Below are 56,109 nucleotides of genomic sequence, written 5' to 3'. Positions count from 1 at the left end.
CGGGGAAGACGTGCGCCGCGTCGCCGGCGAGGAACACCCTGCCGCGTCGGAGGTCGTCGGCCAGACGGGCCGACAGCGCATGCCGTACGGCCCAGTCGACGTCGATGCCGGTGAGGCGGACGCCGGTGACCCGTTCGACGCTCGCGAGGAGTTCGTCCGTCCCGACGGGGGCGGCGGGGTCGGCCGCGGCGCGGTCGAATTCGACGGTCATCACGCGCAGCAGGCCCGGCCCGGCGGGCGCGCCGATGTAGACGCCGCCCGAGGGGTGGCGTTTGGGGCCGACGACCTGCGGCGGCAGTGAGCGGAGGTCGGCGCGGACGTCCCCGACGAGCCCGTAGGAAGGGGTCTCGGTGCCGGGAAACGCGATGCCGGCCAGCTCGCGAACGGTGCTGCGGGGGCCGTCCGCGCCCACCAGGTAGTCGGCGGCGAGCGTGTAGGCCCGGTCCTCCCCGGCGTCGTGGACGTGAGCGCGGACTCCCGTGCCGTCCTGGGTCAGGCCGGTCAGGGCGTGACCGTAGTGGATGGGCACGCCGAGGGCGGACGCGCGGGCGGCGAGGGACCGTTCGATCCTGGCCTGTGCGATCAGGTAGCCGTTTTCGTGGTCGCCGCCGAGGTGCGCGAGCTCCAGCGGGATCATCGAGAAGTGGGCGGCGGGGACCACGGGACTGTGCTCTCTCAGCGGATCAAGCAGGCCGCGCAGCGCGAGCAGTTCCGCGGTGGAGATGTTGATGGCGATGCCCGGCGATGCCCTGCGGGGTTCGGGCGCGCGTTCCAGCACCGCAGTACGGACGCCGCTCAGGGCGAGTTCGCATGCCAGCAGCAGCCCTGTCGGGCCCGCCCCCACCACGATCACCTGGGGGTCGTCCGGCGTGTTCGTCGTGTCGACCGTGCCGCTCACTGTGTCTCACCGTGCCAATCCGACGGAGACGCCGAACGCCCCGTCACGGGTCAGTTCCGCGCTCAGGTAGCGCGCAAGGTCTTTCGGAGTCGGGTGGTCGAAGACCACGATCGGGTCCAGCAGCAGGCCGGTGGCCAGGCAGAGCCGGTTCCGCATTTCGAGCGCGGTGAAGGAGGAGAAGCCGGCGTCGACGAAGTTGGCGTCGGCGACAAGGGCGTCGACCGAGGCGTGTCCGAGGATGTCGGCGGCGTGCTGTGCCACGAGGTCCAGCAGGGCGCGTTCCCGCGCGTGCTCGGAGAGCGGCGCGAGGCGGTCGCGCAGCGGCGGCTCGGCTCCGCCTTCACCGGCGCTGTCCGGGACGCTCTCGTCGGGGAGGTCCGGAGGCTCGGCGGTGTGCGGGGTGTTCCCGGTGTTCCCGGTGTTCCCGGTGTTCCCGGTGTTCGAGGGGGTGAGCGTCAGCCAGTAGTCCGCGCGCTGGAACGGATAGGTGGGCAGGTCCACGTGCGCGCCCGGCCTGTCGTCGAACCACGGCGTCCAGTCGATCCGCCGCCCGCGTACGTGCGCCGCGGCCAGGGCCGCAGCGACGGAGGCGCGGGCCGGTCTGTTGCGGCGCAGCAGCGGCACGATCGCCACGTCGGCCGGGCGGACCCCGCCGGGGCCGGCCAGGGTGCTCTCCGCCAGCGCGCTCAAGGTGCTGTCCGGCCCGACCTCCACGAACAGCGAGGCGCCCGCGGCGCGCGCCGCGGCGACCGCGTCGGCGAACCGCACCGGCCGCCGCACCTGCTCCGTCCAGTACGCCGGATCGGACAGTGCACCGCTCTCCGCCCGCCTTCCGGTCACCGTGGAGAACACCGGGACCCGGGGCTCGGCGAAGCGCAACGTGCGCACCACCTCGCCGAAACGCTCCAGCATCGGCTCCATCAGCGGCGAATGGAAGGCGTGGCTCACCGTCAACCTTGTGCACTTGACGCCCCGCGCCCGCAGCGGGTCTTCGGCCGCGGCGATTCCGGCTTCGGTCCCCGAGAGCACGACGGCGCGGGGCCCGTTGAGCGCCGCGACCGCCACCGTGCCCCGGTGTCCGTCGGGGAGCTGCGCCAGCACCTCGGCGACGGTGGACTCGTCCGCGGCGACGGCCACCATGGCTCCGCCGTACGGCAAAGCGCCCATGAGCGTCGCGCGGGCGGCGACCAGGCGGGCGGCGTCCTCCAGCGGCAGTACGCCGGCGGCGCACGCGGCGGCGACCTCGCCGACGGAGTGGCCCGCGACGAGGTTGGGCCGCAGCCCGCGCGACCGGCAGACCTCCACCAGGGACATCTGCAGGGCGAACAGCGCGGTCTGCGTGTAGGCGGTGTGCGACAGGAGCGCCGCGAGGTCGGCGTCCGCACCGAACACGACGTCGGCGAGGCGGTGTTCCAGCGACGGGTCGATCACCTCCGCCGCCGCGTCGAACACGTCGCGGAAGACGCGGCCGAGGACGCCGGGGTCCTCGTAGAGGTCGCGGCCCATGCCGTGGCGCTGTCCGCCCTGGCCGGAGAACAGGAAGGCGACCTTGTGGCCGGGCTGTGCCGTACCGCGGGCGACGCCCCGGGCGGGCCTGCCGTGGGCCAGCGCCTCGAACCCCTGCCGGAACTCGTCGGGGGTGGAGCCGGTGACGACGGCGCGGTGCCGGTGGTGGGTGCGCGTGGTGGCGAGCGCGTGCCCGATGTCCCGCGGGTCCGCCCCGGCGAACCACTCCGCGAGGCGGGCGGCCTGCTCGCGCAGCGCCGTACCGCTGCGCGCCGACACCGGCCAGGGCACCACGCCGCGGGGCGGCGGCACGTCGCCGACCTCCGGCTCGTCGGGCACGGACTCCAGCACGACGTGGGCGTTGGTGCCGCTGATCCCGAACGACGACACCCCCGCACGCCGCACCCCGTCCCGCTCCGGCCACTCGCGCTCGGCCGTCAGCAGCTCGACCCCGCCGCCCTCCCACTCCACCCGCGACGAGGGCGTCTCCGCGTGCAGCGTCCGCGGCAGCACACCCCGCCGCATCGCCTCCACCAGCTTGATCACACCACCCACACCCGCGGCGGCCTGCGCATGCCCGATGTTCGACTTCAACGACCCCAGCCACAGAGGCCGGTCCCGGCCCTGGCCGTACACCGCCTGCAGCGCCCCCACCTCGATCGGATCGCCCAGCACCGTCCCCGTGCCGTGCCCCTCCACCGCGTCCACGTCGCCCGGCGACAGGCCCGCGTCCGCGAGCGCCGCCCGGATCACGCGCTGCTGCGCGACGCCGTTGGGGGCGGTGAGTTGGTTGGTCGCTCCGTCCTGGTTGACGGCGGTGCCGCGGATCACGGCGAGGACGCGGCGGCCGTGCCGCAGCGCGTCTGACAGGCGTTCCAGGACGAGGAGGCCGACGCCTTCGGCGCAGCCGGTGCCGTCGGCGGCGTCGGCGTAGGCCTTGCAGCGGCCGTCGGGGGCGAGGCCGCGCTGGCTGCTGAACTCGATGAAGGTTCCCGGGGTGGCCATGACGGTGGCGCCGCCCGCCAGCGCGAGCGAGCACTCGCCCGCGCGCAGCGACCGCACCGCCAGATGCAGCGACACCAGCGACGACGAACACGCCGTGTCGACGGTCACCGCGGGCCCCTCGAAGCCGAAGGGGTAGGCCAGACGGCCGGACGCGATGCTGGCGGGGCTTCCGTTTCCGAGGTAGGGCTCCAGGTCGTGGGGCGTGGTGGCGGCCCGCGGTCGGTAGTCGTTGTACATGAGGCCGATGAACACGCCGACATCGCTCCCCCGCAACGACACCGGATCCACCCCCGCCCGCTCCACCCCCTCCCACGCCACCTCAAGCAGCAACCGCTGCTGCGGATCCATCGCCAGCGCCTCACGCGGCGACACCCCGAAAAACTCCGCATCGAAACCCGCCGCACCATGCAGAAACCCACCCTCACGCGCCACCGACCGCCCCGCACGCGAAGGATCCGGGTCGTACAACCCCTCCACATCCCAACCCCGCCCCACCGGAAAACCCGACACCGCGTCCACACCCGAGGACACCAAACCCCACAACCCCTCCGGCGACTCCACACCCCCCGGATAACGACACCCCGCCCCCACCACCGCCACCGGCTCCCGCGCCGCCGACTCCACCTCCGAAAGCCGACGCCGCGCCACCTGAAGATCGGCCGTGGCTCGTCGTAGATATTCGCGAAGCTTTTCCTCGTTCGCCATTCGGCTCTCCCGTTTCTCCGGCATAAGGAGTGGGCTTTCCGGCCTTGTGACGGCCGCGATGAAAACCCGGCCTTTCCGTCTTTCCGCTCGGCGTATGCGCGAAAATGAAGGCAGCACACCGCTGTGTCCTGCCGTCAAGCATCCGGAATTCGACTAACGAAACCCTTAATCACAGCTAAAGAGCGGCCCGGACGCCTCAGTCCGGAGGCTCAGTGCGAAAAGCCGGACCCGCGGACAGGGCTAGACCCTTGTCGCGTCGAGCGCCGATTCGAGGCGCGTCAGCACCTCGTCCGGCCCGCCGAGCATCCGCACCACGGAGAGCACGCTCCACAGCCGGGATTCGGCGACATGCCCCGGTGAACCGTGCACGTCGTCGTGGACAAGGGTGTCGAGGTCGCGCACGCGCAGGCGCAGCAGTTCCACATCCCGCGCCGGGACAATCTCGTCGCGCAGGCTGACGATGCAGCGCACCGGCACCGCCAACGCGCCGAGTTCCTCGTCGCTCAGGCCGAAGCGGGCGACCACGTCACCGACCTCGCCGACCTCGGCGGCGGAGCAGCGCAGCAGATGCGCCAGCGTGTGCACGGTGACCGAGGGCAGCCTCCGCTGCCATTCCCGGTCGGTGAAGAACCACCGCACCGGGGCGCCCGCGGTGACGACACCCCGGATACGAGGGTCGTGCACCGCGGCCCGCAACGCCAGGTGGCCGCTGAAGCTCATCGCCACGGCGTAGGTGCGTGATACGTCGGCCCGGTCGCCGACCGCGTCGATCAGCGCCGGGATGAACCGCCAGCTCTCCCGCCCGTACAGCGCCGTGTTCTCCCCGACGCCGGGAATCTCCGCCACCACACCGGCCAGGCCCAGCCGGTCGAGCTGCAGGAGCACGGGAGCGTACTGCTCCTTGGGGGCCACGATCCCCCCGATGACGAGCACCAGCGGTCGAGGCCGCTCGGCCTCGGCGGAGAGGCCGACGGTCCAGGCGCGAGCCGTACGCCCCGCCGTGAAGAAGGTCAGCGGCTCGATCGGCGTCGGCGCACTCCAGCGGGTGAAGGCCTCCACCGCGCGGCGCTGCGCCGACCGCCGCGCTGGGCCGTCGGGGTAGGGGAACCGCGCCAGGGTGTACAGAGCCACCGCTGCCGCGTCGTCGCCGGCCGCGGCGGCATCGTCTCCGGCGGCCGTCCACTCGACGGCCCAGGAGCCCGCCTCCCCCTCACGGTCGTGCCCGATCCGGCTCAGCACCCGTTCCAGCGCGGTGTCGGAGACGCCCTGGTTGCGCGCGTGTACGACGGCGAACCTCGCCAGTTCCTCGACATCGTTCATCGACCGGTCACGCCACCCTTTCCACGGCGAATCCGCCTTTGATCCACTTGCTGGACTCGATGGCCACACCCACGGCCCTGTCCCCGTCGGCCATGCGCGTCAGGAGGCGGTCTAGCTGGAGGAACGGCAGCGCGTTGCCGCTGTTGCCCACCTCCGCCACGCAGGTGACCTCCTCCGCCTCCGCCATGCCGAGCCCGGCTACGATCCGCTCGGTCATACGCCCGGACAACTGCGGAGGAAGCAGGAAGTCCACCTCGCCGGCGCTCCACTCAAGCCGCTCAAGCAGCTCGCCGAGCACCTCGCCCGCCAGGCCCGGCACGAGATGCTCCACGGCCTTGTAGTCCTCGGTCACCCCCGGCCGCTCCTCATGCTTGTCGGCCGGGCCGAACCAGTCGAGCTCGTGGCCCGGCGGCAGCCCCCCGCCCACAAGGCGGGTGAACACCTCCCGCAGCACCGGCGCCCCCGGCCGCGGCTCACTGCTGAGTACGGCCGCGCCCGCGCCGTCCCCGAACAGCACCAGGTTGATCAGCTCGGCGGGCGGCAGCTCGCTGTAGTCGGCGTCCATATCGAAGTACTTGGTGCACGTGTCCCCGGCGAGCACGAGCACGGTGCGGATCCCGTCGTCGCGCAGCAGGTGCCGTGCGAGCGCCAGCGCCTGCACGGCCCCGGTGCATCCGGACTGGAGCTGGTAGGTGGGGACCGCGTCGATCTCCAGCCGGTCGGCGATCACGTTCACGGTCGCGGGCATCAGCATGTCCGGCGTCGCCGTACCCAGAACGACGGCGTCGATGTCGCCGGGCTCCACCCCGGCGGCCGACAGCGCCGCTCTGCCCGCCGTCTCCCCCAGGTCGGCGAGCCTGCCGAAGGGCTCCCCGCTGTCCAGATCGAAGGAGAGGTATCTGCTTTTCGTCCCGACGAACGTGTCCACCCACTGCTCCCAGAGCGCGTCCATCCCGAACCGCTTCCCGAGAGCGGCGTTGTCGATGGCGGAACCCGGGAGAGCCGTACCGGTCGACAGGATGTGGATGTCCGAGGTGCTCACGTGTGCCTCCGTCGTAGCCCGGGAAGAACGATCTCCCGCACCTATGATTCGCAGCGGGTCTGAAGGGCCGCTAAAGACGGAACGGCGGAGCCGTACTCAGTGGATCTCAGTGGATCTCAGTGGATCTCGGCGGGTCTCGGTGGATCTCAGTGGACGGGACCGCTCGGCACCGGGAGCAGACGGCGCGTGATCGCCGCGGCGATCTCCCGCAGATACTCGTCGAGGAAGAAATGACCCGCCGCGAACACCTGCACCTCTGTCTCCGCGCTGGTGTGCGCGGCCCACGCCCGCGCCTCCTCGACCGAGGTCAGCGGGTCGCTGTCGCCCACGAAGACCGAGATCGGACAGCTCGGGTCGGCGCCCGGCGGGCGGCGGTACGCCTCGATCGCGGCGTTGTCGGCACGCACCGCCGGCAGGATCATCGCCCGGGCGTCCTCGTCGGCGAGCAGCCGCGCATCGGTGCCGCTCAACGTGAGCAGCGCCGCGACCGCCTCGTCGTCGTCCCGCCAGCGCACCGACGTGGGCCGGTGGCGCGAGGGCGCCCGCCGCCCCGAGACGAAAAGCGCCCGCACGGGGACACCGGACCGCCCCTCCAAGATCCGGGCGACCTCGTAGGCGACGGTCGCGCCCATGCTGTGCCCGAACAACGACAGCGCCGGCCCTCCGCCCACCGCGAGCACCTCGGCGATCCGCTCCGCCAACGTCACGATGTCGTCGACCGGCGGCTCACGCCGCCTGTCCTGCCTGCCGGGATACTGCACCGCCACCACCTCGACGGCGGGCGCGAGCAGCTGCGACAAGGCGTAGTAGGCGCCCGCGGCACCACCGGCGTGCGGAAAACACACCAGCCGGGCGGCGGCCCCCGGAGCGGAGTGAAAACGGCGCAGCCACAGGTCCTGAAGCCCGCTCACACCCGCGCTCATACGGCGGTCTCCAGGTCCAGCATGGCGTCGGCGGCCAGGATCGACTGCTGCATCTCGCCGAGCTGCCATCCCGGTTCCAGGCCGAGTTCCCGATTGAGCGTCGCCCGCGCCGACTGGTAGACCGCGAGCGCGTCCGCACGCCGTTCCGAACGATAAAGCGCGAGCATGAGCTGCCGGTAGAACTGCTCGTGCAGCGGATACTCCCGGACCAGGCCGTGCAGCACACTGACCAGCTCGCGATGGCGCCCCAGCCGCAGATTCACCTCGACCAGCATTTCGTTGCACTCCAACCTGACCTCCTCCAACCAGTGGACAAAGCCGGTGATGATGGGCCCCTCCCTGAGGTTGCTCAGCGTCCTCCCCCGCCACAGCGCCAGCGCCTTCTCGAACGCGACGCGGGCCTCGTCATACCGCCAGTGGCGCTTGTGCTCGCGGCCCTCCGCGATCAGCCGCTGGAAAACATGCAGGTCAAGCTCGTCAACACTCGTACGCAGCACATAACCGGGGGCGCGGGTGAGAATCGGCCCCTTCTCTCCGCCGGAGCCGGTCAGCAGCTTGCGCAGCTGCGACACATAGACGTACAGCGCGGCGGTCGCACGGCGGGGCGGACTGCTCCCCCATATCTCTGTGATGAGTTGCTCGATCGAGACGACGTGATCCGCCCGGATGAGCATCGTGGCCAGCACGATCTCCATCTTCGGCGCGGTCACCGTCAAGGCCCGACCGTCTTTGACCACACGAAGAGAGCCCAGGACCTCGTACTTCAAGGATGCCTCCGCAAGCAGAACACGACATTTATCTACGACCGTGGCCTATCGGAGATTTCAGGCTCGCAGCCGCGCGGAGGATCCACATCAGAAGAACTACGTATCTTGCGCATAAGCATGCCCCCGATCCGCTCGGGGCCATGTTCAGGGCCGGCTCATGCAGAGCGGCGACGAAGAAGGCGGCGGTCCTGTTCCACCCCGCCAGAGCCCGTCAGAGCGGAGCCGACGCGGCGCGGACCAGGATGCCGTAGGCGTCGGTCGGCCGGTGCGTGTCCAGTCGCAGCGGGCGGACATCGCGCATCCCCACTGTCCCGGACGACGTCGCTCTGACCGCCTCAGCCGAGATATCGATCTTTACGGCGTTCATACGGCTTCGCCGTAGCAATTTACGCCGCTCCGGCAGATAACAATGCACGCCACCCTTGTCGTGGGGACGGCCTTTGGGCCATCAAAGTCGTCAAAGTCGAGAGTGCAGCGTTAATAATCCGTATATATCCGGCCTCTTGACATTTCAGCGATCTAGCCTTGTAACGGCCATACGAAAGGAACACAGTGAGCCACAGGGCGGAACAGCCGCATGCGGACGTCCTTCAGGTCGACCGGGAACGCGTGAAGACACTCGCCCGCGACATCGGCGAGCAGGCAAGGCCGCCGATCGAGCGAGCCTACACGCAGCTCCTCGGACTCCAGGTGGCGGAAGCCACCCCGACCGCCTTCACCCGATCACTGGCCGTGGTCTACATGGAGGCCGAAGGCTACATGCTGCAGCGAGTACGACGGCGGGTCCAACGGATCGAGCAGGCCGGCGTTCGCCTCCACGACAACAGGGACAACTGGCAGTGGGCCGAGGTGTCCAGCACCCTCGACCCCGCCACCTGGAACCAGGACCCCCGTGTTTGAGAGCGGCAAGTACATCGCCTACGCCAACCTCGCGACCGGCACCGCGGCCACCGCAGTGGTGTGGAGCGCACTGCCCATCGTGGGAAGGCTGTACTTCCACCAGTACGACACGGGCGGCCTGGAGGCCGGGGCCAAGACGTGGGGCACGTCCTCCGACGACATCGACGAGGGCAGCGGCGCCCTGGTCGACCTGGTGCGGAGCATGGCGGAGCCCGACTGGAGCGGGGACAGCCGCATGGCCTTCCAGCAGTGGGTCGACAACTTCGCCGACGACTTCAGGGCCGACAGACTGCTGGCCAAGACCACCGGCGCCGTGCTCTACGCCTCGGCCGCCCTGCTGTACGCGTTCATCGTCTACAACTCCACCCTGGTGATGAGGATCGCCCTCATCGCCAAGCGGGTGATCGCGGCCTCGCTGGCCGGCCCCCCCACGTTCTTCCTCGCGCAGGCCGCGGCCTCGATGGAGGTCGCCAAGCTCTACGCCGAGCTCATCAAGCAAGAAGCACGGTCGGACACCGTCATGCACGGGCTGACCGGCGCACTGGGAGCCGTCCTCGCCGCCACCGTCGCCCACGACACGGCCACCGGGTCCGGTGAAGGACTGCGCGACCTGAGCCAGGCCACGGTCACCCAGCTCCCCCTCATCGCGTGGGGTGCGGCCAACCGGTTCGAACGGGATGTGACGGCCGACGCGATCAGCGGCACCGGGCGGGCAGGCCGGTTCAGCCTGCTGCAGGGCCTCGCCGTACCGAAAGGACTCACCGACGTCTTCGGCCAGAGCTACCTCCTGACGGGCCAGGTCGTGCCGGAGCAGCGCGAGGACGGGACCTACGGGCTTTGACACGGAAAGACGACTCATGACAGCAGCACACGACATCTTCGGGTTCGACCCCGACAAAATGGCCGGCGACACGGAACGGTTCTTCGCCTCGATGGCGAAGCTCCGCAAGGAGGCGGAGGAACTGTACGGCTACGCCGAGTCGGCCGACGGGCTGATCAGCGTGCGCTACTCGGAACACGCCGGTGTGCACGATCTGCGGATCGCCCCGCGCGCGATGCGGATGGCCTCCGCCGACCTGACCCGGGTGATCACCGACCTGGTCAACAGCGCGAGACAGCAGTACGCCGCCCGGCTCGACGAGCACATCACCGGCGCGATGCGCGGATCGATCCTGGACGACGCCGCCGCGGTCGAAAAGATGGCCAAGCAGGCTGAACGCGTCTTCGAGACGACCGCGCACGACGCCACGGCCCTCGCCGACATGCTGCGCGGCCTCACCCACCCGCCCCGGTGACCCCGGCGGCGTTGATCCGCTCCGGGGCCGAGGGGATCGCGGTTTCCCCTCCAGCCCAGGTCGGATTCCTCCGCGAACGCCCTTCGAACCCGATAGATCCGCGATGCGGAGCGGGGCTCACTCCTGGATGAGCGAACGCCGCGGCTCCTTCGTCTTCCTGGACAGCAGCGGCGCCGACACCGTCGGCTTGTTCCCCAGCGGAGAGCCGGTCGACCCGCAGATCGGCGCCGATGAGATCGCCCGTATCGTCGCCCTGCCGCCGGGCGCCGCGGCTTCGCCTGGCCGCGGCGCCCAGCAGACCGCTGCGAACCCGATATGTCGGGAACTGTTAACTTAAGTTAGCCTTACCTCACTTGGCCGAGAGGACGGGCATGCTTGTGAGGGATAAAGCAGCTGCGGGGGCGGTCGCGCTCATTACCGGAAACGCAGGCGGAATCGGTGCCGCAGTGGCCACCGCACCGGTCGGCGAGCGCACCGCCGAAGGCTTGCGGGCGGCGCGGACGACCCCAGGGGCCAGCCGATGAGCGAGGCACTGCCGACCAACCGCCGGCACCTGGAGCGGATCGAAGAGGTACGGGCGGGCCGCCGCCCGGAAAAGGTGCAATACCCGATCCGCATCCGTGAGACGCGGGTCGTACGCACCGCCATGGAGGGCGCCGGCCTGCTGCGGGTGACCCTGGGCGGGCCGGGCACCGAGGGGTTCGAGTCACACTCGCCGACCGAGCACGTGAAGCTGCTCTTCCCCGATCCGGACGGCTCGTTGCGCCTTCCGGAACCGAACGGCAACCTGTTGCGCTGGCCGCGCCCGTACCCCACCTCGCGGGAGTACACCGTGCGCCGCTACGACCCGGTGACGGGTGAGATCGACATCGACATCGCGCCGCACAAAGGTGGCCTGGCGTCGGACTGGGCACTGGACGTGCAGCCGGGCTCCGTCGTCCATGTCGCGGGACCGCCCGGCGGGCTGATCGTCCCCTACTCCTACGACCGCTACCTGTTCGTGGGCGACATCACGGCGCTGCCCGCGATCGCGCGCTCGCTGGAGGAGTTGCCGCGCGACGCGAAGGGCTGGGCGTTCATCGAAGTCGCCGGCGTCGCCGAGGAGACCGCACTGTCCGCGCCCGAAGGCGTCGAAGTGCACTGGCTGCACCGCGGTGACCGCCCCGCGGGAACCGGCTACGCGCTGGCGGAGGCCGTGACCGCGGTGACCGTACCCGAGGGCGAGCGGCTGTACGCGTGGATCGCGGGCGAGGCGGGCCAGATCAAGCCGCTGCGGCGATGGGTCCGTGACGAGTTGCGGCTGGAGAAGGCCGACCACGACATCACCGGCTACTGGAAGCGCGGCATCGCCGACTTCGACGACGAGCACGACCACGACCACGACCACTGACGGGTCGTCGGCGCAGCCGGCCCACCCCGGCCGGACACGAACACCGACGCGGCAGCGTCTCGCGCCGGTACCCCTCACGACATCTCATCACGCGGGTCGCCCCGCACGGTTTAAAACGCATGGTTCAAAAGGAGTTGCGCATGTTCGCACGCAGATCAATGGGTCTGTTCGCCGCCCTGCCCCTGGTACTGGCCCTCGGCGCGTGCGGGTCGTCGTCCGGCAGCGGTGCGACGGAAACGTCCGACAAGAAGAGCGAGACCCGTGTATTCGCCGCGGACAACGGCAACGTCACCATCCCCGCCCGACCGCAGCGCGTGGTGGCCACCGGCTACGCCGTTCCCGCCCTGCTCCAGGCCCGGGCGCCGCTCGTCGGGATCTCCTCGTGGCAGCGCGGCGAGCCCATGATGAGCGACGAGAACCTGGCCACCTACAAGAAGCTGACCAAGGTCGCGGGTGAGGCCGCGACCGAGACCAACTACGAGGCCATCGCCGAAGCCGAGCCGGACCTCATCATCCTCGGTGTACCGACCCCTGTACTCGGCGACATCGACGTGAAACGGCTGGAGTCCATCGCCCCGGTCGTGGCGGTCGGCCCGACCGTGCCGGGGCAGTGGCGCGACGTGTCCCGCAAACACGCCGACGCCGCCGGCGTGCTCGCGAACTACGACACCGTCAAAGCCGAGTACGAGGCCAAGGCCGCGGAGCTGAAGAAGAAGTACCAGGGCGTGCTGCCGCAGCTGAAACTGGGGCACGTCGGCTCGTACGGCGACACCTCCAAAGGCACCTTCCAGCGCGAGTTCGGCGGCTCGTGGGGCACCAGCATCGCCCAGGACGTCGGCGCCACGTATTACGGCAAAGTCAAAAAGCCTGGCCCCGGTTCCCAGTCGGTCAGCGAATACCCGTCCATCGAGGAACTCCCGGACTCTCTCGGTGAAGCCGATGCCATCACCTACTCGGTCAACGCCGACGGCAGCGTCCCGCCGTCGGTGCGGTACGTGATGGAGTCCAAACTCTGGAAGAACCTGCCCGCGGTCAAGAAGGGAATGACCTTCCCGATCACCTACACCGAGGCCGCGACCTACGGTGACGCCCCGAAGACCCTCGACGCGATCGACAAATCGTTCGCGCGCCTGCTGAGCTAGTGTCCGCCGCAGACCGCTCCTTACCGGTGGCGAAAACCAGGCGGCAGGTGCCGAGGGCCGGACTGCTCCTCGGCGGACTGGTGCTGCTGGGCGCCGTCGCCGTACTCAGCATCGGCATCGGCGCCCACTCGGTCCCACCTGCCGAGGTCGTGCGTGCCCTGTTCGACTATCAAGGGACAGACGATCACGTGATCGTATGGGACGTCCGTGCGCCGCGCGCGCTGCTGGCCGTGGCGGTGGGCGCCGCGCTGGCGGTGGCGGGCGCGCTGATCCAGATACTGGGGCGCAACCCGCTGGCCGAGCCCGGCGTCCTCGGGGTCACCGCGGGCGCGGGGTTCGCCATCACCATCGGCTCGGCGCTCGGCCTGGCCGGCGGGCAGGCGGGCCAACTGGTCTTCGCCATCATCGGCTCGGTCGCCGCCGCGCTGCTGGTGATGGCCGTCGGGCGGCAGTCGCCCCTGCGCCTGGTGCTCACCGGCATGGTTCTGACCGCGGTGCTGGGCGGTATCGCGCTGGGCCTGCGGATGATGCTCCCCGACGCCTTCGACACCTACCGGTTCTGGTCGGTCGGGACGCTGGCCGGTCGGGAGCAGGAGCCACTGGCGCTGCCGCTGGCCGCGATCGGGGTGTCCCTGCTCGGCGCTCTGCTGCTGAGCAGGCCGCTCAACGCCCTGGAACTGGGCGAGAGCGTGGCGCAGACGCTGGGAGCGGGCGTGGCCCGCACCCGGACCGCCACGGTGATACTGATCACGGTGCTCAGCGGGGCGGCCACGGCGGTGGCCGGGCCGATCCTGTTCGTCGGGCTGATCGTGCCGCACCTCGTCCGCAGGCCCGCGGCGGGATCCGTGCCGTGGCTGACGCTCTACTCGATGGTGCTGGGCCCGGTCCTGCTGCTGGTCGCCGACATCGGGTCACGCGTCCTGCTGCCCACCGGTGAGGTGCCCGTGGCCATCGTGACCGCGTTCCTTGGGGGGCCCATGCTGATCTGGGCCGTCCGCCAGTACGGGGCGGGAACGCGGTGACCGCGCTCAAACCGCGAGCGGCACACCGCGCCACCGTGATCTCGGCGGCGTTCGTCGCCCTGATACTGGGTCTAGGCCTGCTCGGACTGTGCTACGGCGCGTCCTGGTCCTCCCCCGGCAAGGTCCTGGCCGTGCTGACGGGGGCGGAGCACTCCGTGGTGATCCTCGAATGGCGGCTGCCGCGGGTGGTGGCCGGGCTGGTCTTCGGAGCCGCGCTCGGCGTGGCCGGCGCGATCTTCCAGAACCTGACGCGCAACCCGCTCGGAAGCCCGGACGTGATCGGCCTCGACGCGGGCGCCTACACCGGAGTCCTGTTCGCCCTCACCGTGCTGTCGGGCACGTCCGCGCAGCTGGCCACCGCCTCAGTGCTCGGCGGGCTGCTCGTCTCGGCAGTGGTCTATCTGCTCTCGTCCGGCGGGGCGTTCTCCGGTCTGCGGCTCGTGGTGATCGGCATCGCGGTCAACGCGATGGTGACCGCGATCAACTCGTGGATCGTGCTCCGTGCCGAACTTGAGGTCGCCATCGCCGCGGTGGGCTGGAGCGCCGGCTCGCTCAACGGCGTGGACTGGGCCGACCTGTGGATTCCGTTCGCGGTGATCTTCGTACTGCTGGCGCTGATGACCTCGCAGGCCCGCGCCATGCATCAGGCCTCGCTCGGCGACTCGCTCGCCGTGACCACAGGCGTCACGCTGGGCCGACTGCGTCTGCTGATGGTGCTGATCGGCGTCGGGTGCACGGCCGCGGTGACCTCGGTGACCGGGCCCATCGCGTTCATCGCGCTGGCCGCCCCGCAGATCGGGCGCAGACTCGTGGGCGCGGCCGGGACTCCCCTGCTCCCGGCCGCGTTGACCGGGGCGGTCCTGCTGCAAGGTGCCGACCTACTCGCCCAGGCGCTGCTCGCGCCGGTCGCGCTGCCGGTCGGCGTGGTGAGCACCGCGATCGGCGGTTGCTATCTGATCTGGCAGTTGACCAAGGAGGTGAGGCGGGCATGACCACAAGCCTGACCGCGCAGGGGGTCACCTTGCGCTACGGGGACCGCGTAGTGTCCACCCGGCTGAACCTGGGCATCCCCGACGGCGCGTTCACCGCCATCGTGGGCCCCAACGCGTGCGGGAAGTCCACCCTGCTCCGCGCGTTCGTCCGGTTGCTGCGCCCCGACGCGGGGCAGGTCGAACTCGACGGGCGCGAGGTCGGCGGCTACCCGTCCAAAGCGCTGGCCCGGCGGCTCGGCTTCCTGCCTCAAGACCCGCTGCCCCCAGAGGACATCAAGGTCCGGCAACTGGTGGCCAGGGGACGCTTCCCCCACCAGTCGCTCCTGGCGGTACGGTCACCCCAGGACAAGGAAGCCGTCGACAAGGCGATGACCGCCGCCGGCGTCACCGACCTGGCCGACCGACTGGTCCGGGAGCTTTCCGGCGGCCAGCGGCAGCGGGTGTGGATCGCCATGGTGCTCGCCCAGGAGACGCCGTACCTCCTGCTCGACGAGCCGACGTCCTTCCTGGACATCACCCACCAATATCAACTGCTCGGTCTGCTGGCCAGGTTGCGGGGCGAGGGCCGTACGGTCATCACCGTCCTGCACGACATCAACCAGGCATGCCGCTTCGCCGACCACCTGGTCGCCATGCGGGACGGCCGGGTCGTCGCGGAGGGCAACCCCTCGGACATCGTGGACGCCACCCTGATCAAGGACGTGTTCGACCTGCCGAGCGTCATCGTTCCCGACCCGGTGACCGGCACCCCGATGGTCGTCCCCACGCTCGAAGAAGAGTGAGCCGGGCATTCCCCGCGCCCCTCGGAAGAACCGCTCTCTCTGACCGACGCCCGACCGGGCATAAGAAGCTGCTCGACCCGCTCCACGTCCCTGGGCGACCAGCTCGACAACCCCCCATGGAGCACCGATGAGCAAGAACACCGCGACGGCGGGCGACCAGGTCGACAGAGGGCTGCCGCGCATCGCGTTCATCCTGGTGCTCGGCACATTCATGGCCACGGTGGACGCCACGATCGTCAGCGTCGCCATTCACACCTTGGCGGACGAGTTCGGCGCCTCCGTCAGCGAGATCCAGTGGGTCAGCACCGCCTATCTGCTGGCCGTCGTCACGGCCGTGCCCGCGTCGGGCTGGCTGGCCGACCGTTTCGGCGGGCGGCGGGTCTGGCTGGCCGCCGTAGCGGTGTTCCTACTCGGCTCGGCGCTGTGCGCGCTGGCCTGGTCGGCGGCCAGCCTGATCGTCTTCCGCGTCGTCCAGGGCCTCGGCGGCGGCCTGCTGCCGCCGACCGGGCAGGCGCTGCTGGCCCGCATCGCGGGCCCCGCCCGCACCGGACGAGTGATCAGCATCGTCGCCGTCGTCCCCATGCTGTCGCCCGTGCTCGGGCCCCTGGTCGGCGGCGCGCTCCTCGGTGCGGTGTCCTGGCAGTGGCTGTTCCTGGTCAACCTACCGATCGGGGTGGTCGCGGTGCTGCTCGCCCGCCGGTATGTACCGGCGGTGCCGCCGTCGTCGAAGCAGACCGCGTTCGACGTGCGGGGAGCCGCGCTGCTCTCCCCCGGCCTGGCCGTCCTGGTGCTCGGCCTGACCGAAGTCGCCGCCGGTCGCGCCCTCCCCGCTGCGCTGGGAGTGTCCGCGGGCCTGGCGATGCTGGCCGGCTTCATCGTCCACGGGCTGCGGACCCGCCGCACACCCCTGCTCGATCCCCGGCTCTTCACCCGGCCGCCCTTGGGCGCAGCCGCCCTCGCGCTTGTCGTCCTAGGCGCCTCCGTATTCGGCACGACATTCCTGCTGCCACTGTATTTCCAGACCGGCCAAGGACTGTCGGCATTCCAGGCAGGGCTGCTGCTGGCTCCCCAAGGAATCGGCGCCGTAGCGGGATCAGTGCTGGTCAACCGCACCATCGACGCCGTCGCCCCGAGAACCCTCGTGGTCACCGGCATCGCGCTGATACTCGTCGGCACAGTCCCCTTCACCCAGCTCGACCACGGCCTGCCCGACATCGCCATGGCCTCGGCGCTCGCGGTACGCGGCTTCGGAATGGCCATGATCGGCGCTCCCGTCATGAACATCGTCTACAGCCGCGTCGAGCCCCAACATCTCCCCCGCGCCTCCGGAGCGCTCAACCTGCTCAACACCGTCGGCGGCTCCGTCGGCACCGCCACCCTCGCCGTGGTCCTGCAAGACCAGCTGGCCTCCCAACACCGGGACGTCGCCGAGGCGTACGCCAACACCTTCTGGTGGGTGGTCGCTCTCGGCCTGCTGGCCGCCGCCGGAGCCACCAGACTGCCCCGGGCCCGCGCCCCCAAGAGCCCATGACGCACGGTCCGATGTCCCGACCGATGCCAAGGTCCGATGTCCCGACCGATGCCAAGGGAGGACATGGTTCGTCTACCTGAACGCGCCGCTTTCGCGGCTGACCGCCGTCATCGACCTGCGGCCTGCTGCAATCGACCGTCCCGAGCAGATCGCGCTGATCCGGGCGTGTGCTGCTTCGGCCAGGAAGTCGACGATTGCCGTGTTTGCGCACCGCGTATATGGCGGGGACGGAACCACTATGGTTCCCGCATGACGCCGGAAATGTTGGACAAGCTTGCCCAATACCGTGCGGAGATGCTGAGGCAGAATGTCCCCTCCGCGGTTGTGGAACAGTGGACAGACGCCGCCCTCCCATGCGCGACCCTGACGACGGACGGGGACGGACCCGTCGTGGGCCGCTACGGTGGCCCCCTGCTCCTTCCCCCCGACGCCCCGGACCCCGAATATCCCCTCGTCGCCTCGCTCAATTGCGCAGACCTGCCCGAAGAGGTGACGGGACTCCCGCTGCCGACCGACGGTCGTCTGCTGCTGTTCGCGTTCCCCGACCCGGACGCTTACGGAGAAGTGATGTACGTTCCCGAGGGGGCGGCCGTCGAGGAACGGGCGAAAATCCCCAGCTTCTACGGTGAGGCCCCGGATTACCGGGAGATAGTCGAGGCATTCCCGCAGGGTGTACTACGCCTGACCACCGATGTGTCCCTGCCGTTGCACGGCTTCAGGACCAAGGCCACAGCCCATGGTTGGCAGGGCGAGGACCTTCCCTGGGAACCCTACGGGAGCGAAATCAACGCGACGGTGTGGAATGTGGACGGCGGTGGCTCTCCCCATGACGGCTGGGTGCAGGTAGGTGGGCACGCCAACGAGGAAAGCATGGACGTGAACCCCGTGGAGTCGGCTGCGATACAAGCGGGCGAGACCGGCAACCTCGGGGACTGGGTGCTACTGGCCGACTGGATACCCGATATCAAGGGCAGGGAAGGCCTTTTCCTTCACTGGGTGATCCGAAGGCAGGATCTGGTCGCCCGGCGTTTCGACCGGGTATGTGTCACATGCTTCTGGAATCCATAAAAGAACCCGCCGCCGACGCCAGCGCCGCATCGCTCCGCAGGCGCTCCAGCCGGGCGGGAGCCGCCTTGCGCCACCGGTAGGCCGTGCCCGCCGAGCAGCGCCGACGCGGCACTGTCAAAGTGGGTCAACGGTCCCGAGCAGATCGCGCTGATCGCCGAACGCGCCCGGGTGGGGAACGGCGCGAGCGTCCTGGCCTACGTGCAGAACCTGGAGCAGGTTTTCGCCATCCCGATCCTTCACGTCACCGAATACCCGGGGGCGCCGATCGCCCGGCTGCGAGATGGACTGGGTTCCTTCCATCCTCCGCAGGGGTATGTCAGGCTGACCCAGCACCCGCGGCTGCTGGAGGTCTGCGAGAAAGTCGCTTTGGAGGCTCCGATCCGCCACATGTCGGTGCGTCATCGGTGATGTTCCTGAACTGAACAGTGCTCCCCTGGAGTTCGGAAGGTGATCGGGAATGCCCCGCCGCCCAGCGCTATCGCCGCAGCCGCCCTCGCCGCTCCGGCAGGCCTGCCTCCACATGATTGAGGGCCCGGCTTCCGTCTCCGGAAACCGGGCCCTCAATTTAGTAGCGGGGGCAGGATTTGAACCTGCGACCTCTGGGTTATGAGCCCAGCGAGCTACCGAACTGCTCCACCCCGCGTCGTCGTGCTTGGAAAGACTATCCGCGATCAGGGGTGGAGGCAAATCAGTTGGCTATGGGCCTCCGGTTGGGCTCGGGGTTGGTGTGGCCGATGGGCTGGGAGTCGGCGTCGGGGTGGCGGGCGGCGAGGGTGAGGCGGCCGGTGAGGCCTTGGACTCGCTCTGGAGCTTGTTCAGGGAGTCCTGGAGGCGCTTCTGGGCTTCGCCGTACCCCGCCCAGTCGGGCGGGTCGGCCGACAGGGCCTTCTCGGAGTCGGCGTAGGCCTTCTGGGCGTCGTCGATCGCCTTGGCGAGCGGGCCGGTGGGCTTGGACTGCTCGGCTTCGCCGGGCTTCTGCTCCTGGGACGGCGGTTTGGCTTCGCCGCCGGATTCGCCGAAGACCTGGTTGAGCGCGTCCTTGAGGCTGGGGCCGAAGCCGACCTTGTCACCGAACAGGACGAGCACCCGCTGCAGGGTCGGGTAGCGGGCCGAGGTGGCCGCCTTGGGCTGGACGTAGACGGGCTCCACGTAGAGGAGGCCGCCGGCGAACGGCAGGGTCAGCAGGTTGCCGTTGAGGACCTCGGTGGCTCCGCCGGTGCCGCGTAGCAGGTTGAGTTCCGTCGACACCCGTGGATCGGAGTCGAAGGTGTTCTGCGCCTGTTCGGGCCCTTGGATGGCCGTGGTGCTCGGTAGTTGGAGCACCTGCAGTTTGGCGTTGGGGTCGCCGGTGGCGTCGACCGCCATGAAGGCCGCCATGTTCTGCCGCTGGTTCGGCACGAAGGTGCTGGTCAGCGAGAAGCGCGGCTCGGCTTCGCCGGGCATCTTCATGGTCAGGTAGTACGGCGGCTGCTTGCTCTTGCCGGTCGCCGGATCGGCGGGGACCTTCCAGAAGTCCTGGCCGCCGTAGAAGGCGTCGGCGTCGGTCACGTGGTATTGCGCGAGCATCTCCCGCTGGACCTTGAACATGTCCTCGGGGTAGCGCACGTGCTGGCGGATCTCGGTCTTGTCCAGCTCGGACCTCGGCTTGACGATGCCGCCGAACGCCTTGGTCCAGGTCTTGAGGACCGGGTCGTTCTCATCCCACGCGTACAGGGTGACGGTGCCGTCGTAGGCGTCGACGGTCGCCTTGACCGAGTTGCGCATGTAGTTGACGTCGTCGCGCGGGAGGGGCTGCCGGAGCCGCTCGCTGATCGAGTCGTTGATCAAGCTGCGGAGGCTGCGCCGCTCGGCGTACGGGTAGGAGTCGGACGTGGTGTAGCCGTCCACGATCCACACGATGCGCCCGTTGGCGACGGCCGGGTAGGGGTCCTGGTCAAGGGTCAGGAAGGGGGCGACCTGCCCCACCCGCTTCAGGGGCTCCCTGAGGTACATGATCCGCGAGGCCGAGTTGACGTCGGAGGACAGGATCAGGTTGGGCTCGCCGTACTTGACGGCGTAGAGCATGCGGGTGAAGAAGTTGCCGATCGGCACGCCGCCCTTGCCGGCGTAGGTGTAGTTGACCTGCCCGTTCGGCGCCCGGTCGTCGGGGTAGTCGAGCTCGATCTTCGGCCCGTTGGGCTGTGCTCCGACGATGGAGTATTCCGGCGAGTTCTCCCCGAAGTAGATGCGGGGCTCGAATGTGCCGAGGCCGCCGGCCGGCGGGATGTCGCGCTCGACGAAGTCGGGGCGGCCGTTGGCGTCGGTGCCGTTGCCGGGAGCGGCGACGAAGCCGAACCCGTGGGTGTAGACGAGGTGGTTGTTGATCCAGTTCTGCTGCCCTTCGGGCGGCGTTCCGATCTCGCGGGTCGCGACGATGGTGTCGCGGCTCACGCCGTCCTCACCCTTGTAGCGGTCGATGTCGAGCTGCTCGGGGAACTTGTAGTAGCCCCTGATCTGCTGGAGCTGCTGGAACGTCGGCGACATGAGGCTCGGGTCGAGAAGGCGGACACCGGGGATGGTGTTGGCCTCGGTCTGCTGCTCGGCGCCGGTGGCCTCGGTCTTGGCGCTGTAGTCGGTGACCTTGGTATCGGTGAGGTTGTAGGCGTCTCTCGTCGCGGCGATGTTGCGCTGGATGGACTCCCGCTCGCGGCTCTGCTGGTTGGGCTTGACCTGGAACTGCTCGACCAGGGCGGGGTAGACGCCGCCGATGAGGATGGCCGAGAGGACGAGCAGGCCGAAGGCCACGCCGGGGAGCATGCCGCCGGAGCGCACGATGCCGGCGAAGAACAGCAGGGCGCAGATCAAGGCGATGATCGCGAGGATGGTCTTGGCCGGGAGCACCGCGTTGATGTCGGTGTAGGACGCGCCGAACACCTTGCCGCGGGTCGAGAAGACCAGCCCGAAGCGGTCCACCCAGTATGCGACGGCCTTCAGCAGCACGAAGACACCCAGCAGCACTGAGAGGTGCACGCGGGCGGCGCGCGAGGCGTGGACGCCCGGGGACTGGAGCCGGAACCCGCCGTAGAGGTAGTGCGTGATCGCCGCGAGGACGGCCGTGATGATCACTGCGGTGAAGAGGAAGTTCAGCACCATCCGGAGGAACGGATAGGTGAACATGAAGAAGGAGATGTCCATCCCGAACTCGGGATCGGTCTTCCCGAACGGCTGGCCGTTGATGAACAGGAGCCAGGTCTTCCACTGCGCCGAGGTGGACGAGCCGGCGAAGAGCGCCAGCAGGGCCATGCCCACCCAGAAGATCAGCTTCCGGTGGGGGTCGAGGGCCATGCGGTAGCGGTCGGCACCGCTGGCTCCGCCGAACATCGCCGGACCGAACATCGGACGGGTGCGGTACGCCAGCAGCATGTTGCCGCCGACGATCGCGATCATCAGCACCGCACCCAGAACGAAGAGCAGCGTCTGGGTCCAGAGCATCCCGGAGAAGACCGGCGTGTAATCAACCGAGTCGAACCACAGATAATCGGTGTAAACACCAGAGAACAAAAACAAGAAAGCCACAATCGCGACAAGCGCGATCGCGACGGGGAGAAGCAAGCGTGGCCGGCGAGGCATACGCATCGCCCTACCGGCCCCGGGGCTCCGGAAGCTCAAGGCCAACCCCTTGTCTTATAGAGCGACGATCCGTGTCTGGCAACCTACACCGGCATGGCGACGGTCGAGTCACACCGCCCTGCCACGGGCACGCCACAGCCTCCACGCACGGTGTTATGTACGGCTAACGCGATGGAGGACATCAAAGTGCCCGCATGTGGTGAATGTGACAGATGTGTGACCGGGGCACGTGAGTAGGCGCGCGGTGCCGTACGGGAAGGGCGGAAAATCACTTCGCCGTACATGCCGGAACTGAGCCTGAACCGGTGCGCAAGGCGTCGAGCGACGTGATCGCATCATCGAGGGTCGAGACTTTGACGAGTCTGAGGCCGGACGGAGCGGAGGCGAGCGCTTCGGCGCAGTTGTCGGCCGGGGTCAAGAAGATGGACGCGCCCTCATTACGTGCGCCGACCATTTTCTGGGGAATGCCGCCGATCGCACCGACGTGACCGTCGGGAGTGATGGTCCCCGTGCCCGCGATCGCCTTGCCCCCTGTCATCGCGCCGGGGGTGAGCTTGTCGATGATGCCGAGCGAGAACATCAGCCCCGCGCTCGGGCCGCCCACGTCGCCGACGCTGATGTCGACCTTGAAAGGGAACTTGAACGCGGCCTGCATGGTCACGCCCACCATGGCCTTGCCGCCCGCCCCGGCCGCCGTGCCCACCGGGATGGTCAGCGATTCGCCGCCACGCGTGATGCCGAAGGTCACGGTCGCCCCCGGCTTGTGCGTCTGTACGGCGGCGGCCACCTTGGTGACCTTGTCGACGGCGACGCCGTCGACCGAGGTGATCTCGTCGCCGACCTTGAGTTCGCCCTCCGCGGGCTTGCCCTTCTCGACGCTCATGACGGCCACGGCCGACGTGTAAGGGATCTTCAACGCGGTGAGGGCCGCCGCCGTGGCGTCGTCCTGGGAGTTGGTCATCTCCATGGAGTTCTGCCGCTCGACCTGTTCCGCCGTGCTGCTGCGGGGGAAGATGGACTCCTCAGGCACGACCGCGATCGTCGGATCGATCCAGCCCCGCAGCGCGGACAGCAGGCTGATCCTGGACGTGGGTCCTCCCTGGTAGGCCACGGTGACCAGGCTGAGACTGCCTTGCGTGGGATAGGTATCGCGACCCTTCACCTCGATGACCGGCTTGCCCTTGACACTGCCGATCGTGTTCTCCGTGGGGCCGGGACTCAGCACGACATAGGGCACCGGGAGCATGGCTCCGGTGACACCGAGCACCAGAGTGAGCAGGCCCGCGACCATCAAGGTCAGCGCTCGTCGCGACATGGACGAAGCCTATGCGCTGTGCGAGGGCGTCATTCGCACGCACCGACCCACTCGCTGGAGCCGTCGGCGAAAACCTGCTGCTTCCAGATCGGAACCTCGCGCTTGAGGTCGTCGATCAGCCGGCGGGACGCCTCGAACGCCTCCGCGCGGTGCGCCGACGCCACGGCCACGATCACCGCGATGTCGCCCACTCGCAGGTCGCCCACCCGGTGTACGGCGGAAAGCGCCCGCAACGGGAAGTCCGCGGCGACCTTCTCCGCGACACGCCGCAACTCCCGCTCCGCCGTCGGGTGCGCGGAGTAGGACAGGTCGGTCACGGACCTGCCGTGGTCGTGGTCACGGACCGTGCCGACGAACAGGGTCGTGCCTCCCGCCTCGCGGTCGCCGACCGAGGTCAGGACCTCGTCGACCGACAGCGGAGTGTCACGAATGCCCAGGAGGCGTATTACGTCCACTCCACGGAGCCTACAGGCGGCGCTTGCGGCGGGCTCTCCGCACGATCGCCGCCGTGCCGATCACCGCGACGGTGGCGCCGGCCGCCGTGATCGTGGCGTCCTTGCCGGACAGGCGGCGGCCCACCACGGCGTGCTTGCCCGCCCGCAACTCAAGGAGGAGCTCCAGCGCCGCCTCGTTGCTCCACGCCGGCTTCCACCCCGCGTTGCGCAGGGTCACGCAGTCGGTCACCCACGGGTAGACGACGTAGCGCAGGTCGGTGGCGGGGGCCGGGGTGATGCCGAGGCGGTGGAGGCGCTGTGCCGTGCCGAAGGTGATGGCGGCCGGGAGCTCGAACCTGCGCATGTCCGAGATCTCCTCGACCCGCTCCTGCTCCAGCCACCCGTCCGAGCCGACGGCGACGGCGCCGGTGACCACACCGAGGGCGGCGAGTTCAAGAGCGCTCACGAGATCGTCGACGTGGCAGAACTGCCAGCGCGGCGAACATCCCTTGACCGTCAGCAGGCGGGGCGCCTCGAAGTGCCGGGTGACCACGGTGTCGATGCCGGGCCCCACCACGGCGGCGGGCCGCAGTACGGTGACCTCCAGGCCCGGGTGGCTGCGCAGCGAGCGCCGCGCCAGCGCCTCGATCTCCAGGTGGTCGCCGACCACGCCGGTGTCGAGTTCGGCGGCCACCTCGGAGTCCTCCGGGAGGGGCACGGGGTTCTCCGGGTCGGCGCCGTAGACCATCGCGCTGGTCACCAGCACGACCCGGCGCACCCGAGCGGCGGCGCAGGCGGTGAGGACGGTCTGGGCGGCGCGCAGGTTGTACGACCTGCGCTCGGTGGGGTCGGCGTCGAGCGCGTAGTCCGCGGCCAGGTGGACGAGGACATCGATGTCGGAGATCCGGTTCGCCAAGAGCGGATCGCGCACATCGATGACCCGCCACGTGACGCCCTGCACGTCTCCGCGATGCTCGTCAATGGCCACCACCCTGCGGAAATCCGAGGATGCGGCCACGCGAGCGAGGAATTCCGCACCTAGCCCGGAGGCCGCGCCGGTGACGGCTACGACCGGTGGCCGGTGGCGTTTCGAGGTAGGCACCAGATCCTCACTTTGCACTGACCCGCCGCAGGGCGGCTAACGTGGCGGATGTGGACTCCTCCATCCTGCACGAGGTAGAGCAGTGACTGACCTGCCAGGTCGCGAAAACGACCCCAACGACAATCCCTTTGCCATGTTCGGCGATCCCGACCAGATCGCCGCGGCTATGCGGCAGTTCGCCGACATGCTGTCGGCGCCGCGCAGCTCGGGGCCCGTCAACTGGGACACCGCCACGAACATCGCGCGGCACGCGGTGGTCGCGGAGGGTGACCCCAGTGTGATGGAGGGCGAGCGCCGACAGATCGTCGACGCGCTCAGACTCGCCGACCTCTGGCTCAACGAGGTCACCACCCTTCCGAGCGGCATCACGACGCCCGAGGCGTGGAGTCGCTCCGAGTGGATCGAAAAGACCATCCCGGTCTGGAAGCAGCTATGTGAGCCGATCGCGGCGCGCATGGTCGACACCATGAGCGGGTCTCTCGGGAGCGCCGGGCTGCCGTCCGAGGCCCAGTCGATGGCCGGACCGCTCCTCGGCATGCTCAAGCAGATGGGCGGCATGATGGTCGGCAGCCAGATCGGCCAGGCCCTCGGCTCGCTCGCCAGGGAGGTCGTCGGCTCCGCCGACATCGGGCTGCCGCTGTCGGGCACGGCCGCGCTTCTGCCCGGCGGGGTGGCCGCCTTCAGCAGCGGGCTGGAGATCCCGGCCGATGAGATCCGGCTCTATCTGGCCCTGCGCGAGGCCGCCCACCACCGGCTGTTCCAGCACGTGCCGTGGCTGCGTTCGCACCTGCTCGGGGCCGTCGAGGAATACGCGAAGGGCATCACGGTCGACATGTCCGGGCTGGAGGAGCAGTTGCGCGGGCTCGACCTCAACAACCCGCAGAAGATCCAGGAGGCCCTGTCCGGAGGGCCGCTGCTCAAGCCGGAGGAGACCGAGCGTCAGAAGGCGGCCCTCGCCCGCCTGGAGACCATGCTCGCCCTCGTCGAGGGCTGGGTCGGCACCATCGTCGACGCCGCGGCCGCCGGCAAGCTGCCCTCGTCGGCCGCTCTCGCCGAGACCGTACGGCGCCGCCGCGCCACCGGCGGCCCCGCCGAGCGCACGTTCGCCACGCTCGTCGGGCTGGAGTTGCGGCCCAGGCGGCTGCGTGAGGCCGCGGCGCTGTGGGAGGCGCTGGCCGCCGAGCGCGGCGTCGAGGGCCGGGACGCCGTGTGGTCCCACCCGGACCTGATGCCGACGGCGAGCGATCTCGACGACCCGGGGGCGTTCGTCAGGGGCGGTGTCGAGTTCGACCTGTCGATGCTCGACGACATCCCTCCGGTGGAGCGCGGCTCTAAGGATGAGCCGGGCAAGCCGGGCGATTCGGGCGACTCAGGCGGGTCTGGACGTTCCGGGGACTCCGGGGACGACACCACGTGAGACTGCACCAGGACCTCCATCGGGACGCGGTGGAGGTGCTGACCGGTTTCGCCGCGCCGACCCCCGAGGAGGGGTCGCTCCGCGAGGAGTTCCTCGACCACCTGCACGCGCACGGCAACGCGATGTGGCGCGACTGCGCGCCCGGCCACCTGACCGCCACCACCGCGGTCATCTCCCACGACGGGGAGCGGGTGCTGCTCACCCTGCACGCCAAGGCGCGCATGTGGCTGCCCATGGGCGGCCACTGCGAGAGCGGCGACACCTCCCTGGCGGTGGCCGCGCTGCGCGAGGCGATCGAGGAGTCCGGCATCGAGGGGCTGCGTCTGCTGCCCGGCCCCCTGGCGCTGGACAAGCACAAGGTTTGGTGCCATCAGCCGTACAGTTTCCACCTCGACATCGAATTCGGTGCGGTCGCCCCGCCCGGCGCCGAGGCGGTCATCAGTGACGAGTCACTGGATCTACGGTGGTTTCCGGTCGACGCCGTCCCCGATCCGAGTGACGAGGCGACACGCAGGCTGGCACGCCGGGCGAGGACCGCGCTCACATCCCTCACATCCTGAGCGTTCGGTCCGGCCACCTGGACGTTTTACAGCCCCACCACGTGGGCCCGGCTATGGTCGCGATGAGGCTCGCGCGTCTTCACGGCCGGGCCGGTGAAAGAGCGAGGCGATCTGTTTGAACACCATGACCGAGCAGGCTGTGGGCGGAGAGATCGTCACCCCGAAGCGCCGGAGCCGCCGGGTCCTCCGAGGCCTCGTCTGGCTGCTGCTCATCCCCTGCGCCCTGTGGGCGGTGGTGCGGGCCGCCGGCCTGGAACACTCCTTCGCCACCCCGTTCATGGCCGCCACTCCGTACATCGCCGCCTCATCGCTGGTGCCGCTGGCCCTCGCCGCTCTGGTGCGCTCACGTACGGCTCTCGCCGCCGCGGTCGCCACCTCCACGCTCCTGGCCTTCAGCGTGCTGCCGCGGGCCATCGGGAGCGCGGAGGCCGCCGTCGGCAGGCCGCTGCGGGTGCTGAGCGTGAACCTGCTGTTCGGCAGCGCGGATGTGGAAGAGGTCGTCGGGCTTGTCCGTCGCATGAAACCGGATGTGTTCAGCGCGCAGGAGCTCACGCCCGGCATGGTGGACAGGTTGGAGGCGGCCGGGCTGAGCGGGCTTCTGCCGTACAGCGCGCTGGAGGACGCGCCGGGCGCCCAGGGCACCGGGATTTACGGGCGTTATCCGCTGAAGCCGCTCCACGGCCTGTTCACACCGATCGGGCATAACATGCCCGCCGCGTCCATGGAACTCCCCGACGGTTCGTCCGTCGAGGTCGTCGCGGTGCACACCTACACGCCCCTGGGCAGGCAGTTGAGCGCGTGGGAAGCCGGGCTCGACGCCCTCCCCGGCTCGTCGCCCGACGTCGTGCGCGTGCTCGCGGGAGATTTCAACGCCAGCCTCGACCACGCCGCGATGCGGCGGGTGCTGGACCGCGGCTACGTCTCAGCGGCCGACCGGGTCGGAAACGGCCTGACGGGGACGTGGCCGGCCAACGGCCGGCTGTTCCCGTTCATCACCATCGACCACGTGCTGGTGCCCGACCGGGTGAACGTCGTGGACCTGTCCGTGCACGACGTGCCGGGGACGGACCACCGCGCTCTCCTCGCCGATCTGCGCGTGCCCTGACGGCCTCCGGGTTTCGCGTCCCGGCGCGTCCCGGCGCGTCTCGCTCCGCGCTCCGGCGCCTGTGCCGGGCCGTTCCCGATCCGGGACCGGGCCACTGTTCCCGATCCGGGGCCATCGCCCGTTCCCGATGCGGGACCGGCGATTCACGGCGTCGGCGGCGCTCTCCCTTGGGTCTCCCCGCGTCACCCTGATCGCAGCGTGCGGCCCGACAGGAGCCCTCGGGTGTTCTCCCACCCCTCAAGGCCCGGATCGAGCCTGGAGACGTCCTCGGCGGCGCGCAGGCGGTGCCAGCCGGGGCCTGTGGCCACCATGCGCCGCCCCGGCGCCGCCGCGCGCAGGCGGGCCACCGTGTCGGGTGCGTCGAGGTCGGGATGCGCCCACTCGGGCAGGGGCAGGGGGGCCGCCACGGCCACCGCCCCTCCCCCCTCGGCCTGGCACACCGTCAGGTGAGCCCGGCCGAGTTCCCGGAACAGTTTGCCGATGAGCAGGGGAGGCAGGTCGGGCGCGTCCGCACTGATCACCACCGCCTGGGTGGCATCCGGACATGTGGCCGCGAGTGCCTCGAACGCCGTCCGCACCGCGCTCTGCCCGGACGATTCCGCGATCCCTATCACGGGAGTGCCGGGCCACACCAGGTCGTCGAGACCGGGAACCGAGGTGACGAGAACGGGAGTGACCAGCTCCAGTCCGGCGACGATCTCGTAGGTGTCCTCCGCGACGGCCCGGAGGAAATCATGTCTATCCACACCGGGAGGTGCTGCCGCGCCGGCGGCGGCCGTCACGAGGACGGCTGCGAGGCGCACGGGGGTGGCGTCAAGGTCGGGCACGGCCCCATCGTGTCACGCGGCGCGGCGGTGGACGCGTCTTTCGGAGCCGGGTCGCACCCGTTATTTCCCCGCCATTTCGCTGACATGATCGGGGGAAAACATCACTCTTCCATCTGGCAGTTCATGGCCATGGAAAAGCCTTCGAGGAAGCCTCTGGCCCGCTCGGCCCGCGGGTAGTGGTCGACCAACGCCCAAAACCGTGGACCATGACTTGGCACGATCAAATGCACGAGCTCATGCATGATCACATAGTCGACGACCCATGCGGGCATGCCGCGAAGTCGGGTGGAAATCCGGATCGTCCCGTGGTCGGGCGTGCAGGACCCCCATCGGTGCTGCTGGTTCTCCACCCAGCGCACGCTGGCCGGTTTGGCCCTGCCGTCCAGGTAGCGGTTGGAAAGGTCAGTGGCCCGCTCAAGCAGCTCCGCGTCGGAGGGACGCCGGCGCTGCTCCTTGGCGGCGAGCCGGTCGAGCATGCGACGCACCCACTGCTCCTCGTCGACCCTGCTCAGCCCGGCTGGGAGCAGCACGACGGTCTTGTCGCCGTCGCGGTATGCGGAGACGGTCCGCCGACGACGAGAACTTCGACGAACCTCGACAGTCTCGGGGGGCACATATGCACGGTAGCCGAGACTCGGCGAAATCCACAGGGGGTGCGCGCCGTTTTCGCTGGTCAATCAAGGTTCGACTATTGGGGGGCGAGGTCCGAGTGGTATGGGACGGGCCATTTCCGAAATTCACAGTAGGTAACGCCGGTCCCGTGGTCCCCTGAAATGATGTTGATCGTCATGTTGATCTGCGGGGGAAGGGCGTTTGCCGGGAGATTGGGGAAGTGCCGAAAAACGCGGGGTGTCTATCCACAGGTGGAGAGCGGCGTCCACAAGTCGGGGGCAGTATCCACAGGTTGGGGGTGGCGCCGAAGTTGTCCACAGGTCGGGGGGAAGCGGCGAGAGAGGGCCGTCGGATGTGGCAGTCTGACGCGTGCGCTGCGACGGGGGGACTCGGCACACACCGGCGGGGGCCGGTGCCGGGGCACGCCCATGTCCTCGGCGCGGGCTCGGGCCGCGTTCACGGCCCGGGCCGCTCGATGAGATCCGACGGGCTCGACACGGGGGGAGCACGCTCATGGGACCGCGACTCAAGGAGACCTCGACCGCACGGCACACCGCCAAGGCGACCGCGCAGGCGGTCGCGGGCACACACGCGGAGGTGGGCGAGCCGCGACACGTCACATTGAGCCCTCCCCCGGCAACACGAGCCGCCCGACACCGAGGGCCGATACGGCCACGCCGTGTTCCATCCCCGGTTCCAGACCCTGTTCCGGACCCTGTTCCGGCGCGGCGGGGAGACGCGGCGGACGGCACCGCGACCGATCCGTTCGACCCGTTCGACCCGTTCGACGCGTCCGCCCCCACCATCCCGCGCCCCGACCCGGCTCGGCCGCGCAAGACGACGGGCTCTGCCACGGCTGCAATGCCTCAAAGGAGAAGGGCTCGGCCCGAGCGGGCGCGGAGAGGCGAGCATGTGGGCGAGGCCTCGGCCGGCGGTTGCGGCTTGGTCCGACCGCGCCTCAAACCGGCCCTGCGGCGGGTGCAGCGTGACGCGGGCACGCTGCAGATCGGGGTGCATCCCCGACGGGCCGTCATGCTCAGCGACCTCGTGCCGGAGGTGCGGGAGCTGGTGGAAAGGCTCGACGGCACGCGCAACCTCGCCCAGGTCCTCGACAACGCCGAGGCCAAGGGCTTCGGCAAGGAGCAGATGGAGACGCTGGTCGCGCTGCTCGACGCGCGGGGGTTGCTCGACGACGCGGCGACCAGCCCTGAGCCGCTGCGCCCGCTGACGCTGGCCGAGCGGGACCGGCTGCGGCCCGAACTCGACGCGGTCTCGCTCCGCGCCGGGGTGCGCGACGGCGGCATGGCGGTGCTCGCCGGGCGTAGGGAGGCACACGTGCGGATCTACGGCGCGGGTCGGGTCGGGGCCCAGGTCGCCGCTCTCCTCGCCGCCTCCGGGGTGGGAAACATCTGCGTGGTGGACCCGCAGGCGGCCCGGCGGCTCGATGTGGTTCCGGGCGGCCTGGACTGGTCGGAGGTCGGCTCGCCCAGGCATGAGGGCGCGGTGGCGGTCGCCCGCCGGATCGCTCCGGGGGTCAACGCGTGGTCCGGCGCGCGGGCCGCGCATCTGCGCGACGGAGCCGTGGCTCCCGACCTGGCGGTGCTGGCCCCTGTCTCCCCGCTCGACGCCCTGCTGGTGGACGACCTGCTTGAACGGCGGATACCGCACCTGCTCACGTCGGCCTATGAGGGTTACGGCTCGGTGGGGCCGCTGGTGCTGCCCGGTCGCACGGCGTGCATACACTGCATGGAGCTGACCCGCCGGGACCGCGATCCCACCTGGCCCATCGTGGCCGCCCGCCTGGGCGGCTTTCCCCCCGGGGAGATCGCGTGCGACGCGGTCCTCTCCACGCTGGTCGCGGCCGAGGCCACCGGCCACGCGCTGGCGTTTCTCGACGGGAGGCCGCCGATTGTGACGAACAGCACAGTTGATGTATTGCCTGATTGGCGCTGGGGCCAGCGCAGATGGGACCGCCACCCACAGTGCCCGTGTACCGAAATCAGTGCTAGTCGCTAAGAATGGTGACATCGACGAGCCCTGGTAATGAGCTCCCCCGGGCCTTCCGCGCCCATACGATCGAAGCGAAAGGAGGGAGCGGCGTTCCGGCCGAACTCATACCAAGCCACGCCGCGGACAAATGTGAGTGACCTTCCCCGCCGCGCTGTCACGCGCTCCGCGAAACTCGCCGCTCTCCCCCTCGGATTCGCCAGTCGTACGGCTCTCGGCCTGGGCAAGCGCATCGGCGGAAAGTCCGCCGAAATCGTCGCCCAGGAGATCCAGCAACGCACGGCGGAGCAGATCTTCAAGGTGCTGGGGGAGCTCAAGGGCGGCGCGATGAAACTCGGCCAGGCGCTCTCCATTTTCGAGGCGGCCCTGCCGCCTGAGATCGTGGGCCCCTACCGGGCGACGCTGACCAAGCTTCAGGACTCCGCGCCACCGCTGCCGGTGGCGACCGTCCACTCGGTGCTCACCGAGCAACTCGGCGACGACTGGCGCGACTATTTCATCTCGTTCGACGACTCGCCCGCGGCGGCGGCGTCGATCGGCCAAGTGCACCAGGCGGTCTGGCACGACGGCCGCGAGGTCGCCGTGAAGATCCAATACCCGGGCGCCGGTAAGGCACTGCTGTCTGATTTCAAGCAGCTCTCCCGGGTGAGCAAGCTTTTCTCGGTGCTGTTCCCCGGGCTCGACATCCAGAGCGTCCTTGCCGAGCTCCGTGAACGGCTCGCCGAAGAGCTCGACTACATGCGCGAGGCCGAGGCGCAGCATGCCTTCGCCACCGAGTTCGCGGGCGACCCCGATTTCCTCGTGCCCGACGTCGTCGCGGCCAACGAGCAGATCCTGGTCACCGAATGGGTCAACGGCACGCCCCTGTCACGCGTCATCACCGAAGGCGACGGAGAGCAGCGTGACCGCGCTGGCCTGCTGCTCGTGCGTTTCCTGTTCTGTTCCCCCGCGCGGGTCGGCATGCTCCACGCCGACCCCCACCCCGGCAACTTCCGCCTCACCGCCGACGGACGGCTGTGCGCGCTCGACTTCGGCGCGGTGAGCAGGCTGCCCGACGGCTATCCGCCCGCCTTCGGCAGGCTCACGCGCCTTTTCAACAGCGGCGACATGGAAACCGTGGTGGAAGGGCTGCGCGAAGAAGGCTTCATCCTGCCGCATATCGACATCGACGCCGACGCGCTCCGAGGCTTCCTCGCGCCCTACGTCGAGCCGACCCAGGTCGAGGAGTTCACCTTCAGCAGAGAATGGCTCCAGCGCCAGGCCGCCACCGCGGCCGACCTGCGCCCGACCAACGTCGTGCGCCAGCTCAACCTGCCACCGACCTACGTACTGATCCACCGCGTCCACGCCGCCGGCGTCGGCGTGCTCTGCCAACTCGGCGCCACGGCCCGCTTTCGCGACGAGGTCATCCGCTGGGTCCCCGGTTTCACTGACGGAGACGAACAAGGCACGCCGGTCCCCGCTCTGACCTGACCCCGACGCCCCCCGTCCCCTCCGACCACGAGCCCTGCCCCCGGTCTCCCCTTCGACGTGGACCCGACGGCCGGCCCCCTGTCCGCTCTGGCATGAGCCATGCGGAAGGCCCCCGCCAGTCGGCCGTGGGGACTGGTGGCGGGGGCCTGTGGGCTTGTGCCGTCGGTCGACGGGGGTTGGGGCGTCCCGCTGCACGGGTGGGTGGGACGCCCCGGTGGTCGGCCGTTTTATACCAGCCGTTGTAGTGCGTTGCGTAGTCGCATGGAGGCGCGTTCGGCGTCGCGTCGAGCTCGGTTGACGGCGCGGACGCGTGCGATGACGCGTTGCTCCTCCGCCTCGCGGCGGAGCGTCTGTATTCGGTCACGCACCAGGTCTTCATACATGGAAGACGCTTCGGCGGTCCGCGCGGTACGGGTGCTCATGTCGGTGGTCCTTACTGTTATGGCGCTGGTTGGTGGTCAGGCTGCGACTGCGGTCTTGCGGGGACGGCCCCTCGGGCGCTTCCTCGGTACGACGGCGCCCCGGAGGATCAGCTCGCCGCCCCATACTCCCCAGGGCTCCCCACGCTCAAGTGCTCGCGCGAGGCACGCCTTCTGGATCGGGCATCCCCCACAGAGCGCTTTGGCGAACTCAACATCGTCAGGGGATTCGGCGAACCACAGGTCAGGGTCGGTACGACAGGGGATTTCGGCTTCGTCGATCAGGTCCATGATCGTCTTGGCCCCCATCTGCGTCACCTTTCTTCAGGTGTGAATTATTTGATCTTGCTGTTGTCAACCTCGCGGGTGGGTCAGGGGGACGCGGACAAACAAGAAGGCCGCGGATCCTGTTTGTGGATCCGCGGCCTGGAGGCTCAACACCGGTCAGGTTATGGCCGGAGGTCTCCAGGTGTTTGGATCGCACTGCTGCGTAGGACGCAGCCCACCGTTGGCGGTCTGCTGCTTCGGCTCGTCAACGAGCCCACCCGTGGCGGGCAGGACTCCATCGACGTCGCCGGGCAGGTTGTCGGCTTCGGCGTCGCCGAAGGCGGCGACGGCGCTGCCGTCATAGGCGGTTGCATGGGCAGTGGTTGCCTCGGCGTCTGCGGGCGCCTCGGCGACCACAGCGTTGATCGCTGCCTCGGCTTCGATCGGCAGGAGAGCGTCGGCCGACTCCGGGGCGGAGCTCGGCACGGCGGTCGTCGGCAGGACGCCTTCGTGCGACGCCGCGGCTTGCGCGAGCAGATCCCTGCCTGCGCGCGAGACCAACTCCACATGGCGGAGTTTGACGAGGCTGAAGCTGCGACGACTGCCACCTGTGGCGGCGGGCGGTGCGATCGTGAGCGACGGAGTCGCCAACGTGGCTCCCGACGGCGCACAGGTGACCGGACGCGCGGCGAAACCGGCGGCCGAGGTCGAGACGCTGACTCCCGACATGCCAAAGAGGCGCGCAGAGGCGAGCCACGGCATTGTCGAAGTCACGTAGTTCTTCACCGGGGACTCACCTCCACTCTGGGATCGTCGGACGATAGGCCGTCCGACTCGCTTGACCATGACCCTAAGCCCCTGTACCAGCAGCGGGCAACTTATTTTCTACCTGGTGTTTTAGGTTCTTCGCCACACGGATCACACCCTCTCGGAGGGTTCTCCCGAGGGCGTAATGATCTCTCTTCGACGCGAACCCCTTACGCTCCAGGCACTCCCGTTCCCCCAGATAACCGCCAAATGCCGACATATACACAAACAAGGCCATTCATCACCACAACAATGGAGGTCCGGCAGAGCCTTCAAATATGGCCGACACCAACGCCGACACCAACGCCGACACCAATAGGTCCATGCCTCCCGGGGCGGCGGGCGCCGTAGGAACAGGCGCTGAAGGAACGGGCGTCGCAGGCCTCTCGGACGACGCCGCGTCCACCGCGCCCCGCCCCTTCCCGGGCTGACCTCGCCCCGAAGCCCGGGACCGTACGCGAGACCAGGAAGCCCCTGTACGTTCACCCGGTCGACACACGCCCCCCAACGCGTAGGCGATTCACGAGGGGACGGTTCCACCGGAAGTTTCACGTGGCGCATGCGGTTCCGCGGGCGGCGAAGCGGCATGCCGGGGCCGGAGGCCGGCCGGACGGCCGGACGGCCGCTCACCCGGCGGCAATGCGGGAGCCGAGGCCCGCGGAGGTCGGCTTCAGCCGGATCAGCACGATGCCATAGGCGACGATCCAGACGACCCACAGCAGCCAGCCGACGAGGCCGAGCAGGCCGAGAGGGCCGGATCGGTCGATGACCAGCGGGGCGAGGGTAGCCGAGCCGAACATCAGGGCGGCCGACAGCAGCCCGAGGACGCCGTGCCACGGGCGGGTGAGCCCGGCGCGCAGGCCGGCGACGGACAAGCCGACGAGCGCGACGGCCAGGAAGGTGCCATTGAGGGTGAACAGCGCATCGTGGAACTTCCAGAGCACGGCATTCCCGGCGGTGCCGTACGGGGAGGCGGCTGCGAGACCGAGGCGCACGGCGATGATTCCGGCGAAGGCGATGTTCTGCATAAGGATGCCGCCGAAACCAACGAGCGACCACGCCTCGGTATCGGCGTGCCCATGCCGGCGAAGGACGGCGACCGCGCCCGCGCCGAAGAGCGTGGCGAACACCCATGCGAGCGGGGTCAGGGCGGAGGCGAGGCCGACGACGCCGCCCTGGGTCTCGAAGAACACGTCGACCTTGTCGATGTAGGTGCCGACGGTCGGCAGGCCGGCCGGGACCGCGATCAGGTTGCCGGTGACGATCGCGGCGGCGAACGCGATAGCGCCCACGCCGGCGACACGGGGGAAGTTGAATAAACGAGACATATATTCATTATAAGTAGCGTAAAGCCATAGAGTGCAACCATGAACGCCGAGCTGGGGAAGCGCCGCTACGACTCGTTGCGACGGGCGACACAGGCGCAGGAGACCCGAGCGGAGATCGCCCGCGCCGCCCTTCTGCTGTTCGTTTCGCAGGGGTGGGCGGCGACGACGGTGCGCGACGTGGCGCGTGAGGCGGGCGTCTCCGTGCCCACCGTCTACGCGGTGTACGGCAACAAGGCCGGGCTGACCCGGGCGCTCGCCGACGCGGCCGACCTGTCCGCCGAGGCCCCGCGGATGCTCGCCGAGCTGGAGGCGCCGGAGGCGGGCCCCGAGCGGCAGCTCGCCGCGATGGCGGGTTACGACAGGCGGCTGTTCGAGCGTGCCGGTGAGGTCATCACGCTGATACGCGAAGCGGGGCGCACCGAGCCGGGGCTGGCGACCGCGTACTCCGACGCGCGACGGCGGGGGGACGAGACCAGGGTGCGGGTGTTCTCCTCTTGGCCGTCGGGTGTGCTGCGCTGCGGCCTCGACGTGGAGTCCGCCGTCGACGTCTACGCCGCCATATGCAGCATCGACGTCTACACCACGCTTACGGATGAGCGTGGCTGGCCCGCCGACCGGGTCGAGCGGTGGTGGAGTGAGGCGCTCGCGCGCGAGCTTCTGGCCTGAGGGCTCTCACGCGCGAGCAGGTCACGCCAGCCGGAAGCGGTGTACGGCGCAAGCCGACTGGGGCCGACGTCCTCCGAGCCGGCATGGCTCGGAGGACGTCGGCGATAGGGCCTCCGCCGGGAGGCGGCGAGCACCATAGGAACGAGCGCCGCAGGAACGAGCGCCGCAGGAACGAGCAGAAACCGACCCCGCAGAGGCGGACACCGCGGGAGGCGGTGGCGTCAGCGGCCGGGGCGCGCGTCGCCCACGCGGATGAGGCATTCCTGGACGACGGACACGGCGAGGTCCCCGGTCGGGGTGAACATGTGGCCTCGGGCGAGGCCGCGGGCTCCGCCGGACCAGGGGGACTCCTGGGCGTAGAGGAACCAGTCGTCGGCGCGGAGAGGGCGGTGGAACCACATGGCGTGGTCGAGGGAGGCGCCGCTGACGTCGGGGGTGCCCCAAGCCAGGCCGTGGGCGGCCAGGACGGTGTCGACGAGGGTGTAGTCGGAGGCGTAGGCGGCGAGGACGACGTGGAGGAGGGGGTCGTCGGGCAGGTCGGCGTCGTATTTGAACCAGACGGTGGTCTCGGGCGACTTCAGCGCCGGGACGTCGGGGCTCTCCCCCATGAGGGGGGTGACGTAGCGCATGTCGACGGGCCGCTCGCGGGTGAGCCAGTCGTGCCAGGCGGGGTTGTCGATGCAGAGGTTCTCGGCGCGTTCGGTGAAGGTGGGGAGGGCGTCGGGGTGGGGCACGGGCGGCATGGCGGCGGCCTGGTGCTCGACGCCGGGTTCGGAGATGTGGAAAGAGGCCGACATGGTGAAGATGGCCTTGCCGTGCTGGATGGCGACGATCCTGCGCGTGGTGAATGATCGGCCGTCGCGGACGCGCTCGACGTTGTAGACGATGGGCACGGACGGGTCGCCGGGCCGGATGAAGTAGGCGTGGAGCGAATGCACGTGGCGGCCTTCGGGCACGGTGCGCCCGCCCGCGACAAGCGCCTGGGCCGCGACCTGGCCTCCGAAGACACGCTGGATGCGCTCCTTGGGGCTGCGTCCGCGGAAGATGTCGAGTTCGAGCTGCTCCAGGTCGAGCAGGTCGAGCAGTTCCTTGAGCGCGTCGTTCACGAGACCTCCCGATCGCGGCAGAGGTTGAGGACCGCCTCGCCGTACCGGTCAAGTTTGACGCGCCCGATGCCCGTAATGCTGAGCAGGTCCCGTTCAGTGGTGGGGGCACGTTCCGCGATGGCCTGCAGTGTGACGTCGGTGAACACCACGTAAGGGGGGACTCCGGCCTCTTTGGCGGTGGCCATGCGCCAGGTCTTGAGGGCTTCGAGCAGGCCCTCGTCGTAGTCGGCGGGGCAGCCGGCGCAGCGGCCCAGTTTCTGCTCGGGCGCGGCGACGAGGGTTTTGGAGCAGACGCGGCAGTGCATCGGTGTCGCGAGGCGGGGGCGTTCGCGGGCCGGGGTGGACGGCTGGGCGGCCCGGTGGGCCGGGCGGCCGGTCAGGCCGGCGAGGAAGCGTGACGGCCGCCGGCCGCGGCGACCGCCCGGCGAGCGGGCCAACGCCCACGACAGGCCGAGGTGGGCCCTGGCCCGGGTGATGCCGACGTAGAGCAGGCGGCGTTCCTCTTCGAGCTGGTCGGGGGTCTCGGCGTAGATGATCGGGAGTGTGCCGTCGGTCAGGCCGACCAGGAACACCGCGTCCCATTCGAGACCCTTGGCCGCGTGGAGTGAGGCGAGGGTGACTCCTTCGACTGGCGGGGCGTGCTGTTCGGCGGCGCGGCGCGACAGCTCCGCCACGAAGGCGTGCAGGTCGGCCCCTCCGGCCGCGAGGTCTTCGGCGAGGTCGGCGAGCGCCTTGAGCGATTCCCAACGTTCGCGCGCGGTGCCGCCGCCCGGCGGTTCGGGCGTGAGGCCGATGCCGGACAGGATGTGGTGTACGGCGGGAGCCATCGCGTCCCCTGCGTCGGCCGACCGGGTGGCGCCGCGCAGCAGGACGACGGCCTGACGCACCTCGGGCCGTTCGAAGAACCGGTCGGCGCCGCGAAGCAGGTAGGGGATGCCCGCTTTGGCGAGTGCCTGCTCGTAGGTCTCGGATTGGGCGTTGATCCGGAACAGGACGGCGATCTCGCGGGCTTTCACGCCCTTGTCGAGGAGGGCGCCGATGGCGCGGGCGACGCCGGCGGCCTCGGCCTGCTCGTCGTCGTATTCGCTGAAGGCCGGTTCGGGGCCGTCGGGCCGCTGAGCGATGAGTTCGAGTTTGTGCGGCGTCCTCGCCGCGGAGATCACCGTGTTGGCGAGGCGGACGACCTGCGGAGTGGAGCGGTAGTCGCGGACCAGCCGGATGACGGTCGCGCCCGGGTGCTCGATGGCGAAGCCGGTGAGGTAGCGGGGGGTGGCGCCGGTGAAGGAGTAGATCGTCTGGTTGGGGTCGCCGACGACGCACAGGTCGTCCCGCCCGCCGAGCCAGGTGTCGAGCAGCAGTTTCTGCAGCGGGTTGACGTCTTGGTATTCGTCGACGACGAAGTGGCGGTATTGCCCGCGGATCTGGGCGGCGACCTCGGCGTGTTCGGTCATGACGGCGGCGGTGAGTTCGAGGATGGTCTCGAAGTCGACGAGGTGGCGCTCGCGGCGGAGCCGCTCGTATGCCTCGTAGAGCCGGACGACCTCGTCGGCGGGCACGGGGGGTGTACGGCCCGCCTTGGCCACGCCCGTCTTATAGTCCTCGGGGCTGAGCTGGGTGACTTTGGCCCATTCGATCTCGGCGGCGATGTCGCGGAGCTCGGCGCGCTCGGGGCTCCGCCGTACCACCCTGCACGCTTCCACGAGAAGCGGAAGTTTCGATTCGATGACGGAGGGCGCCTCGCCGCCGATGACGCGCGGCCAGAAGTAGGTGAGCTGACGCAGGGCGGCGGCGTGGAAGGTGCGGGCCTGCACGCCGGGGGCGCCGAGTTCGGCGAGGCGCCGGCGCAACTCCCCGGCGGCCCTCGTGGTGAACGTCACCGCGAGCACGCTCTGGGCCTCGACGACGCCGCTGCGGACGGCGTGGGCTATGCGGTGGGTGATGGCGCGGGTCTTGCCGGTGCCCGCCCCCGCGAGAACGCACACGGGGCCGGAGACGGCCTCGGCGACCGCCGTCTGCTCAGGGTCCAGACCGGAAAGCGCGTCGTCGTGGGGCACACGAAGCTCCTTACGGTCGTCGTACGGGTCCTACGGGACCATCCTTCCAGGAGATCACCTCAGGTCGTGCGGGGAGACAGCACGCGACATGCGGTCTCCAAGGTGCAAACTCTTGGTCATGTCCCCCACAATGGGGGGCGTCTCGGTAAACGTGGGGGAAGGACGAGGTCTGTGCGAACTGCGGTTATGTTGAGTGCTTTGGCACTCACCACCGTGGCGATCATGCCGACGGCAGCGCAGGCGTCTTCGACACAATGGGGTGAGCCGACTCCCCCGCCTCCGCCCGTCACTTCCGGCGCGATCGATCCCCCGCCGGGCACCTCGGTGACCGAGGTGTCCTATGGGCCGCACCGCAGACAGAAGATGGACATCTGGTGGCCGACGGACGGCGGCCAGAAGCGGCCGGGCGTGTTCCTGATCCACGGCGGCTGGTGGTCCAGCGGCGACAAGAAGTACATGACCGAGATCACCCGCAGCTACACCGAGCTCGGCTACACGGTCTTCAACCTCAACTACCGCCTGTCCGGCGACGCGGCCTGGCCGGCGCAGCGCGTCGACGCGCTCGACGCCATCGCCACGGCGCGGCGGCACGCGGCGCGGTGGGCGTTCGACCCGGACAACTACGTGATCGTGGGCTTCTCCGCGGGCGGCCATGTGGCGGCCTCGGTCGGAACGTACGGCAACGGCGTCCCCGGCCTCAAGGGGGTCGTCGGCGTCTCCCCGGTCGTGTCGCCGCTGCGCGCCTACCAGGACGGCGCCGACACGCTCGACCCGCTCAAGGTCCGTCTGCGCGACGCCGCGATCCGCCTGGCGGGCGGGTGCGAGCCGAAGGGCAGGTGCTCGCGCGTCTGGGCGAGCATGGAGGTGTCGTGGCACGCCAGCCGCGGTGACGCGCCGATGTTCTCGGTCCACTCCGAGGACGAGTTCGTCCCGCCGCGGCAGAGCATGGCGCTCAAGTCGGCGCTCAACAAGGCCGGTGTCAACATGACCGTGCGTTCGGTGCCCGGCACGGTCCACAGCTCACCGCTCTACCGCACTTTCGGTGTGGCCGACGAGGTGCAGCGCTGGATCAGCCGACGGGTCAGCGACACCCGCTCCGACCGCTAAAACCGGGCATTCGACATTTTCTGGACTATACAGGCGTTCGGGACTTCTCCCCGGGAAGATGACAGCCTGTCGCTTTGTTACCAGTGAGCGCCAACGCCGGATGGACGCGAAGGGAAAGTCATGGCGCTCACGGTCTACACCACCAGCTGGTGCGGTCCCTGCAAGCGGCTCAAGAGCCAGCTCACCCGCGAGGGCATCTCGTATCGTGAGATCGACATCGAGGCCAACCCCGAAGCGGCCTCGTTCGTGATGAGCGTCAACAACGGCAACCAGGTCGTTCCCACGGTGCTCTTCCCCGACGGCAGCTCGGCCACGAATCCCTCGGTCATCGAGATCAAGGCCCGGCTCACCACCGTCTGACCGCCCGCCGCCCTCGGCGGCGGCCCGTGCGTACGGCAGTGCGTACGGCACCGCCGTACGCACTGCCGAGCCCCTGAGAACGCGCCCAGCGCGGTCGGCTCGAAGCCGACCGCGCCGGGATCGTTATGCCGTGGCGGTCACATGTGACCGTTCGGCGTCACTACTGGTGGTGTTCACCATGGTGGTGACGGTGGTGGTGCGGGTGGTGCCGGTGGTGGTGCCTGTGGTGGCGGTGCCCGTGGTGGGCATGCCGGTCATGGTGAGCGTGGTGCCCGTCGTGGCGGAAGCCTTGGAGCCGACGCTCGTACCAGACCTTCTTGGCGCCGCAGTTATGACCGCTGCAGCTCCGGACGTGGCCGCCGCGGCCGTGCCTGCGCAGCGAGGGCTTCTCGCTGCGGACGTGGTGGCCGCCGCCGCCGTAGCTCACCCAGCCGCGCTTAATCTCATCGCGGTACCCGTGCTCGGCGTGGCAGTGGCCCCGGTTGCAGTGCTGATGGTGATGGTGCTGGTCCCTGTGGTGATGGTGACGGTTGTGGTGATGGTGGTGTCGCGGGTGATGGACGTGGTGGTCACGCTCATGGTGCTTGTGACGGCAGTCCTTGTGATGCGTGCCGTTCGGGTCATTGTGGAAACCGGCGTCCACGAAAGCCGTACGGCCTGACCGCGCCTTCACCCAGATGCACTTGCATTTGTTGACGTGCGAATGCCTGCTCTGCTTGACCGGGTGTAGATTCTCGCCCCTGACTTCGGACGGAAGGTTACGGGCTTCGCGCGGCTCGAAGCAGATCTCGAAGGATCCGTCGTCGGAAATCGCGAGCCTGAATTTACCGTCGCGGTCGGTGGTCGTTTCCCCGGCCTCGTCCTCGTTCTTGTCCTTCGCCACGACCTTGACGTTTTCGATGCCGGGCTCGTCCCTGTCGCGCTCGCCGTTCTTGTTGGCGTCGAACCAGACGATGCCCTCGACGTGCGATTCCCGGTCGGAATCAGCGGGCCGCACGGCGGAAGAGCGTACGGCGATCGCGCCGTTCGCCGCCTTGAAGCCGACGGCCTTGAAGGTCCCGGCCTTGGCACCGGCGGTATGGATGGTCGCGGCGCCGGTCGCGGCGAAGGCGGCGTTGTGGCCGGCCCCCAGCGCGAGAACGCTCGCGAATGCGGCACCAGCAAGGGTAGCGAATACCTTCTTGCCACCGCCGCCCGCGAATGTAGGAGTTATACCCATAATTGCTGTTCCCCCGATCAGCATGGATAGGGCGTCAATATCGCTTCTGTGCCCGTAGCAAGGTCAACAAAACACCTCTTATTCTTTTTATACTCCCCCGAGCGATATTCGGAAATGGCGAACATTCCCCTATCCCACTGTGAAATGATTGCGTAGGACACTTCACGTGAAATCGCCATTTATGCGCACGATTCGGACAGGTCGAACAGGATAATCGGGACAAGGATTCAAGAACTTCCGATTGCGGAATAACCCCATCCAGCCCGCTCTATGGTCGTTGATCATCATCGCCAGTGATATAGACGGCCACGCGCTGGCAGAAGACGACAAATCTGGATCGAGGAAGTATGCGCAGACAGGATTTCCTTAGAACAGCGGAGTCGCATAAGGCCGCGCCGCACCACCGGTCGACCCGCCACAGAAATCACCGACGAACCCACGGAAAGCTTCACGCGGACCGATCCGCGGCGTGCTCGGCGGCCGAGCGCGCTCAGCGTGCCGGTGCGGGCGGTCCGTGCGTTCCACGCCCGCCCGGAGCATGGGCCCGCCGCTGGTCGTTGCTGCTCGCCTCGACCACGCTGACGGGCCTCCCTCTGCTGGCCGTCGCGACGGAGGCCGCGGCGACCTCACGCCCACGGCCGACCCTGTTCCAGGGCGACTGCGGGCGGATCGTCGCCGATCTCCAGCGCCGGCTGATCAGACTGCGCTACGCCCCGGGATATGTGACAGGGTGCATGAACCCGTCGACCATCATGGCGGTGTGGGCTCTGCAGAAGGCGAACCGCCTGAGGCCGACCGCGGCGGTCGGCCCGAAGACGTGGCGGGCGCTGGACCGCGGACGCGTGCCCCGGCCACTGGTGCGGACCGCGGCGGCGCCCAAGCGGGTCGAGATCAACCTGACCCGCCAGCTCATGCACGTCTACCGCAGGAACAGGCTGGCGCTGACGACCCACATCTCCACCGGGGCGCAGCGGAGGTACTGCCACAACGGCCGCTGCGGCTACGCCATCACCCCGGTCGGGGACTACCGGGTCTACCGGCAGAACAACGGCTGGCAGACGGGGCCGCTCGGCAGTATGTACAAGCCCATGTATTTCCGCGGCGGCATCGCGATGCACGGGTCGACGTCCGTGCCGCTGTATCCGGCGTCGCACGGGTGCGTGCGCCTGCCCCTCAACGTGGCGCACAACCTGCACCACCTGGTGCACAAGGGGCAGCCGGTCTATGTGCGCAGGCCGCCGCGGCGCTGAAGCCGTACGCGACCTGCGCCGCTCACCGGACCACTCATCGGACCACTCATCGGACCACTCATCGGACCGCTCACCAGTCGCCGGTGAGTTTTTCGCCGAACCAGGTCTCGATCAAGCGCCGCGCGATCGAGACCTCGGGCGGGAGCCGTACCTCGCCCGAGGCGAGGGCGTCGGCCAGCTCGGCGCGGGTGAACCAGCGGGCCTCGGCGATCTCGTGGGGGTCGCAGCGCACCTCGGTGGTGACGGCGCGGGTGAAGAACCCGAGCATCAGGCTGCGCGGGAACGGCCACGGCTGGCTGCCGAGGTAGCGGGGGGACGTCACCGCGACGCCGACCTCCTCGGCGACCTCCCTGATCACCGCGCGCTCCAGGGACTCACCCGGCTCGACGAACCCCGCGAGGATCGAGTAGCGGCCCTGCGGCCAGTTCGGCCCCCGCGCCAAGAGCACGCGATCCTCGTCGTCGTGGACCAACATGATCACCGCGGGGTCGACACGGGGGAAGTGCGTGCTGGCGTCGCGCGGGCACAGGCGGGTGGCGCCCCCACCGGCGATCTTCGTACGGCTGCCGCAGCGCGGGCAGAACTCGTGCGTGGCGTGCCACGCCTCCAGGGCGACGGCGTAGACCAGCAGGCCGGCGTCCCTGTCTCCGAGGAGGGCGCCCGCCCGGCGCAGCCCGAGGGCGACCGCGCGGTCCTCGGGGACGGAGCCGGGCGAGACCGGGTTGAAGACCCGCGTCTGCGGCTCGCCTTGGCCGGGTAAGGGGGCGGACACCGCGAAGTAGGCGACGCCGCCGTCGCCGACGCCGAGCAGGTAGTGGGGGCCGGGGGGCGCCTCGGCGGGACCCAGCAGCTCGATCGCGAACTCGTCGCCCGTCCTGCGGACGAGGGTGCGGCCTTCGTGGATCACAAGGACCCTGCTGCGGTCGTCGGCCCACGCCCGCTTGAGCCACTCGTCGTCGTCTCTGAGCGCCGCCGACCGGTCGACGGCGCTGCGCGCGAGGAGCAGCGGTCCGATGAGTTCTTCTTCCGCTGGAATTTCCACGCGCTTCCCTTCCCACAGACCCGACCATCCTAGAAGGTCGCCATAGCGATCAGGCCCTCCAGACATAGGCCGCCATCAGCACAGTTATCGCGATACGCCGACATATCCGCGTAATTGCGGGCATTCCCCGCCCTCTCCGACACCCTCTCCGACAGCCTTGCCGGCGGGGCCCGCACCCACCCGAACGAACCGCCCGCCGACACCCCCAGCGGTCCCGCCCCACTAATGCCGACCCCCGACGCCGACCGGTGACGCCGACCGGTGACGCCGACCAAGAACCCGGAAAAAGCACCTCCAGGGAGCGGCACGATGATCTAGGGCAGACTATGATTCCATGAGTTAGGTTAGCCTTACCTGAGCTCGCAGAGGTGTCCCGTTGCGGTTGTATCTCACCACGATGAAAACGACCGGCTCGGTCACCGACGGGTTCCTGCCCGCCGCCCGAGCACTCGGCCGCGAGGTGACGATCCTCACCGACCGGCCGGACGACTACAGAGCCATGGGCGCCGAGGTCATCGGCTGCGACGTCCGCGACCCCCGAGCCGTGATCGACGTCATCGCCCACCACCACGCCCCCGAGGCGGTGTTCACCAACTCCGACCACATCCAGGCCGAGACCGCGCTGGCCGCCTCCTACTTCGGGCTGCCCGGCAAAGACTGGCGCGCGTGCGCCACCGCCAAGAACAAGGCGCTCATGCGGCGCGAGCTCGCCAGGGCCGGGGTCGAGACCGTGCGTTCGGCGCGGCTGTCCCCCGGCGACGCCGTACCTTCCGACGTGCCGCTGCCCGCGGTGGTCAAACCCCGCGAAGGGGTCGCCAGCGAGGACGTCGTCTACGTGGAGACCTCCGCCGAGCTGGCCGACGCGGTCCAGGCCATCCGGGCCCGCAGACCCGGCGAGTCGCTCGTGGTCGAGGAATACCTGGCCGGGCCGCTGCACACCCTGGAGACGCTCGGCGCGGACGGCGGCGCGGAACCTCTGGTCCTCGGCGGGTTCACGACGACGCTCGGGCCTCTGCCGTACTTCGTGGAAGAGCGGCTGGACTGGCACCCCGACGGGCCGCACGAGCATGTGCTGGGCGCCCTGCGCGCTCTCGGGGTGGGGTTCGGGGCGTGCCACACGGAATACGTCGTCACCGAGAGCGGCCCCCGCATCATCGAGATCAACTACCGGCTGATCGGCGACGACTGCGACTTCCTCCTCGCCGACCTGCTCGGGGTGCCGCTGCACGAGTGGATCCTGCGGGTGCACCTCGGCGAGGGGCTGCCGACCGCGCCACCGAGCCCCCCACTGAACGGCGCAGCCAACACCACAGCCAACGCCACGGCCGGCGCTACGGCCGGAGGCACCGCCAACCGCGCGGTCCACGGCGCGGCACTCGGCCTGGTCGCCGACCGCGCCGGACTGGTGACCCGCGCGGCGCCCCCGGTCGACTCCGAGACGGCCGGGCCGGTGCGGCTGTGGCACCGGCCGCTGCGGGCCGAAGGCGACAGGATCGAGCACACCGGCACCAACCGCGACTACCTCGGCCTGCTCCGCGTGATCGGGCCGGGCCGCGCCGAGGTCGACGCGGCCGTCACGGCGTTCCAGACCACACGGGGGTGGACCATCTCATGAGCGCGCGCGAGACCTATCTGGCCGCCAGAGTGCTGAACGCCCTGCTGCGCGAGGACTACGGCGGGCTCGGCAGGCGCGTCACCCGCGACAAGGTCGGCGTGGAGCTGGTGCTGGCCTCGGGAAGGATCGTACGGCTGTCGCCAGGCTCGCTCTACCAGGACTTCGTGGTGGGCGCCGACGAGTCGCTGACGCTCAACGAGGTGCTCGCGACGCTGTGGGCCGTGGCCGATCCGGCCGACGAGGCGGGGGTGCTGGCCTTCGCCGAGGAGTGCCGCGAAGCGCTGGCGAGCCTGCGGCTCCACGACGAGCACAGCCCCGGCGTGCTGGCCGCCCTGCGGGACGACCCGCGGGAGTCGCTCATCGCGCGCGAGACGGTGGCGGCCTTCGTGGACCACCCCGTCTATCCGACGGCCCGCGCCCGTACCGGCCTCGGCGCGGGCGAACTGGTCGCCTACGCCCCCGAGTTCGCGCCGAGGTTCGCGCTGCGCTGGGCGGCGGTCCCCCGCGAACGGGTGCGGCAGGCCGGCGGCGCGGACACCCTCGGGGTCGAGGCCGCCGACGTGGGGCTGCCGCCGTATATCTCGGGCACGCACGCGCTGTTCCCCGTGCATCCGCTGACGGTGCCGGCGCTCGCCGAGATACCGGGCGTCGTGGTGGCGCCGGAGGCGCGTGCCCTGGTGCGCCCGACGCTGTCGATGCGCACGGTGGAGCTGTCGCCACGCACCCATCTGAAGCTGCCGCTCACCACGAGCACGCTCGGGCTGCGCAACCGCCGTTCCATCAAACCCGGCACGCTGGCCGACGGCGCGGCGGCGGAGCGGATGCTGCGCGAGGTGCTGGCGGCCGAACCCGGGCTCGCCGTGTCGCTGGGAGACGAGCAGACGTACGCCCACGCGGGCCACGAATACCTCGGCTGGCTGCTGCGCCGCCTCCCCGAGGGGGAGATCGTGCCGGTGGCGTCGCTGCTCGCGCCCTCGCCCCGGGGCGGCACGGTGCTGGCGGAGGTCGCCGCCTCCCGCGCATGCGGCGACGAGGCGGCCCTGGTGGAGGGCTATCTGCGGCTGCTCATGCGCTGGAATGTGACGCTGTTCGTGAAATACGGCGTGGCGCTGGAAGCACACCAGCAGAATCTCTCGCTGGTGTACGGCGACGGCCCGCCTCGCCTGCTGGTCAAGGACAACGACGGCCTGCTGGCCTCCCCCGCCCGGCTGCGCATGGCCGGCATCACGGTGCCGTCGTTCACCGACGAACGCATGCTGACCGACGACCCGCACGCGCTGGCAGACGTCTTCGTGACGATCACACTGCACCTGGCCGCCGCGGCGATCGCGTTTCACGCGCTGCCGCACGCGCGGGCCTCGGCGCTGGTGCGCGGCACGCTGACCGAGGCGCTCGACGAGCACGGCGACGACCCGATGGCCCGTCTGCTGCGGGCGCGCACGCTGGACGCGGCCCGGCTGATCGGCAAGTCGATGGTCACGGCGGGCACGCTGGTGGACAAGGCGCGCAGCGGCGCCCGCGACGTCAACAAGTTCTACGGGACCAGCGGCCCCAACTATCTCCGCCGGCCGCGCGGCGGCGCGCATATGGACCGCTGTGGTCCTTTCGCGCTGGTTCCCCTGCACGAGCGCCGCGAACGGCAGGAGCCCGCCCCCGAAGGGCGGCACACGCCCGCGCGCGGGCCAGGGCACGGGCCGGGGCACGGGCAGGGGCACGGGCAGGGGCACGGCGTGTCCGGGCGCGTCTCGTAGCACGGCTTCTCCTGACAGGACTTCTCACGGCCGACACCCACCCCGGCCGATAGGCATGGCTGACCGCACAACCACCCATACGAGGGACAACGTTCATATGTTCGACGTGCTCGAATCCACTGGCGCGGTCGCCGAGCGCGCGACCCTGTCCGCGTTGCTGCGCTGCTGTGTGCGTGAGGTGGCGGCACCCCACGGCGAGGTGTGGCCGGCGGAGCCGTACCTCATGGTGCGGGTCGCGGGGACGCTGCTGCGGGTGCGGGCGGGCGGGGGCGCGGCCCTGCGTTTCGGCGGGCCCGCCGAGCGGCTGGAGGACGGCGCGTGGCACGAGCTGACCTCGGACGAGCTGGTCGCCCTGGTGGAGGCCGAGCTCGGCGAACACAGCGGCGAGGCCGGGGCGCACGGAGCCGGATCGCACGAGGCCGGATCGCACGGAGCCGGCGAACGCAACGACGAGTTCGCGGGCCAGGTCGCGGCGAGCAGGGAGGCGATCGAGCGGCTGGTCGCGGCGCGCGCCGAGGCGTCGGCCCCGGCCGACCCGTGGCTGGCCTCCGAGCAGGCGCTGGTGTTCGGCCACCCGTTCCACCCTTCCCCCAAGGCCAGAGGCGGGTCCGACTGGCTGGCCTACGCGCCGGAGGCGCATGCGAGCTTCCCGCTGCGGATGCTCGCCGTACGCGACGACGTGGTCGCCGAAGGCGGCGACGGCAAGGCGTTCGACGCGCTCGGTACGGCACCGCCCGGCTACGCGCTGCTGCCCGCCCACCCCTGGCAGGTCGAGCTGCTCCGGCCGCGCCTGGCCGGGCCCATCGCCGACGGACTGCTGGTGGACCTCGGGCCGAGCAGCGGCCATGTGGTGCCGACATCGTCGGTCCGCACCGTGTACGAGCCGGTCACAGGCGTCTGCCTGAAGTTCTCCGTCGATGTGCGGATCACGAACTGCGTGCGGAAGAACGCGTGGTACGAGCTGGAGGGAGCGGTCGAGCTCGACACGCGGCTCGGTCCGGTGTTCGACGCCCTCGCCGAGGACTTCCCAGGCACGTCGCGACTGCGGGAGCCGGGCTACCGGTCGGCGTCGCTGGGGCTGCCGCTGCTTGAGGGGCTCGGCGTGATCGTGCGGGAGGGGCCGTGGGCGGTGTGCGGGCCGGGGGTCACGCCGCTGCTCGCGGGCGCGCTCGCCACGCGTGAGGTGCCGGAGTTCTGCGAGGAGCGGCGTGCGGCCGACCCCGTCGGGTGGTGGACGGCCTACGTGAGGCTGGTCGCTCCGCCCGTGCTCGACGCCTACCTGCGGCACGGGGTGGTGCTCGAACCGCACCTGCAGAACGTGCTGGTGGGTGTGGACGGCACCGGCATGCCGGTCCAGGTGATCTTCCGCGACATGGAGGGCACCAAGCTGGTGGCGGGCAGGCACGACGTGTCAGGGCTGCCCGAGCGGGTGGCGGCCGGCCTCACCTACGCGGCCGAGCCCGGCTGGAACCGCGTCGCCTACTGCCTGATGGTCAACCACCTGACCGAGATCGCAGCCACGGTCGCCGAATCGGCCCGGGAGGACGACCCCCGGAGGCTGCTGAGCGACCTGTGGGCCGCGGCCAGGTCGGTGCTGTCGGCGTACGCGGAGCGGCGGGGGCGTCCCGCGCCGCTGCCGGCGCTGCTCGCGGGGGCACCGCTGCCCGCCAAGGCCAACCTGTCGGTGCGGTGGGCCCGCGCCGCCGACCGGGCCGCGGGCTATGTGCCGGTGGCCAACCCGCTGGCGGGCTCCGACCTGCAGGAGCCGCCCGTGGAGGAGCCCACGTAGGAGAAGGCCGGGTGCGGGTGCATGAGGAAATCGTGGTGGGAGATGTTCCACGCGTAAGCGCCCGCCATCGCGAACTCCACCACGTCCCCGGGGGCGAGGGCGATCGGCACGCGGGCCGCCAACTGGTCCTTCGGCGTGCAGAGCTGGCCGACGATCGTGACCGGCTCCCCGGAGGCACTGGGCACCACCGGCTGGTCATGGCCCTTGGTGGCGGGCGTGCGGATGTGGTGGGTGCCGCCCGCGACCACGGCGAACAGCTCGCCATAGACGCGTTTCACATCGATCACGCGGGTGGCGTAGCGCCCGCAGTACACCGTCAGCGCGCGGCCCGGCTCCACGCGCAGCGTCTCGCCGCGCCGGCGGAGCTTGGCGAGGCCCTCGCCGTACGCGACCCAGTCGAACAGGTCGGCCGGGTCGGCGTAGGAGACCGCCATGCCGCCGCCCAGGTTGATCTCAGTGACACCGAGCCCCCGCGCATAAGCCAGTACGGCTTCCGCCAGCCCCAGCAGGTCGTCCGCGTCGAGCCCGCTGGCGAGGTGGGCGTGGACGCCGCGCAGCCGTACCCCCTCCTGCCCGGCGAGCAGGGACACGCACTCGTCGACGCCCGCGGGGTCCATGCCGAACGGCGTGGCCCCGCCCCCCATCGCGAGGGACGCCCCCGCGATCGGGACGTCCAGGTTGACCCGCAGCAGCACGTCGGCGGCGACTCCCATCGCCAGCAGGCGGCGCAGCTCGCCCGGGCTCTCCACGTGCACCCGGTGCGTGCCCGCCGCCGCCCGCAGCTCGACGTCGGTCTTCCCCGGCCCGCCGAACGCCACCCGCGCACCGGGCAGCACGCGGGCCACGTGGGCCAGCTCGCCGCCCGACGACACCTCGAACCCGTCCACCTGCCGCGCCAGCACCGCCAGCAGCTCCGGGTCGGGGTTGGCCTTCACCGCGTAGTAGAGCTCCACCTCTCCGAGCGCCAGCCGTACGGCGGCGGCGTGGGCGGCCAGCCCGTCGAGATCGTAGACGAACGCCGGCAGCCGCCCGCCTCGCGCAAGCTCGTGGGCACGTGCGGTCATGGCGTCCAACGAGCCTCCCAGGGTCGCGTCTCCAGGCCCCGATCTTGGGTCCGCCGGAATCCTAGCCGTCTCGGGAAACCCCGGACACGGCGAAGTCGATCTGTATATAAAGATCACATGACTATCCGTTCGATGCAGGAACCGACGTTCCTCATCCTCACGGCCCTCGCCGACGGCCCCCGGCACGGCTACGGCATCATCACCGACGTCACGGAGATCTCCGAGGGGCAGGTGAGGCTCCGCGCCGGCACCCTGTACGCCGCGCTGGACCGCCTCCACGGTGAAGGTCTCATCGAGACCGACCGGGAGGAGATCGTCGACGGGCGGGCGCGGCGCTACTACCGCCTCACCGCCGCAGGTGCCGCCCGCCTCACGGCCGAGGCCGAACGGCTGCGCCGCAACACCGACGTCGCCTTCACCCGGCTGCGGGCACCCCGGAGCGCGCTCATCCAGGGGACACCGTGACGTCCCTGGAGGGCCACTACCGCAGGCTGCTGCGCTGGTATCCGCGGCACCACCGCGCCGTCCACGAGGAGGAGATGCTCGCGGTCCTGATGGCCGACGCGGTCCCTTCTCAGCGCCGTCCCGGCATGGCAGACGTTGTCGACCTGGTGCGCGGCGGGCTGCGGGTGAGGTGGAACCACGCGGTGGGAGCCCCTTCGGCCCCCCATTGGCGTCAGGCCGTCAACGTCGCCGCGATCCTCGGGCCGCTCATGCTCATCACGATCGAGACGGCCCGAGTCGCGTCCGGCGTCGTGTACGCGATGACCTGGCGCTGGGATCCCATGGGATTGTCCGCGTTGTGGTGGAATTTAGGGCGGTCCCTCGTTTTCGCGATCCCCTACGCGCTGATCGCGGCGCTTGCCCTGTCGGGGATGGGCCGGAAGGCCGCGGCCGGATTCGCCTGGACGTGGGCGGTTCTCTACGTCTGGCTGGTCGCCAGCCCGGAGAGCGACGTCGGGCCCGTCCCCCGCGCACCTCGCGTGGCCCCCTTCTACATCGACGCCGGAGCCGTCGAGCTCCTCGTCTTCGTTCTCACCTCGCCCCCCACATGGATCGCCATCCTCGTGACGCTCGCTCCATCGCCCGCGTCCGCTCGCCTGCGCCCCGCCGTGGTCGCGTCCTGGATGGCCGCCGGCGTCGCGACGCTCGTCCTCAGCAACCTGGACTGGCCGGTCGTGGACGACCTCGCCATGCACATCATCCTCACCCTGGCCTTCCTCCTCGCCGCGGCGGGAGCGGCGCCGCGCTCGGGGACCGGCCGCAGAACCGCGCTCATCCTGTTCGCCCTGCTGCTCTTCGCCGGCAACCTGATGCAGGCGCTCATGGCACTGATCGCGATGCTTTTCGCAGCAGTCGTCATCCGTGCCGCGGGCCGTGCTTAAGCGGTAAGGACGGATTCGATCAGGGCGACGAGGCCGGCGGCGGCGGCGTGGCCGAACGGAGGGGGCGGAATCGAACGGACAGGAACGCGGCGATGATCAGGGCGACGGCCGCCACCGGCGGGCGACCTCGCGGATCAGCGGCGCGCCACCGCCATAGAGCGGAATCAGCCCGATGATCATCGGTAGGGCGTTGATGGCGATATTGCCCAGCAGATACTCGCCGACCAGCGGCGCGAGAACCAGCAGGCCAAGTGCTGGAAGAGTGCCTTTAGACACGTCCACCCTCACCGGTTGTAAAGCCTGCGTGCCCACAGATAACTGACCAGGGCGATGCCCGCGCTCCATAGAGCCGCCTCCAGGAAGCTGGACCCGGCCGGACGCCCGGCCAGCAGCGCGCGCAGCGTCTCGATGACGGGGGTGACCGGCTGGTGCTCGGCGAACCAGCGCAAACCGGCCGGCATCGACTCGGTCGGGACGAAGCCGCTGCCGAGGAACGGGAGCAGCATCAGCGGCATCGGCAGGTTGCTGGCCGTGGCCACGTTCTTGCTGGACACGGAGAGCGCGACCGACAGCCAGGTGATCGCGAAGGTGAACATGGCCAGCACACCGACCACGCCGAGCCAGTCCAGCACCGAAGCGGACGGGCGGAACCCGATCAGCAACGCCACCACGGTCACCATGGCAATCGCGAGGAATGTCTGAACCATCGCCCCGAGTACGTGCCCGGTGAGCACCGAGACGCGGGCGATGGCCATGGTCTTGAACCTGGCGACGATGCCCTCGGTCATATCGGTCGCCACCGAGATCGCGGTCCCCTGCGCCGCCCCGACAATCGTCGTGATCAAAATGCCGGGGGTGAGGTAACTGACGTAGGCGGCGCGGTCGCCGCCGATGCCCGCGCCCATGGTGCCGCCGAAGACGTAGACGAACAGCAGCAGGAACACCACGGGCACGGCCGCGAACGTGAGGATCAGCGTGGGGTAGCGCCAGATGTGTTTGACCTGCCGCCGCAGCATCGTCGCCGAGTCGGTGACCGCTCTCATCGGGAGGGCTCCTTGGTCGAGGGCTCCTGGGTCAGGGTGAGGAAGACGTCGTCCAGGTCGGGGGTGTGCACCGACAGCTCGGCGACCTCGACGGCATGCGTGTCCAGCCACTCCAGGAGCTTCCTCAGCGTCCTGACTCCGCCGGAGTCGGGGATCTGGACGGTGAGCGCCGCGTCGTTGCTGGAGGTGGCGCCGACGTGGTCGGCCGCCCTGCGGTAGCCGTCGGGGTCGGCGAAGCGTACGACGATGTGGCGGCCGGGAACCATTCGCTTGAGCTCCTCAGGGGTGCCCTCGGCCACCAGCCGGCCCTGGCTGAGCAGCGCGATGCGGTCGGCAAGTTCGTCGGCTTCCTCCAGGTATTGGGTGGTCAGGAAGATGGTCACGCCGTCCTGTTGGACGAGGTCCCTGACGATCTGCCACATGGTGCGGCGGCTGCGCGGGTCCAGACCCGTGGTCGGTTCGTCGAGGAAGATGAGCCTGGGCGTGCCGACCATGGTCATGGCGAGGTCGAGCCGGCGGCGCATGCCGCCCGAGTAGGTGGCCGCGGGCTTGCGCGCGGCGTCGGTAAGGTCGAAGCGCTCCAGCAGTTCGCGGGCGCGCTCGCGACCCTTGGCTCGGCCGAGGTGGAGCAGGTCGGCCATGAGCCGCAGGTTCTCCTCGCCGGTGAGGAAGCTGTCGACCGCGGAGAACTGGCCGGTGACGCCGATCGCGGCACGCACCTCGTCGGGTTCCTTGGCCAGGTCGTGCCCGGCCACCCAGACCTCGCCCGCGTCGGCCTTGATCAGGGTGGACAGGATCTGCACCGTGGTGGTCTTGCCCGCGCCGTTCGGGCCGAGCAGTGAGAAGACGGTGCCCTGCGGGATGGTGAGGTCGATGCCGTCCAGGACGCGGTGGGCGCCGTAGGACTTACGCAGCCCCGTCACCGAGACGAAGGTCCGCATCGTGTTCACCCCCGATCCCAGAGGATCCGGCGGACCAGGTCGTATCCGGTGATCACCCAGATGCCGGGGGCGCCCTCGGGCGGGGCCAGGCGGGCGATCGGCTGCTCTGCGCGCAGGGCGGTGAGCGAAGGGGCGGGATCGAAGGGACAGGCGGGTGCGCGGTCGAGGGACGGGGTGACCGGCTCGTCGCGATAGTACGTGTTCGACATAATTGAAAGCTACGTTGCTTTCAGACATTCCGTCAATCAATCGAAACACATAAGTGCAGTTCAAAGCCGAAATACTGATGCGTTGGCAATGAAGATGAATGCAATGAAACGTTGCATTGCATGGCGTCGAACGCAATAATGACGTCATGCCAGAAGGAAGGTTGACCCGACAGGACCGCCAGCGCATCGCGACCGGCCTGGCCGAAGGCCGCTCCTACGCCGAGATCGCCAGGCGGCTGGACCGGCCGACCTCGACAATCAGCCGCGAGGTCGGCCGCAACGGCGGCCCCAACGACTACCGGCCCGAGCGGGCGCACCAAGCGGCGGCGCGACGGGCGCGGCGCGGCACCCCGGCCCGTTCCCCCGAGGCCGACCCCCGGGACCGCAAGGTCTTCGAGGTGGAAGAAGGAGCCGTCGAGATGGCGATCGGGATGGGCCTGCCGAAGATGATGGCGCGCGTGCTCATCGGCCTGTGGCTGAGCGAGGACGGCAGGCTCACCGCGGCCGAGCTGTCGCGCGGGCTGAAAGTCAGTCCCGCCTCGATCTCCATGGCCGTGGGCTACCTGACCCAGCAGGGCCTGATCAGACGCGAACGCGATCCGCAGCGGCGGCGCGACATCTACGTGGTCGACGACGACGCCTGGTACCACTCGACGGTGATCAGCTCGCGGCAGACGCTCGCGGCGGCGGAGACCGCGAAGGCGGCCGGCGAGACGCTCGGGCTCGACACGCCCGTGGGACGCCGCCTGGCCAGGGGCGGTGCGTTCCTGGAGCGGATCAGCCTGGACGGCCTGGCGTCGGCCGAACGCTGGCGCGACCTCCCGCCGTGATCACACCGCTGGGACTGTGCCCCGGATTTCACGTGCTGTCGTCCAATCGCCCCCAACGCCTGGACTGTGCGCCAGCACGGACCACTGCGGCTCTGGGATGCGGCGGAAAGCGCGATCGGGATGTGACAGTTCTGGCAGTGAGGTGATCTCAGGGAAATAATTAGGGCGATTGGGGATATTCGGGACGCCCGTGATGGCGTTTCGGGCCTTTCGGGAGAAGTCGTCGAAGGCCGGGGATGGACGTGGAGCCTCCGGTAGATGAGTTCTCACCACAAGAAAGCACAACCGCCGAGAGGCTCCACGTGATTGCTCATCGTGCCATGCTCGACGTCTCCCGCACGCTGGTTCACCACGTCGCCCGGTCACTGCGGGACGAACGACGACGAGTGGTGAGGGCAGGTCCGCGTGACCAGGGTGCTTCTGCGCGAGCCACGTACAAAGGCCCGAGGCCGTGCTTAAGCGGTGGGGACGGATTCGATCAGGGCGACGAGGCCGGCGGCGTCGAGGAGGTTGACGGGGCGCACGGTGACGCCGTGCCGTACGTAGTGGAAGGCGGCGCGCACGGTGTCGACGGGCACGCCGGCGAGGTCGGCCCAGGCGAGGCGGTAGGCGGCGAGCTGTACGGCGGCGGCCCGCGCGGCGCGGCCCCGGGGACGTTCGCCGGTCTTCCAGTCGACCACCTCGTAGCCGCCGTCGGGGGTGCGGAAGACGGCGTCCATGCGCCCGCGCACCAGACGGTCGGCGATCATCGTCTCGAAGGGCACCTCCATGTCGAGCGGTTCGCGGGTGGCCCACTCGCTCTCTTCGAACCTGGCCTGGAGGTCGGCGAGCTCGATCTCGCTGTCGGTGGGTTCGTCGCCCGCGCCCGGCATCTCGACGTCGTCGATGAGGCGCTGCTGCCCCCAGCGGGTCTCCAGCCACTGGTGGAACGTGGTGCCCCGGCGGGCCAGCGGCGCCGGCTTGACGGGGACGGGCCGGCGGATGCGGCGGGCGAGCTCGCCGGCGTCGGCGGCCAGGGTGACGAGGGACGACACGGTCAGGTGGGAGGGCAGCTCGACGGTGGTGCCGCCGCGGACGCGCCCGCGCTCCCGTTCGAGCAGCAGCAGCT

The 56,109-nt window shown here is 69.8% G+C and carries 55 protein-coding genes and 1 tRNA gene (2 of these 56 running past the window's edge); 28 read left to right on the top strand and 28 right to left on the bottom strand.

The window, feature by feature from the left end:
- From BLQ73_RS12230 to BLQ73_RS32275, 7 genes are all read right to left on the bottom strand, one after another.
- A protein-coding gene (locus BLQ73_RS12230) for an FAD-dependent monooxygenase (RefSeq protein WP_093170512.1) crosses the window boundary here: on the bottom strand, positions 1-898 show its 5' portion. 764 nt of this gene lie to the left of the window's left edge; 898 of the gene's 1,662 nt are visible here — the first part of the coding sequence; the start codon lies at positions 896-898; the stop codon falls past the left edge of the window.
- Positions 899-904: 6 nt separating this feature from the next.
- Positions 905-4,114 carry a type I polyketide synthase gene (locus BLQ73_RS12225; protein WP_093170511.1) on the bottom strand — a complete coding sequence of 1,070 codons (3,210 nt, stop codon included), beginning with the start codon at positions 4,112-4,114 and terminating at the stop codon, positions 905-907.
- A 240-nt stretch (positions 4,115-4,354) separates the two neighbouring features.
- Positions 4,355-5,434 carry an alpha/beta hydrolase gene (locus tag BLQ73_RS12220; protein ID WP_093170510.1) on the bottom strand — a complete coding sequence of 360 codons (1,080 nt, stop codon included), beginning with the start codon at positions 5,432-5,434 and terminating at the stop codon, positions 4,355-4,357.
- A 7-nt stretch (positions 5,435-5,441) separates the two neighbouring features.
- Positions 5,442-6,476: a 3-oxoacyl-ACP synthase III family protein gene (locus tag BLQ73_RS12215; RefSeq protein ID WP_218125794.1), complete on the bottom strand. Its 1,035-nt coding sequence runs from the start codon at positions 6,474-6,476 to the stop codon at positions 5,442-5,444.
- Between the two features lie 146 nt (positions 6,477-6,622).
- On the bottom strand, positions 6,623-7,399 hold the full coding sequence (locus BLQ73_RS12210; protein WP_093170509.1) for a thioesterase II family protein: 777 nt from the start codon (positions 7,397-7,399) through the stop codon (positions 6,623-6,625).
- The gene (locus BLQ73_RS12205; protein WP_093170508.1) at positions 7,396-8,166 is read right to left on the bottom strand and encodes an AfsR/SARP family transcriptional regulator; all 771 of its coding nucleotides are present in this window, start codon (positions 8,164-8,166) and stop codon (positions 7,396-7,398) included. Before BLQ73_RS12205 ends, BLQ73_RS12210 begins: the two co-directional genes overlap by 4 nt.
- A gap of 211 nt (positions 8,167-8,377) precedes the next feature.
- Complete coding sequence (locus tag BLQ73_RS32275; protein ID WP_176955391.1) at positions 8,378-8,533, bottom strand: hypothetical protein; 156 nt, start codon at positions 8,531-8,533, stop codon at positions 8,378-8,380.
- 185 nt (positions 8,534-8,718) lie between these two features.
- Between BLQ73_RS32275 and BLQ73_RS12200 the strand changes: the two genes are divergently transcribed.
- The 12 genes from BLQ73_RS12200 to BLQ73_RS12145 all read left to right on the top strand — a co-directional run bounded on the left by BLQ73_RS12200 (position 8,719) and on the right by BLQ73_RS12145 (position 18,696).
- Complete coding sequence (locus BLQ73_RS12200; RefSeq protein ID WP_093170507.1) at positions 8,719-9,066, top strand: hypothetical protein; 348 nt, start codon at positions 8,719-8,721, stop codon at positions 9,064-9,066.
- The gene (locus tag BLQ73_RS12195; RefSeq protein ID WP_093170506.1) at positions 9,059-9,907 is read left to right on the top strand and encodes a WXG100 family type VII secretion target; all 849 of its coding nucleotides are present in this window, start codon (positions 9,059-9,061) and stop codon (positions 9,905-9,907) included. Before BLQ73_RS12200 ends, BLQ73_RS12195 begins: the two co-directional genes overlap by 8 nt.
- A 16-nt stretch (positions 9,908-9,923) precedes the next feature.
- On the top strand, positions 9,924-10,361 hold the full coding sequence (locus BLQ73_RS12190) for a YbaB/EbfC family nucleoid-associated protein (RefSeq protein WP_093170505.1): 438 nt from the start codon (positions 9,924-9,926) through the stop codon (positions 10,359-10,361).
- 103 nt (positions 10,362-10,464) lie between these two features.
- Entirely contained in the window at positions 10,465-10,698 is a 234-nt protein-coding gene (locus tag BLQ73_RS12185; protein WP_093170504.1) for a hypothetical protein, read from the top strand.
- A 183-nt stretch (positions 10,699-10,881) separates the two neighbouring features.
- Positions 10,882-11,751, top strand: coding sequence for a siderophore-interacting protein (locus tag BLQ73_RS12180; RefSeq protein ID WP_093170503.1), 870 nt, complete (start codon positions 10,882-10,884; stop codon positions 11,749-11,751).
- 140 nt (positions 11,752-11,891) lie between these two features.
- Positions 11,892-12,893, top strand: coding sequence for an ABC transporter substrate-binding protein (locus BLQ73_RS12175; RefSeq protein ID WP_093170502.1), 1,002 nt, complete (start codon positions 11,892-11,894; stop codon positions 12,891-12,893).
- 26 nt (positions 12,894-12,919) lie between these two features.
- Entirely contained in the window at positions 12,920-13,915 is a 996-nt protein-coding gene (locus BLQ73_RS12170) for a FecCD family ABC transporter permease (RefSeq protein WP_245691026.1), read from the top strand.
- Positions 13,912-14,907, top strand: a complete 996-nt coding sequence (locus tag BLQ73_RS12165; protein ID WP_093170500.1) for a FecCD family ABC transporter permease — start codon at positions 13,912-13,914, stop codon at positions 14,905-14,907. The genes BLQ73_RS12170 and BLQ73_RS12165 overlap by 4 nt, the downstream gene beginning before the upstream one ends.
- Positions 14,904-15,689, top strand: a complete 786-nt coding sequence (locus BLQ73_RS12160) for an ABC transporter ATP-binding protein (protein WP_093170499.1) — start codon at positions 14,904-14,906, stop codon at positions 15,687-15,689. The genes BLQ73_RS12165 and BLQ73_RS12160 overlap by 4 nt, the downstream gene beginning before the upstream one ends.
- A gap of 127 nt (positions 15,690-15,816) precedes the next feature.
- On the top strand, positions 15,817-17,220 hold the full coding sequence (locus tag BLQ73_RS12155) for an MDR family MFS transporter (RefSeq protein ID WP_093170498.1): 1,404 nt from the start codon (positions 15,817-15,819) through the stop codon (positions 17,218-17,220).
- A gap of 249 nt (positions 17,221-17,469) precedes the next feature.
- Positions 17,470-18,288: a DUF1963 domain-containing protein gene (locus BLQ73_RS12150; protein ID WP_176955390.1), complete on the top strand. Its 819-nt coding sequence runs from the start codon at positions 17,470-17,472 to the stop codon at positions 18,286-18,288.
- A 168-nt stretch (positions 18,289-18,456) separates the two neighbouring features.
- Complete coding sequence (locus BLQ73_RS12145) at positions 18,457-18,696, top strand: hypothetical protein (protein ID WP_093170496.1); 240 nt, start codon at positions 18,457-18,459, stop codon at positions 18,694-18,696.
- A 161-nt stretch (positions 18,697-18,857) separates the two neighbouring features.
- Here the strand turns inward: BLQ73_RS12145 and BLQ73_RS12140 are convergent.
- The 5 genes from BLQ73_RS12140 to BLQ73_RS12120 all read right to left on the bottom strand — a co-directional run bounded on the left by BLQ73_RS12140 (position 18,858) and on the right by BLQ73_RS12120 (position 24,751).
- Positions 18,858-18,931: transfer RNA gene (locus BLQ73_RS12140), tRNA-Met, on the bottom strand.
- A gap of 53 nt (positions 18,932-18,984) precedes the next feature.
- Positions 18,985-21,903 carry a UPF0182 family membrane protein gene (locus tag BLQ73_RS12135; RefSeq protein ID WP_093170495.1) on the bottom strand — a complete coding sequence of 973 codons (2,919 nt, stop codon included), beginning with the start codon at positions 21,901-21,903 and terminating at the stop codon, positions 18,985-18,987.
- Between the two features lie 262 nt (positions 21,904-22,165).
- Complete coding sequence (locus BLQ73_RS12130) at positions 22,166-23,212, bottom strand: YlbL family protein (protein ID WP_093170494.1); 1,047 nt, start codon at positions 23,210-23,212, stop codon at positions 22,166-22,168.
- Positions 23,213-23,241: 29 nt separating this feature from the next.
- Positions 23,242-23,667: a molybdenum cofactor biosynthesis protein MoaE gene (locus BLQ73_RS12125; protein ID WP_093170493.1), complete on the bottom strand. Its 426-nt coding sequence runs from the start codon at positions 23,665-23,667 to the stop codon at positions 23,242-23,244.
- A 10-nt stretch (positions 23,668-23,677) separates the two neighbouring features.
- Positions 23,678-24,751, bottom strand: a complete 1,074-nt coding sequence (locus tag BLQ73_RS12120; RefSeq protein ID WP_093170565.1) for an NAD-dependent epimerase/dehydratase family protein — start codon at positions 24,749-24,751, stop codon at positions 23,678-23,680.
- Between the two features lie 130 nt (positions 24,752-24,881).
- On the opposite strand from BLQ73_RS12120, the gene BLQ73_RS12115 reads away from it, so the two are divergent.
- The 3 genes from BLQ73_RS12115 to BLQ73_RS12105 all read left to right on the top strand — a co-directional run bounded on the left by BLQ73_RS12115 (position 24,882) and on the right by BLQ73_RS12105 (position 27,830).
- Positions 24,882-26,165 (top strand): zinc-dependent metalloprotease, encoded by a 1,284-nt coding sequence (locus tag BLQ73_RS12115; protein ID WP_093170492.1) that lies wholly within the window; start codon positions 24,882-24,884, stop codon positions 26,163-26,165.
- Entirely contained in the window at positions 26,162-26,725 is a 564-nt protein-coding gene (locus BLQ73_RS12110) for an NUDIX hydrolase (RefSeq protein ID WP_245691024.1), read from the top strand. The genes BLQ73_RS12115 and BLQ73_RS12110 overlap by 4 nt, the downstream gene beginning before the upstream one ends.
- A gap of 124 nt (positions 26,726-26,849) precedes the next feature.
- Positions 26,850-27,830, top strand: a complete 981-nt coding sequence (locus tag BLQ73_RS12105; protein ID WP_093170491.1) for an endonuclease/exonuclease/phosphatase family protein — start codon at positions 26,850-26,852, stop codon at positions 27,828-27,830.
- Positions 27,831-28,012: 182 nt separating this feature from the next.
- On the opposite strand, the gene BLQ73_RS12100 is transcribed toward BLQ73_RS12105, so the two are convergent.
- On the bottom strand, positions 28,013-28,657 hold the full coding sequence (locus BLQ73_RS12100) for a hypothetical protein (protein ID WP_245691023.1): 645 nt from the start codon (positions 28,655-28,657) through the stop codon (positions 28,013-28,015).
- Positions 28,658-28,758: 101 nt separating this feature from the next.
- Complete coding sequence (locus BLQ73_RS12095) at positions 28,759-29,271, bottom strand: M48 metallopeptidase family protein (RefSeq protein ID WP_093170490.1); 513 nt, start codon at positions 29,269-29,271, stop codon at positions 28,759-28,761.
- A gap of 940 nt (positions 29,272-30,211) precedes the next feature.
- On the opposite strand from BLQ73_RS12095, the gene BLQ73_RS12090 reads away from it, so the two are divergent.
- Complete coding sequence (locus BLQ73_RS12090; RefSeq protein WP_245691022.1) at positions 30,212-31,285, top strand: ThiF family adenylyltransferase; 1,074 nt, start codon at positions 30,212-30,214, stop codon at positions 31,283-31,285.
- A 123-nt stretch (positions 31,286-31,408) separates the two neighbouring features.
- Positions 31,409-32,749, top strand: coding sequence for an ABC1 kinase family protein (locus tag BLQ73_RS12085; RefSeq protein WP_093170488.1), 1,341 nt, complete (start codon positions 31,409-31,411; stop codon positions 32,747-32,749).
- A 227-nt stretch (positions 32,750-32,976) separates the two neighbouring features.
- On the opposite strand, the gene BLQ73_RS12080 is transcribed toward BLQ73_RS12085, so the two are convergent.
- From BLQ73_RS12080 to BLQ73_RS31180, 3 genes are all read right to left on the bottom strand, one after another.
- Complete coding sequence (locus BLQ73_RS12080; RefSeq protein ID WP_093170487.1) at positions 32,977-33,171, bottom strand: hypothetical protein; 195 nt, start codon at positions 33,169-33,171, stop codon at positions 32,977-32,979.
- Positions 33,172-33,207: 36 nt separating this feature from the next.
- Positions 33,208-33,477 (bottom strand): WhiB family transcriptional regulator, encoded by a 270-nt coding sequence (locus BLQ73_RS12075; protein WP_093170562.1) that lies wholly within the window; start codon positions 33,475-33,477, stop codon positions 33,208-33,210.
- A gap of 135 nt (positions 33,478-33,612) precedes the next feature.
- Positions 33,613-34,221: a hypothetical protein gene (locus BLQ73_RS31180; RefSeq protein WP_143020217.1), complete on the bottom strand. Its 609-nt coding sequence runs from the start codon at positions 34,219-34,221 to the stop codon at positions 33,613-33,615.
- A gap of 299 nt (positions 34,222-34,520) precedes the next feature.
- Between BLQ73_RS31180 and BLQ73_RS32270 the strand changes: the two genes are divergently transcribed.
- A complete protein-coding gene (locus BLQ73_RS32270) occupies positions 34,521-34,673 on the top strand; it encodes a hypothetical protein (RefSeq protein ID WP_176955388.1) in 153 nt (50 codons plus the stop codon).
- Between the two features lie 195 nt (positions 34,674-34,868).
- Here the strand turns inward: BLQ73_RS32270 and BLQ73_RS12065 are convergent, their stop codons facing one another.
- Positions 34,869-35,570 carry a hypothetical protein gene (locus BLQ73_RS12065; RefSeq protein ID WP_218125793.1) on the bottom strand — a complete coding sequence of 234 codons (702 nt, stop codon included), beginning with the start codon at positions 35,568-35,570 and terminating at the stop codon, positions 34,869-34,871.
- A 39-nt stretch (positions 35,571-35,609) separates the two neighbouring features.
- On the opposite strand from BLQ73_RS12065, the gene BLQ73_RS12060 reads away from it, so the two are divergent.
- Positions 35,610-36,236 carry a TetR/AcrR family transcriptional regulator gene (locus BLQ73_RS12060; protein WP_093170485.1) on the top strand — a complete coding sequence of 209 codons (627 nt, stop codon included), beginning with the start codon at positions 35,610-35,612 and terminating at the stop codon, positions 36,234-36,236.
- A gap of 221 nt (positions 36,237-36,457) precedes the next feature.
- Here BLQ73_RS12060 and BLQ73_RS12055 read toward each other — a convergent pair whose 3' ends face one another.
- Both BLQ73_RS12055 and BLQ73_RS12050 read right to left on the bottom strand, forming a co-directional pair.
- Complete coding sequence (locus tag BLQ73_RS12055; RefSeq protein ID WP_093170484.1) at positions 36,458-37,342, bottom strand: acyl-CoA thioesterase; 885 nt, start codon at positions 37,340-37,342, stop codon at positions 36,458-36,460.
- Positions 37,339-39,396, bottom strand: coding sequence for an ATP-dependent DNA helicase UvrD2 (locus BLQ73_RS12050; protein ID WP_093170483.1), 2,058 nt, complete (start codon positions 39,394-39,396; stop codon positions 37,339-37,341). The genes BLQ73_RS12055 and BLQ73_RS12050 overlap by 4 nt, the downstream gene beginning before the upstream one ends.
- 198 nt (positions 39,397-39,594) lie before the next feature.
- On the opposite strand from BLQ73_RS12050, the gene BLQ73_RS12045 reads away from it, so the two are divergent.
- Positions 39,595-40,503 carry an alpha/beta hydrolase gene (locus BLQ73_RS12045; protein ID WP_245691021.1) on the top strand — a complete coding sequence of 303 codons (909 nt, stop codon included), beginning with the start codon at positions 39,595-39,597 and terminating at the stop codon, positions 40,501-40,503.
- A gap of 120 nt (positions 40,504-40,623) precedes the next feature.
- Positions 40,624-40,863: a mycoredoxin gene (locus tag BLQ73_RS12040; protein WP_093170482.1), complete on the top strand. Its 240-nt coding sequence runs from the start codon at positions 40,624-40,626 to the stop codon at positions 40,861-40,863.
- Between the two features lie 160 nt (positions 40,864-41,023).
- Here the strand turns inward: BLQ73_RS12040 and BLQ73_RS34590 are convergent, their stop codons facing one another.
- Positions 41,024-42,082, bottom strand: a complete 1,059-nt coding sequence (locus BLQ73_RS34590; protein ID WP_176955387.1) for an SdrD B-like domain-containing protein — start codon at positions 42,080-42,082, stop codon at positions 41,024-41,026.
- 557 nt (positions 42,083-42,639) lie between these two features.
- Here BLQ73_RS34590 and BLQ73_RS12030 point away from each other — a divergent pair.
- Positions 42,640-43,332 carry a L,D-transpeptidase family protein gene (locus BLQ73_RS12030; RefSeq protein ID WP_176955386.1) on the top strand — a complete coding sequence of 231 codons (693 nt, stop codon included), beginning with the start codon at positions 42,640-42,642 and terminating at the stop codon, positions 43,330-43,332.
- A 70-nt stretch (positions 43,333-43,402) separates the two neighbouring features.
- On the opposite strand, the gene nudC is transcribed toward BLQ73_RS12030, so the two are convergent.
- Positions 43,403-44,374, bottom strand: coding sequence for an NAD(+) diphosphatase (gene nudC, locus BLQ73_RS12025; RefSeq protein WP_245691020.1), 972 nt, complete (start codon positions 44,372-44,374; stop codon positions 43,403-43,405).
- 397 nt (positions 44,375-44,771) lie between these two features.
- Between nudC and BLQ73_RS12020 the strand changes: the two genes are divergently transcribed.
- Genes BLQ73_RS12020 through BLQ73_RS12010 form a run of 3 tightly spaced genes read left to right on the top strand, consistent with a single transcriptional unit; the run spans position 44,772 to position 49,529 of the window.
- On the top strand, positions 44,772-45,989 hold the full coding sequence (locus BLQ73_RS12020) for an ATP-grasp domain-containing protein (RefSeq protein ID WP_245691019.1): 1,218 nt from the start codon (positions 44,772-44,774) through the stop codon (positions 45,987-45,989).
- Positions 45,986-47,740 carry an IucA/IucC family protein gene (locus BLQ73_RS12015; RefSeq protein WP_093170477.1) on the top strand — a complete coding sequence of 585 codons (1,755 nt, stop codon included), beginning with the start codon at positions 45,986-45,988 and terminating at the stop codon, positions 47,738-47,740. Before BLQ73_RS12020 ends, BLQ73_RS12015 begins: the two co-directional genes overlap by 4 nt.
- Before the next feature lie 55 nt (positions 47,741-47,795).
- The gene (locus BLQ73_RS12010; RefSeq protein ID WP_245691018.1) at positions 47,796-49,529 is read left to right on the top strand and encodes an IucA/IucC family protein; all 1,734 of its coding nucleotides are present in this window, start codon (positions 47,796-47,798) and stop codon (positions 49,527-49,529) included.
- Here the strand turns inward: BLQ73_RS12010 and BLQ73_RS12005 are convergent.
- Positions 49,460-50,593 carry an alanine racemase gene (locus BLQ73_RS12005; protein WP_093170475.1) on the bottom strand — a complete coding sequence of 378 codons (1,134 nt, stop codon included), beginning with the start codon at positions 50,591-50,593 and terminating at the stop codon, positions 49,460-49,462. The two genes, BLQ73_RS12010 and BLQ73_RS12005, sit on opposite strands and share 70 nt — an antisense overlap.
- A gap of 117 nt (positions 50,594-50,710) precedes the next feature.
- Here BLQ73_RS12005 and BLQ73_RS12000 point away from each other — a divergent pair, with 117 nt between their 5' ends.
- Positions 50,711-51,058, top strand: a complete 348-nt coding sequence (locus BLQ73_RS12000; protein ID WP_245691017.1) for a PadR family transcriptional regulator — start codon at positions 50,711-50,713, stop codon at positions 51,056-51,058.
- Entirely contained in the window at positions 51,055-51,978 is a 924-nt protein-coding gene (locus tag BLQ73_RS11995; protein WP_093170473.1) for a hypothetical protein, read from the top strand. Before BLQ73_RS12000 ends, BLQ73_RS11995 begins: the two co-directional genes overlap by 4 nt.
- Before the next feature lie 96 nt (positions 51,979-52,074).
- Here BLQ73_RS11995 and BLQ73_RS11990 read toward each other — a convergent pair whose 3' ends face one another.
- From BLQ73_RS11990 to BLQ73_RS11975, 4 genes are read right to left on the bottom strand one after another with little or no spacing between them, the layout of a single operon-like run.
- The gene (locus BLQ73_RS11990; protein WP_093170472.1) at positions 52,075-52,260 is read right to left on the bottom strand and encodes a hypothetical protein; all 186 of its coding nucleotides are present in this window, start codon (positions 52,258-52,260) and stop codon (positions 52,075-52,077) included.
- Between the two features lie 2 nt (positions 52,261-52,262).
- The gene (locus BLQ73_RS11985) at positions 52,263-53,021 is read right to left on the bottom strand and encodes an ABC transporter permease (RefSeq protein ID WP_093170471.1); all 759 of its coding nucleotides are present in this window, start codon (positions 53,019-53,021) and stop codon (positions 52,263-52,265) included.
- On the bottom strand, positions 53,018-53,962 hold the full coding sequence (locus BLQ73_RS11980; protein ID WP_093170559.1) for an ATP-binding cassette domain-containing protein: 945 nt from the start codon (positions 53,960-53,962) through the stop codon (positions 53,018-53,020). The genes BLQ73_RS11985 and BLQ73_RS11980 overlap by 4 nt, the downstream gene beginning before the upstream one ends.
- A gap of 5 nt (positions 53,963-53,967) precedes the next feature.
- A complete protein-coding gene (locus BLQ73_RS11975; RefSeq protein ID WP_093170470.1) occupies positions 53,968-54,171 on the bottom strand; it encodes a hypothetical protein in 204 nt (67 codons plus the stop codon).
- A gap of 161 nt (positions 54,172-54,332) precedes the next feature.
- Here BLQ73_RS11975 and BLQ73_RS11970 point away from each other — a divergent pair, with 161 nt between their 5' ends.
- Positions 54,333-55,001: a helix-turn-helix domain-containing protein gene (locus tag BLQ73_RS11970; protein ID WP_218125792.1), complete on the top strand. Its 669-nt coding sequence runs from the start codon at positions 54,333-54,335 to the stop codon at positions 54,999-55,001.
- Between the two features lie 455 nt (positions 55,002-55,456).
- Here the strand turns inward: BLQ73_RS11970 and BLQ73_RS11965 are convergent, their stop codons facing one another.
- Positions 55,457-56,109: the 3' end of an ATP-dependent helicase gene (locus tag BLQ73_RS11965; RefSeq protein WP_093170469.1), read on the bottom strand. It continues 2,629 nt past the right edge of the window; the window shows 653 of its 3,282 coding nt (coding positions 2,630-3,282); its start codon lies beyond the right edge, outside the window; it ends in the stop codon at positions 55,457-55,459.

The organism is Sinosporangium album, assembly GCF_900100605.1.
Classification (GTDB): Bacteria; Actinomycetota; Actinomycetes; order Streptosporangiales; family Streptosporangiaceae; genus Sinosporangium; species Sinosporangium album.
This window is presented reverse-complemented; position numbering and strand designations above follow the sequence as displayed.

What these genes read in the sequence shown, in the direction of transcription:
- BLQ73_RS11975 (WP_093170470.1), bottom strand. Translation starts at nt 54,171, where the DNA reads ATGTCGAACACGTACTATCGCGACGAGCCGGTCACCCCGTCCCTCGAC.
- BLQ73_RS12150 (WP_176955390.1), top strand. Translation starts at nt 17,470, where the DNA reads ATGACGCCGGAAATGTTGGACAAGCTTGCCCAATACCGTGCGGAGATG.
- BLQ73_RS12000 (WP_245691017.1), top strand. Translation starts at nt 50,711, where the DNA reads ATGACTATCCGTTCGATGCAGGAACCGACGTTCCTCATCCTCACGGCC.
- BLQ73_RS12115 (WP_093170492.1), top strand. Translation starts at nt 24,882, where the DNA reads ATGTTCGGCGATCCCGACCAGATCGCCGCGGCTATGCGGCAGTTCGCC.
- BLQ73_RS11980 (WP_093170559.1), bottom strand. Translation starts at nt 53,962, where the DNA reads ATGCGGACCTTCGTCTCGGTGACGGGGCTGCGTAAGTCCTACGGCGCC.
- BLQ73_RS12060 (WP_093170485.1), top strand. Translation starts at nt 35,610, where the DNA reads ATGAACGCCGAGCTGGGGAAGCGCCGCTACGACTCGTTGCGACGGGCG.
- BLQ73_RS12185 (WP_093170504.1), top strand. Translation starts at nt 10,465, where the DNA reads ATGCGGAGCGGGGCTCACTCCTGGATGAGCGAACGCCGCGGCTCCTTC.
- BLQ73_RS12210 (WP_093170509.1), bottom strand. Translation starts at nt 7,399, where the DNA reads ATGAGCGCGGGTGTGAGCGGGCTTCAGGACCTGTGGCTGCGCCGTTTT.
- BLQ73_RS12160 (WP_093170499.1), top strand. Translation starts at nt 14,904, where the DNA reads ATGACCACAAGCCTGACCGCGCAGGGGGTCACCTTGCGCTACGGGGAC.
- BLQ73_RS32275 (WP_176955391.1), bottom strand. Translation starts at nt 8,533, where the DNA reads ATGAACGCCGTAAAGATCGATATCTCGGCTGAGGCGGTCAGAGCGACG.
- BLQ73_RS32270 (WP_176955388.1), top strand. Translation starts at nt 34,521, where the DNA reads ATGGCCGACACCAACGCCGACACCAACGCCGACACCAATAGGTCCATG.
- BLQ73_RS12220 (WP_093170510.1), bottom strand. Translation starts at nt 5,434, where the DNA reads ATGAACGATGTCGAGGAACTGGCGAGGTTCGCCGTCGTACACGCGCGC.
- BLQ73_RS34590 (WP_176955387.1), bottom strand. Translation starts at nt 42,082, where the DNA reads ATGGGTATAACTCCTACATTCGCGGGCGGCGGTGGCAAGAAGGTATTC.
- BLQ73_RS12020 (WP_245691019.1), top strand. Translation starts at nt 44,772, where the DNA reads ATGAAAACGACCGGCTCGGTCACCGACGGGTTCCTGCCCGCCGCCCGA.
- BLQ73_RS12130 (WP_093170494.1), bottom strand. Translation starts at nt 23,212, where the DNA reads ATGTCGCGACGAGCGCTGACCTTGATGGTCGCGGGCCTGCTCACTCTG.
- BLQ73_RS12155 (WP_093170498.1), top strand. Translation starts at nt 15,817, where the DNA reads ATGAGCAAGAACACCGCGACGGCGGGCGACCAGGTCGACAGAGGGCTG.
- BLQ73_RS12015 (WP_093170477.1), top strand. Translation starts at nt 45,986, where the DNA reads ATGAGCGCGCGCGAGACCTATCTGGCCGCCAGAGTGCTGAACGCCCTG.
- BLQ73_RS12010 (WP_245691018.1), top strand. Translation starts at nt 47,796, where the DNA reads ATGGCTGACCGCACAACCACCCATACGAGGGACAACGTTCATATGTTC.
- BLQ73_RS12175 (WP_093170502.1), top strand. Translation starts at nt 11,892, where the DNA reads ATGTTCGCACGCAGATCAATGGGTCTGTTCGCCGCCCTGCCCCTGGTA.
- BLQ73_RS12075 (WP_093170562.1), bottom strand. Translation starts at nt 33,477, where the DNA reads ATGGGGGCCAAGACGATCATGGACCTGATCGACGAAGCCGAAATCCCC.
- BLQ73_RS11985 (WP_093170471.1), bottom strand. Translation starts at nt 53,021, where the DNA reads ATGAGAGCGGTCACCGACTCGGCGACGATGCTGCGGCGGCAGGTCAAA.
- BLQ73_RS12065 (WP_218125793.1), bottom strand. Translation starts at nt 35,570, where the DNA reads ATGTCTCGTTTATTCAACTTCCCCCGTGTCGCCGGCGTGGGCGCTATC.
- BLQ73_RS12005 (WP_093170475.1), bottom strand. Translation starts at nt 50,593, where the DNA reads ATGACCGCACGTGCCCACGAGCTTGCGCGAGGCGGGCGGCTGCCGGCG.
- BLQ73_RS12180 (WP_093170503.1), top strand. Translation starts at nt 10,882, where the DNA reads ATGAGCGAGGCACTGCCGACCAACCGCCGGCACCTGGAGCGGATCGAA.
- BLQ73_RS12225 (WP_093170511.1), bottom strand. Translation starts at nt 4,114, where the DNA reads ATGGCGAACGAGGAAAAGCTTCGCGAATATCTACGACGAGCCACGGCC.
- BLQ73_RS12040 (WP_093170482.1), top strand. Translation starts at nt 40,624, where the DNA reads ATGGCGCTCACGGTCTACACCACCAGCTGGTGCGGTCCCTGCAAGCGG.
- BLQ73_RS12190 (WP_093170505.1), top strand. Translation starts at nt 9,924, where the DNA reads ATGACAGCAGCACACGACATCTTCGGGTTCGACCCCGACAAAATGGCC.
- BLQ73_RS12105 (WP_093170491.1), top strand. Translation starts at nt 26,850, where the DNA reads ATGACCGAGCAGGCTGTGGGCGGAGAGATCGTCACCCCGAAGCGCCGG.
- BLQ73_RS12080 (WP_093170487.1), bottom strand. Translation starts at nt 33,171, where the DNA reads ATGAGCACCCGTACCGCGCGGACCGCCGAAGCGTCTTCCATGTATGAA.
- BLQ73_RS12135 (WP_093170495.1), bottom strand. Translation starts at nt 21,903, where the DNA reads ATGCGTATGCCTCGCCGGCCACGCTTGCTTCTCCCCGTCGCGATCGCG.